The 57,671-nt window shown below is 73.3% G+C and carries 48 protein-coding genes and 1 pseudogene (2 of these 49 only partly in view); 21 read left to right on the top strand and 28 right to left on the bottom strand.

Features of this window, described 5'->3' with window-relative positions; all coding sequences use genetic code 11:
• The 3 genes in view from ACH4T9_RS01925 to ACH4T9_RS01915 are tightly spaced (at most 5 nt apart) and all read right to left on the bottom strand, a layout consistent with a single transcriptional unit that may run on beyond the window.
• Nucleotides 1-236, bottom strand: partial view of a hypothetical protein gene (locus ACH4T9_RS01925; RefSeq protein ID WP_396669322.1) — the 5' end (the start) only. Its footprint begins 541 nt before the window's first position; the window shows 236 of its 777 coding nt (coding positions 1-236); the start codon lies at nucleotides 234-236; its stop codon lies off the left edge, out of view.
• A 5-nt stretch (nucleotides 237-241) separates the two neighbouring features.
• On the bottom strand, nucleotides 242-1,282 hold the full coding sequence (locus ACH4T9_RS01920) for a hypothetical protein (protein ID WP_396669321.1): 1,041 nt from the start codon (nucleotides 1,280-1,282) through the stop codon (nucleotides 242-244).
• Nucleotides 1,283-1,286: 4 nt separating this feature from the next.
• Nucleotides 1,287-1,916: an MBL fold metallo-hydrolase gene (locus ACH4T9_RS01915; protein WP_387020393.1), complete on the bottom strand. Its 630-nt coding sequence runs from the start codon at nucleotides 1,914-1,916 to the stop codon at nucleotides 1,287-1,289.
• 115 nt (nucleotides 1,917-2,031) lie between these two features.
• Here ACH4T9_RS01915 and ACH4T9_RS01910 point away from each other — a divergent pair, with 115 nt between their 5' ends.
• Nucleotides 2,032-2,964 carry a DUF4349 domain-containing protein gene (locus tag ACH4T9_RS01910; protein WP_396669320.1) on the top strand — a complete coding sequence of 311 codons (933 nt, stop codon included), beginning with the start codon at nucleotides 2,032-2,034 and terminating at the stop codon, nucleotides 2,962-2,964.
• Here the strand turns inward: ACH4T9_RS01910 and ACH4T9_RS01905 are convergent.
• Together ACH4T9_RS01905 and ACH4T9_RS01900 are read right to left on the bottom strand one after the other, a co-directional pair.
• Nucleotides 2,921-4,183, bottom strand: a complete 1,263-nt coding sequence (locus tag ACH4T9_RS01905; RefSeq protein ID WP_396669319.1) for an amidohydrolase — start codon at nucleotides 4,181-4,183, stop codon at nucleotides 2,921-2,923. The two genes, ACH4T9_RS01910 and ACH4T9_RS01905, sit on opposite strands and share 44 nt — an antisense overlap.
• A gap of 451 nt (nucleotides 4,184-4,634) precedes the next feature.
• On the bottom strand, nucleotides 4,635-6,218 hold the full coding sequence (locus ACH4T9_RS01900; protein ID WP_396669318.1) for a methylmalonyl-CoA mutase: 1,584 nt from the start codon (nucleotides 6,216-6,218) through the stop codon (nucleotides 4,635-4,637).
• Nucleotides 6,219-6,425: 207 nt separating this feature from the next.
• Here ACH4T9_RS01900 and ACH4T9_RS01895 point away from each other — a divergent pair, with 207 nt between their 5' ends.
• Entirely contained in the window at nucleotides 6,426-8,558 is a 2,133-nt protein-coding gene (locus tag ACH4T9_RS01895) for a serine/threonine-protein kinase (RefSeq protein ID WP_396669317.1), read from the top strand.
• Nucleotides 8,559-8,624: 66 nt separating this feature from the next.
• Complete coding sequence (locus tag ACH4T9_RS01890; RefSeq protein ID WP_396669316.1) at nucleotides 8,625-10,349, top strand: phospho-sugar mutase; 1,725 nt, start codon at nucleotides 8,625-8,627, stop codon at nucleotides 10,347-10,349.
• A 290-nt stretch (nucleotides 10,350-10,639) separates the two neighbouring features.
• Here ACH4T9_RS01890 and ACH4T9_RS01885 read toward each other — a convergent pair whose 3' ends face one another.
• Together ACH4T9_RS01885 and upp are read right to left on the bottom strand one after the other, a co-directional pair.
• Nucleotides 10,640-11,317: a GPP34 family phosphoprotein gene (locus ACH4T9_RS01885; RefSeq protein WP_396669315.1), complete on the bottom strand. Its 678-nt coding sequence runs from the start codon at nucleotides 11,315-11,317 to the stop codon at nucleotides 10,640-10,642.
• A gap of 221 nt (nucleotides 11,318-11,538) precedes the next feature.
• Entirely contained in the window at nucleotides 11,539-12,171 is a 633-nt protein-coding gene (gene upp / locus ACH4T9_RS01880; RefSeq protein ID WP_161686960.1) for a uracil phosphoribosyltransferase, read from the bottom strand.
• 179 nt (nucleotides 12,172-12,350) lie between these two features.
• Here upp and deoC point away from each other — a divergent pair, with 179 nt between their 5' ends.
• From deoC to ACH4T9_RS01830, 10 genes are all read left to right on the top strand, one after another.
• Nucleotides 12,351-13,310 (top strand): deoxyribose-phosphate aldolase, encoded by a 960-nt coding sequence (gene deoC, locus ACH4T9_RS01875; protein WP_396669314.1) that lies wholly within the window; start codon nucleotides 12,351-12,353, stop codon nucleotides 13,308-13,310.
• A gap of 5 nt (nucleotides 13,311-13,315) precedes the next feature.
• On the top strand, nucleotides 13,316-14,740 hold the full coding sequence (locus ACH4T9_RS01870) for an aldehyde dehydrogenase family protein (protein ID WP_396669313.1): 1,425 nt from the start codon (nucleotides 13,316-13,318) through the stop codon (nucleotides 14,738-14,740).
• Complete coding sequence (locus ACH4T9_RS01865) at nucleotides 14,733-15,557, top strand: aldehyde dehydrogenase family protein (RefSeq protein ID WP_396669312.1); 825 nt, start codon at nucleotides 14,733-14,735, stop codon at nucleotides 15,555-15,557. Before ACH4T9_RS01870 ends, ACH4T9_RS01865 begins: the two co-directional genes overlap by 8 nt.
• A 384-nt stretch (nucleotides 15,558-15,941) precedes the next feature.
• Nucleotides 15,942-16,388, top strand: coding sequence for a BlaI/MecI/CopY family transcriptional regulator (locus ACH4T9_RS01860; RefSeq protein WP_396669311.1), 447 nt, complete (start codon nucleotides 15,942-15,944; stop codon nucleotides 16,386-16,388).
• Between the two features lie 9 nt (nucleotides 16,389-16,397).
• On the top strand, nucleotides 16,398-17,303 hold the full coding sequence (locus ACH4T9_RS01855; protein ID WP_396669310.1) for a M56 family metallopeptidase: 906 nt from the start codon (nucleotides 16,398-16,400) through the stop codon (nucleotides 17,301-17,303).
• Nucleotides 17,304-17,416: 113 nt separating this feature from the next.
• Nucleotides 17,417-18,667, top strand: a complete 1,251-nt coding sequence (locus tag ACH4T9_RS01850) for a cytochrome ubiquinol oxidase subunit I (protein WP_396669309.1) — start codon at nucleotides 17,417-17,419, stop codon at nucleotides 18,665-18,667.
• A gap of 10 nt (nucleotides 18,668-18,677) precedes the next feature.
• On the top strand, nucleotides 18,678-19,682 hold the full coding sequence (locus ACH4T9_RS01845; RefSeq protein WP_396669308.1) for a cytochrome d ubiquinol oxidase subunit II: 1,005 nt from the start codon (nucleotides 18,678-18,680) through the stop codon (nucleotides 19,680-19,682).
• Nucleotides 19,679-21,355, top strand: a complete 1,677-nt coding sequence (gene cydD / locus ACH4T9_RS01840; protein WP_396669307.1) for a thiol reductant ABC exporter subunit CydD — start codon at nucleotides 19,679-19,681, stop codon at nucleotides 21,353-21,355. Before ACH4T9_RS01845 ends, cydD begins: the two co-directional genes overlap by 4 nt.
• A gap of 155 nt (nucleotides 21,356-21,510) precedes the next feature.
• On the top strand, nucleotides 21,511-23,295 hold the full coding sequence (cydC, locus tag ACH4T9_RS01835) for a thiol reductant ABC exporter subunit CydC (protein WP_396669876.1): 1,785 nt from the start codon (nucleotides 21,511-21,513) through the stop codon (nucleotides 23,293-23,295).
• Between the two features lie 60 nt (nucleotides 23,296-23,355).
• Complete coding sequence (locus tag ACH4T9_RS01830; protein ID WP_396669306.1) at nucleotides 23,356-24,027, top strand: permease prefix domain 1-containing protein; 672 nt, start codon at nucleotides 23,356-23,358, stop codon at nucleotides 24,025-24,027.
• A gap of 97 nt (nucleotides 24,028-24,124) precedes the next feature.
• On the opposite strand, the gene ACH4T9_RS01825 is transcribed toward ACH4T9_RS01830, so the two are convergent.
• Nucleotides 24,125-24,460 (bottom strand): PadR family transcriptional regulator, encoded by a 336-nt coding sequence (locus ACH4T9_RS01825; protein ID WP_396669305.1) that lies wholly within the window; start codon nucleotides 24,458-24,460, stop codon nucleotides 24,125-24,127.
• Nucleotides 24,461-24,743: 283 nt separating this feature from the next.
• Between ACH4T9_RS01825 and ACH4T9_RS01820 the strand changes: the two are divergent.
• From ACH4T9_RS01820 to ACH4T9_RS01810, 3 genes and pseudogenes are all read left to right on the top strand, one after another.
• A pseudogene (locus ACH4T9_RS01820) lies at nucleotides 24,744-25,589 on the top strand (DNA primase); the annotation flags it as partial.
• Between the two features lie 64 nt (nucleotides 25,590-25,653).
• Complete coding sequence (locus ACH4T9_RS01815; RefSeq protein ID WP_396669304.1) at nucleotides 25,654-28,125, top strand: transposase; 2,472 nt, start codon at nucleotides 25,654-25,656, stop codon at nucleotides 28,123-28,125.
• A gap of 264 nt (nucleotides 28,126-28,389) precedes the next feature.
• Nucleotides 28,390-29,613 (top strand): ABC transporter substrate-binding protein, encoded by a 1,224-nt coding sequence (locus ACH4T9_RS01810; RefSeq protein ID WP_396669303.1) that lies wholly within the window; start codon nucleotides 28,390-28,392, stop codon nucleotides 29,611-29,613.
• A 185-nt stretch (nucleotides 29,614-29,798) separates the two neighbouring features.
• Here the strand turns inward: ACH4T9_RS01810 and ACH4T9_RS01805 are convergent, their stop codons facing one another.
• The 4 genes from ACH4T9_RS01805 to ACH4T9_RS01790 all read right to left on the bottom strand — a co-directional run bounded on the left by ACH4T9_RS01805 (nucleotide 29,799) and on the right by ACH4T9_RS01790 (nucleotide 34,768).
• On the bottom strand, nucleotides 29,799-30,392 hold the full coding sequence (locus ACH4T9_RS01805; RefSeq protein WP_396669302.1) for a GTP-binding protein: 594 nt from the start codon (nucleotides 30,390-30,392) through the stop codon (nucleotides 29,799-29,801).
• A gap of 1 nt (nucleotide 30,393) precedes the next feature.
• Entirely contained in the window at nucleotides 30,394-30,771 is a 378-nt protein-coding gene (locus ACH4T9_RS01800) for a DUF742 domain-containing protein (protein ID WP_387020390.1), read from the bottom strand.
• A 104-nt stretch (nucleotides 30,772-30,875) separates the two neighbouring features.
• Nucleotides 30,876-31,280, bottom strand: coding sequence for a roadblock/LC7 domain-containing protein (locus ACH4T9_RS01795; protein ID WP_117671056.1), 405 nt, complete (start codon nucleotides 31,278-31,280; stop codon nucleotides 30,876-30,878).
• A complete protein-coding gene (locus ACH4T9_RS01790; RefSeq protein WP_396669301.1) occupies nucleotides 31,277-34,768 on the bottom strand; it encodes a nitrate- and nitrite sensing domain-containing protein in 3,492 nt (1,163 codons plus the stop codon). Before ACH4T9_RS01790 ends, ACH4T9_RS01795 begins: the two co-directional genes overlap by 4 nt.
• Nucleotides 34,769-35,228: 460 nt before the next feature.
• Between ACH4T9_RS01790 and ACH4T9_RS01785 the strand changes: the two genes are divergently transcribed.
• Nucleotides 35,229-35,567 (top strand): hypothetical protein, encoded by a 339-nt coding sequence (locus ACH4T9_RS01785; protein ID WP_387019631.1) that lies wholly within the window; start codon nucleotides 35,229-35,231, stop codon nucleotides 35,565-35,567.
• On the opposite strand, the gene ACH4T9_RS01780 is transcribed toward ACH4T9_RS01785, so the two are convergent.
• Nucleotides 35,568-36,647, bottom strand: coding sequence for an adenosine deaminase (locus ACH4T9_RS01780; protein WP_396669300.1), 1,080 nt, complete (start codon nucleotides 36,645-36,647; stop codon nucleotides 35,568-35,570).
• A gap of 208 nt (nucleotides 36,648-36,855) precedes the next feature.
• Nucleotides 36,856-37,269 carry a PPOX class F420-dependent oxidoreductase gene (locus tag ACH4T9_RS01775; RefSeq protein WP_396669299.1) on the bottom strand — a complete coding sequence of 138 codons (414 nt, stop codon included), beginning with the start codon at nucleotides 37,267-37,269 and terminating at the stop codon, nucleotides 36,856-36,858.
• Nucleotides 37,270-37,387: 118 nt separating this feature from the next.
• On the opposite strand from ACH4T9_RS01775, the gene ACH4T9_RS01770 reads away from it, so the two are divergent.
• Together ACH4T9_RS01770 and ACH4T9_RS01765 are read left to right on the top strand one after the other, a co-directional pair.
• Nucleotides 37,388-37,861 (top strand): MarR family winged helix-turn-helix transcriptional regulator, encoded by a 474-nt coding sequence (locus ACH4T9_RS01770; RefSeq protein WP_396669298.1) that lies wholly within the window; start codon nucleotides 37,388-37,390, stop codon nucleotides 37,859-37,861.
• A 5-nt stretch (nucleotides 37,862-37,866) separates the two neighbouring features.
• Complete coding sequence (locus ACH4T9_RS01765; protein ID WP_396669297.1) at nucleotides 37,867-38,730, top strand: putative RNA methyltransferase; 864 nt, start codon at nucleotides 37,867-37,869, stop codon at nucleotides 38,728-38,730.
• Between the two features lie 5 nt (nucleotides 38,731-38,735).
• On the opposite strand, the gene ACH4T9_RS01760 is transcribed toward ACH4T9_RS01765, so the two are convergent.
• The 14 genes from ACH4T9_RS01760 to ACH4T9_RS01695 all read right to left on the bottom strand — a co-directional run bounded on the left by ACH4T9_RS01760 (nucleotide 38,736) and on the right by ACH4T9_RS01695 (nucleotide 55,107).
• Entirely contained in the window at nucleotides 38,736-39,416 is a 681-nt protein-coding gene (locus ACH4T9_RS01760; RefSeq protein WP_396669295.1) for a DUF4272 domain-containing protein, read from the bottom strand.
• A gap of 109 nt (nucleotides 39,417-39,525) precedes the next feature.
• A complete protein-coding gene (locus ACH4T9_RS01755) occupies nucleotides 39,526-40,806 on the bottom strand; it encodes a thymidine phosphorylase (protein WP_396669294.1) in 1,281 nt (426 codons plus the stop codon).
• Between the two features lie 58 nt (nucleotides 40,807-40,864).
• Nucleotides 40,865-41,572 (bottom strand): cytidine deaminase, encoded by a 708-nt coding sequence (locus tag ACH4T9_RS01750; RefSeq protein WP_396669293.1) that lies wholly within the window; start codon nucleotides 41,570-41,572, stop codon nucleotides 40,865-40,867.
• A gap of 63 nt (nucleotides 41,573-41,635) precedes the next feature.
• Entirely contained in the window at nucleotides 41,636-42,544 is a 909-nt protein-coding gene (locus tag ACH4T9_RS01745) for a hypothetical protein (RefSeq protein WP_396669292.1), read from the bottom strand.
• 56 nt (nucleotides 42,545-42,600) lie between these two features.
• Entirely contained in the window at nucleotides 42,601-42,741 is a 141-nt protein-coding gene (locus tag ACH4T9_RS01740) for a hypothetical protein (protein WP_396669291.1), read from the bottom strand.
• A gap of 100 nt (nucleotides 42,742-42,841) precedes the next feature.
• Nucleotides 42,842-44,122: an ABC transporter permease gene (locus ACH4T9_RS01735; protein ID WP_396669290.1), complete on the bottom strand. Its 1,281-nt coding sequence runs from the start codon at nucleotides 44,120-44,122 to the stop codon at nucleotides 42,842-42,844.
• 3 nt (nucleotides 44,123-44,125) lie between these two features.
• On the bottom strand, nucleotides 44,126-45,457 hold the full coding sequence (locus tag ACH4T9_RS01730; RefSeq protein WP_396669289.1) for an ABC transporter permease: 1,332 nt from the start codon (nucleotides 45,455-45,457) through the stop codon (nucleotides 44,126-44,128).
• Nucleotides 45,454-47,001: an ABC transporter ATP-binding protein gene (locus ACH4T9_RS01725; protein ID WP_396669875.1), complete on the bottom strand. Its 1,548-nt coding sequence runs from the start codon at nucleotides 46,999-47,001 to the stop codon at nucleotides 45,454-45,456. Before ACH4T9_RS01725 ends, ACH4T9_RS01730 begins: the two co-directional genes overlap by 4 nt.
• Nucleotides 47,002-47,263: 262 nt before the next feature.
• Nucleotides 47,264-48,334 (bottom strand): BMP family protein, encoded by a 1,071-nt coding sequence (locus ACH4T9_RS01720; protein WP_396669874.1) that lies wholly within the window; start codon nucleotides 48,332-48,334, stop codon nucleotides 47,264-47,266.
• Between the two features lie 273 nt (nucleotides 48,335-48,607).
• Complete coding sequence (locus tag ACH4T9_RS01715) at nucleotides 48,608-48,949, bottom strand: hypothetical protein (protein WP_387019604.1); 342 nt, start codon at nucleotides 48,947-48,949, stop codon at nucleotides 48,608-48,610.
• Nucleotides 48,950-49,246: 297 nt separating this feature from the next.
• On the bottom strand, nucleotides 49,247-51,073 hold the full coding sequence (locus ACH4T9_RS01710) for a glycoside hydrolase family 13 protein (protein WP_396669288.1): 1,827 nt from the start codon (nucleotides 51,071-51,073) through the stop codon (nucleotides 49,247-49,249).
• A gap of 214 nt (nucleotides 51,074-51,287) precedes the next feature.
• The gene (locus tag ACH4T9_RS01705) at nucleotides 51,288-52,097 is read right to left on the bottom strand and encodes a sugar ABC transporter permease (RefSeq protein WP_387020382.1); all 810 of its coding nucleotides are present in this window, start codon (nucleotides 52,095-52,097) and stop codon (nucleotides 51,288-51,290) included.
• Between the two features lie 113 nt (nucleotides 52,098-52,210).
• Nucleotides 52,211-53,851, bottom strand: coding sequence for an ABC transporter permease subunit (locus tag ACH4T9_RS01700; protein WP_396669287.1), 1,641 nt, complete (start codon nucleotides 53,849-53,851; stop codon nucleotides 52,211-52,213).
• Nucleotides 53,851-55,107 (bottom strand): extracellular solute-binding protein, encoded by a 1,257-nt coding sequence (locus ACH4T9_RS01695; protein WP_396669286.1) that lies wholly within the window; start codon nucleotides 55,105-55,107, stop codon nucleotides 53,851-53,853. Before ACH4T9_RS01695 ends, ACH4T9_RS01700 begins: the two co-directional genes overlap by 1 nt.
• 198 nt (nucleotides 55,108-55,305) lie before the next feature.
• Between ACH4T9_RS01695 and ACH4T9_RS01690 the strand changes: the two genes are divergently transcribed.
• Both ACH4T9_RS01690 and ACH4T9_RS01685 read left to right on the top strand, forming a co-directional pair.
• The gene (locus ACH4T9_RS01690) at nucleotides 55,306-56,394 is read left to right on the top strand and encodes a LacI family DNA-binding transcriptional regulator (RefSeq protein ID WP_396669285.1); all 1,089 of its coding nucleotides are present in this window, start codon (nucleotides 55,306-55,308) and stop codon (nucleotides 56,392-56,394) included.
• 318 nt (nucleotides 56,395-56,712) lie between these two features.
• Nucleotides 56,713-57,671 carry the 5' portion of a glycoside hydrolase family 13 protein gene (locus tag ACH4T9_RS01685; RefSeq protein ID WP_396669284.1) on the top strand. The gene runs 679 nt beyond the window's last position, so the window shows 959 of its 1,638 coding nt (coding positions 1-959); the start codon lies at nucleotides 56,713-56,715; its stop codon lies beyond the right edge, outside the window.

The following is a 57,671-nucleotide window of genomic DNA, read 5'->3' as shown; positions in this document are numbered from 1 at the left end:
CGCGCGGCGGCGTCCCAGCCGTCGGCGACGGCGTCCGGGGCGATGAAGCCGAGGGCGGCGGCCACCGTCGGGGCCCGGACGTCACCCAGCGCCCCGGCCCGGCCGGTGATGTAGAAGGCCCAGCCGGAGATGCCCAGCAGGCGGGCCCTGCGCAGCGTGCCGGGGCAGCGGGTGAACGTTTCCCCGAGCTCCAGCACGAACGGTTTGCTCGCGGCGGCGACCTGCTCCGGCGTCATCGCAATCAGTCTGCCCCGCCGCCGCCCCCGGCGTCAGTCCCCTCTTCGGCGTCGATCGCCTCGATCGCCCCCTCGACCTCGCCGGTGCGCCGGCGGGCGGCGGTGACGGCGCGTTCCGCCGCCCGCCGGGCCAGTTTCCGCCGGCTCAGCTCCTGCTCGGCCTCGGCCCGCCGCCGTTCCAGCTCGGCCAGCGAGCGCTCGATGTCGGCCAGTTCCTCGGTGCCGTCGTGCTCGGCGTCCGCCGCGCCGGCCAGCTCCGCCTCGGCCCGGCCCTGGTCGGTACGCGCCTTCGCCAGTTCCCGTGCCAGCGCCCGGCGCTGCCGGACCCGCTCGGCCCGGGCGGCGCGTTCCGCTTCCCGCTCGTCGCGTTCCCGCCGGTCCCGGTCCCGGTCGGCGGCCCGGTCCCGATCGCGGTCGGCGGCCCGGTCCCGATCGCGGTCGGCAGCCCGGTCCCGATCGGCGGCCCGGTCGCGATCGCGGTCCCGATCGCGGTCGGCGGTCCGGTCCGGGGTGGCCGGTGCGGGCTCCGCGTCGTCGGTGACCAGCCGTAGCTGGGGGCGGGGCACCTCGCCGAAGCCGGCGTAGCTGGCGGCCCGCAGCAGCCGGCCGGTACGCACCTGCTCGGCGACCGTGGTGTCGGACAGGGCGGCGTTGAGTGTCGCCTCCACCTCGGCCAGGGGCAGCTTCCCGCCCGGCGGGCCACCCTCGGCGTCGGCCGCCAGCCGGCGCACCTCGGCCACCAGCGCGGCGACCACCGCCCGCCGCTGGGCGGAGAGTTCCCGCAGCCGGGGGCCGCGCAGGTCGCGCTGGGCCGCGCGCAGCGCCTCGGCGAGCTGGCCCAGATCGGCGACGAGTTCGGGGCGCCGGATGGCGAGCAGGTTGACCAGCCAGGCGGCCACGGTCGGGCGGCGCAGCCGGGCGATCTCCCGGGCCGTGGCCGGGTCGCCGGCCCGCCGGGCCTCGGCGACGGCCGCGTCCCGGGTGGCGACGAACCGGTCCGGCGGCTCCTCGTAGAGCCGTCGGACCAGGTCCCGAGGGGGCGGCACCGGGTCAGGCGTCCAGCCGGCTGCCCGGTTCGAGGCGCTGGTAGTCGGTCTTGGACAGCGCCGTGTACTGACGGTTGAGCACCGCGAGGCCGTTGTCGTTGAGCAGCCCGTCGTGGGCGGCGAAGGCGCGGCGCGGGGCGACCGCGCGGATGAAGTCGAGCACCTCGGAGAACTTCGACCAGGGGGCGTGGATCGGCGCGAAGAGGGTGTCCACCTGGACGTCCTCGGGCACCACGAGGGAGTCGCCGGGATGGTAGACCACGTCGTTGAGCAGGTACCCCAGGTTGTCCACCACCGGGATGTCCGGGTGGATGACGGCGTGCCGCCCGCCGTACGCCCGGACCGGCACGCCGGCCGCGGTGAACGACTGCCCGGGGGCGACCGGGTCCAGCGCCTCGGCCGCGTCGCCGAGGAGACCGGCCAGCGAGGCCGGGCCGTAAACGCGGAACGGCCGGCGGTCGAGCTGCCGGGTGACCGCCGCGACGTCGAGGTGGTCGGGGTGCTCGTGGGTGATCAGCACCGCGTCCGCCCCGTCCAGCGCCGCCGGGTCGCTGAACCCGCCCGGGTCGACGACCAGCACCCCGCCGTCGTGCTCGACCCGGAGGCAGGAGTGGGCGTACTTGGTGAGTTGCATCATGACCCCCTGATTACCAAATCGTGACGTCCCACAGCGCAGTCTGCCGGAACCCACGGGTCTTCGCGTCACGTCTGACGTATCGCCCGACGGGCCAGGAACAGGGGGAGCGGGAATGGACGGACGCGCACGAGGTGCACTGCTGACCGCGGTGGGGCTGGCGGCCCTGCTGGCGGTCAGTGGGTGCGGTGGCCTCAGCGGTGGGAAATCATCGGAGGACTCGGCCGCATCGGCGCCGGAGAAGGCGGCGCCGGCCGGTGCAGGCCCGGCCGAGGCGGGAGGGGCGAAGGCCGGCACCGGTGGCGGTGCGCCGGACCTACGGGTCGACCAGCGGTCGATCATCTACACGGGAAACATCCGGGTGCGGGTGGACGATGTGGACGCCGCCGCCCGGTCCGCCGTCACGGCGGCCACCGCGGTCGGCGGTTTCGTCGGCGGCGACGAACGCAGCAGCACGGGCGACAACGCCCGCGCCGAACTGGAGCTGCGGGTGCCGGCGGCGCGGTTCACCGCCGTGGTGGAGGACCTGGCCAAGCTGGGCCGGCAGGAGCGCCGCTCGATCCGTACGGAGGACGTCACCGAGGAGACCGTCGACCTGGACGCCCGGATCATCACGCAGCGGGCCCGGGTGGAGAGCGGCCGCAAGCTGCTGGCCCGGGCCAGCTCGATCGACGACCTGGTGACGCTGGAGGGCGAGGTAGCCCGGCGGGAGGCCGACCTCGCCTCGCTGGAGGCGAAGAAGCGCCGGCTGGCCGACCTGACCGCGCTCTCCACCATCACCCTCACCCTGGTCGGGTCGGACGCCGACACCTCCTCCGACGAGGAGAAGGACGGGACCGGATTCCTGGTGGGGTTGCGCGGCGGCTGGGACGCGTTCGTCGCCTCGCTGGGCGTGCTGCTCACCGTGCTGGGCGCGCTGCTGCCCTTCGCGGTGGCGCTGGGCGTGCCCGTGGCGCTGCTGGTGGCGGTGCTGCGCCGGCGCCGGCGCAGGCCGGCGCCGGCGCTCAGCGAGTCGCCGCCAGTGCCCGCAGCGCGGTCTGCACCATGAGTCGGACGCCGAACGGGATGGCCCGCTCGTCGACGTCGAACGTGGCCCGGTGCAGGTCGACGTTCGGGCCGGCCCGGCCGACGCCGAGGCGTGCCAGCGCGCCGGGGACGTGCTCCAGGTACCAGGAGAAGTCCTCGCCGCCCATGCTCTGCGGGGTCTCCGCCACGCCGTCCGGGCCGAGCGCCGCCACGGTGGCGGCGGTGAGCACCTGGATCGCCCCGGCGTCGTTGCAGACCGGCGGGCGGCCGCGCAGGTACTCCAGGTCGACCGTGGCGCCGGTCGGGGCGATGACGTCCCGGACCACCTGAGCGACGATCTTGGGAGCCTGCGCCCAGGTGTCGCGGTCCATCACCCGCAGGGTGCCGGAGGCGCTCGCCTCGGACGGGATGACGTTGTTCCGGGTGCCGGCCAAGGCCTGGCCGAACACCAGCAGCAACCCGCTGTTGGCCGGCACCCGGCGGGCGACCAGGGCGGGCACCTCGGTGACCAGCCGGCCGAGCGCGTCGACCAGGTCGACGGTCAGGTGCGGGCGGGCGGTGTGCCCGCCCGGTCCGGTGAGCTTGACGGTGACGTTGTCGGCGGCGGCGGTGATCGGGCCGACCCGCAGGCCGATCTTGCCGACCGGCTGGTTGGGGTCGCAGTGCACAGCGAAGATCTGCACCACGTCGTCCAGCCCGCCGGCCTCGATGACCTCCAGCGAGCCGCAGGGCAGGATCTCCTCGGCCGGTTGGAAGATCAGCCGGACCCGGCCGTCCAGTTCACCCAGGTCGGCGAGCTGGGCGAGCAGCATGCCGACGCCGAGCATCACGGTGGTGTGCACGTCGTGCCCGCAGGCGTGGCACACGCCGTCCTTCGTGGACCGGTACGGCACATCCTTGACATCGTTGAGCGGCAGCGCGTCGATGTCGGCGCGGAGCGCGACGACGGGGCCGTCGGGGCGGCCGTTGATGTCGCAGATCACGCCGTTGCCCTTCGGCAGCATGCGCGGGTTCAGCCCGGCGAGGGACAGCTCGCGGGCGATCAGGGCGGCGGTCTCGAACTCCTCGCCGGAGAGCTCCGGATGGGAGTGGATGTGCCGGCGGGTGGCGATGAGCCCGGGCACCCGCAGGGCGAGCAGGTGGTCCAGCTCGGCGGGCAGGGGCTGGGACCCGGACGGCGCCTCCGGCGAGTCCGACAACGCCAGCTTGCTGCCGTTCGGCAGCGTCAACGCACTCGTCACGTCGATATCTCGATCACTAGAAATGGATGGATCATCGGGGATGACAGCAGACAGCCTAGACCTCCGACGGTGACGCTGTGCAACTTCATTCCCGTAGCGATCAGATGGCGCAGCGTCACGAAAGCCCTGGTGGAAGGGCTCGACAATCTGCGGGACAGCAGGTAGATCGCGGTCGAACGTCGTCATCTGCCCCACACCTCCTACAACCCGTAACCGAGTCGGCGTTCCGAAATCACCGTCGATCCGGGGCAGCCGTTTCCCAAATTGTCGCATTAGTCGCTTCGGCTACCCGCCACTCGGACAATTAGCCGACCGCACACGCGGCGGGGCGACTCCCGACGGTGACACGACGGGACGCGGCGCTCGCGCACACGCTGTCCGTCCCGTTCACCCGGACGGGTTACCCATCGCCCCCGGGCCGCACACACGTGCCGGGGCGGCCGGCAGGGGGTCAGAACCGGTCGCTCGGGCGGTACGTCCCCCAGACCTGGCGCAGGATGCCGCAGACCTCGCCCACCGTGGCCCGGGCCCGCAGCGCCTCCTTCATCGGGAAGAGCACGTTCTCCGTGCCCTCGGCAGCGGCGCGCAGCTCGGCGAGGGCCCGCTCGACGGCGTCCCCGTCGCGCTCCGCGCGCAGCGTGGCCAGCCGCTCGGCCTGGGCCGCCTCGATCTCCGGGTCGACCCGCAGCGGCTCGTACGGCTCGTCGGTGTCGATGGTGAACCGGTTGAGCCCGACCACCACCCGCTCACCCGAGTCGATCTCCTGCGCGAACCGGTACGCGGACTGCTCGATCTCCCGCTTCTGGAAGCCCGCCTCGATGGCGTCGACAACCGAGCCGTGATCGGCCACCCGGTCCATCAGCTCGACCACCGCCGCCTCGATCTCGGCGGTCATCGCCTCCACCACGTACGAGCCGGCGAACGGGTCGACGGTGGCGGTCAGGTCCGTCTCGTACGCCAGCACCTGCTGGGTGCGCAGGGCCAGCCGGGCGGCCTTCTCGGTGGGCAGCGCGATGGCCTCGTCGAAGCTGTTGGTGTGCAGCGACTGGGTGCCGCCCAGCACGGCCGCGAGCCCCTGCACCGCCACCCGGACCAGGTTGACCTCGGGCTGCTGGGCGGTGAGCTGCACGCCGGCGGTCTGGGTGTGGAAACGCAGCATCATCGACTTCGGGTTCTTCGCCCCGAAGTCGTCGCGCATCAGCCGGGCCCAGATCCGCCTGGCGGCGCGGAACTTCGCGACCTCCTCAAGCAGGGTCGTCCGGGCCACGAAGAAGAACGACAGCCGGGGCGCGAAGTCGTCCACGGCCAGCCCGGCGGCCAGCGCGGCCCGGACGTACTCGACGCCGTTGGCCAGGGTGAACGCGATCTCCTGCGCGGGCGTCGCGCCGGCCTCGGCCATGTGGTAGCCGGAGATGGAGATGGTGTTCCACCTCGGCACCTCCTTGTGGCAGTAGGCGAACGTGTCGGCGACCAACCGCAGCGAGGGCTTCGGCGGGAAGATGTACGTCCCCCGGGCGATGTACTCCTTGAGGATGTCGTTCTGGATGGTGCCGTTGAGCGCCGAACCCTCGACCCCGGACTCCTCGGCGACGAGCTGGTAGAGCAGCAGCAGCACCGAGCCCGGCGCGTTGATCGTCATCGAGGTGGAGACCTTGTCCAGCGGGATGCCGGCGAAGAGCAGCCGCATGTCCTCGACGGAGTCGATGGCCACCCCGACCTTGCCCACCTCGCCGTGCGCGATCGGGTCGTCGGAGTCGTACCCCATCTGGGTGGGCAGGTCGAAGGCGACGGAGAGACCCATCGTGCCGGCCCGCAGAAGCTGGTGGTAGCGCGCGTTGGACTCCGTGGCGGTGCCGAAGCCGGCGTACTGGCGCATGGTCCACGGGCGCGACGTGTACATGGTGGGATAAACCCCGCGGGCGTACGGGTACTCGCCGGGGGCGCCCAGCCGGGAGTCCAGACCCTCGGGCAGGTCATCCACCGTGTAGAGGCCCTTGATGGGGAAGCCGGACTCGCTTGACCGCCGTTCGCTCATCCCCGGATGGTAGGACGCGCCGGTGCATCGACGGGTGAGGGATTCCGCACAGGGCCCTTGACTTTCGCCGACCTCAGGGTGAGCAATCGGACACGTACCGTGGAGTTCGGTAAACGTCCGTCGCGTCGGGTTTCGCATCGGGCGTCGGAACCAGCAAGATAGGGGAGTTGTGTCCCAGCCCCCTCGATTTCCCCCGGTGGCTTTTCTGTGACTCAGATCCCGACGTGGAGCGGCGGACCAGTCAGTCCACCCCACGGACGCGCGGCGCCCGGCACCACCATCGGTGGTCGCTACTCGCTCCGGTCCGCGGTGGGCAACGGCGGCATGGGCACGGTCTGGCGTGCCACAGACACCCTGTTGCGGCGCGACGTGGCGGTGAAGGAGGTAATTCTTCCGCCGGGCCTGGCCCCCAGCGACCGCGACTCGATGTACGAGCGGACGCTGCGCGAGGCCCGCGCCGCCGCGGCCATCCAGCACCCTGCCGTGGTCCAGGTGTACGACGTGGTCACCGAAGGTGGCCGCCCCTGGATCGTGATGGAACTGCTGGACGCCCGCAGCCTGGCCGACATGGTGATCGAGGACGGGCCGGTCGCGCCCCGCGCGGTCGCCAAGATCGGCATCGCCCTGCTCGGCGCGCTGGAGGTGGCGCACGCGATCGGCGTGCTGCACCGCGACGTGAAGCCGGCCAACGTGCTGATCTGCACCGATGGCCGGTGCGTGCTGACCGACTTCGGGGTGGCCAAGCTCCCCACCGACGTACAGCTCACCACCCCCGGGATGGTGCTCGGCTCGCCGCACTTCATCTCCCCCGAGCGGGCCATGGGCCAGGAGTTCGGCCCGCCCAGCGACCTCTTCTCCCTCGGCGTGACGCTGTACACGGCGGTCGAGGGCCGCCCCCCGTTCGACAAGGGCGACCCGATCGAGACCATGCACGCCGTGGTCGAGGATCCGCCGGCCACCCCGCAGCGCAGCGGTCCGCTGACCCGGGTCCTGATGGGACTGCTGGAGAAGGACCCGTCCCGCCGGCTCGACGTGCACACCTCCCGGGCGATGCTGCGCGAGCTGCTGGCCGGCCCGCTGACCAGCACCGCGACCGCCGTCAACTCGGTCACCGACCCGTACGCGGTGGTGCCGGTGCAGCGGCCGGTGGTCGCCCCGCCACCGCCGCCCGCCCCGGAGCCGAAGCCGAGCGGGCAGATTGGCGGCCGGGCGATGCTCTCCCCCGAGGAGTCGCTGACCGACCGGCTGGCCGCGCTGCGCCGGGGCGAGAAGGCGAAAAAGAAGACCGCCGCCGCCGCGAGCGCCGCCGCGCTGGACGACACCAGCGCCGACGCGCTCGCCGGCCCGCTGCACACCCCCACCGGGGCGATGCCCACGCAGGCGCCGACGTCGCCGGCCGGTCGGATGTACGGCGGGTCTTCGGAGGCCACCCAAAATGTGACGTACGGCACATCGCCCGACGCCACCCAGCAGGTCCCGTTCGGGCCCCGCCCGGACGCCACCCAGCAGGTCCCGTTCGGCGTAGGGGCGAACACCGCCCAGCGGGCCGGCCAGCCCGACGCCACCCAGGCGGTGCCCGGCTTCGGCGGCCCGCCCGGGGTGACCCAGCGGATGGGCGGGACGTACGGCGGCGGCCAGTGGTCGGTGCCCGGCACCGGCCAGCCGTGGGCCGCCCCGGCCGCCGCGCCCGCCCCGGCCGGCGGCGCCCCCGGCGGGGTCGGCGGCCTCGTCGCCACCGTCAAGGGTTGGCCGCGCAAGGTGCAGCTCGCAGCGGCCGGCGGCCTCGTCGTGCTGCTGCTGGTCGGCGCGGTCGTCCTGTTCGGCGGCGGCGACGACCCGGACCGGCCGACCACCCCCTCGGCGCAGCCCACCGCCGCCGCCGCGCCGGTGGAGATGCAGGAGCAGTCGGCCCGGGGCGTCACGGTGCAGGTGCCCAAGGGCTGGCAGCGCAACAGCGCCGAAGGCGGCGTGTGGGTCGACTTCGTCGACCCGGAGGACAGCGGCCGTAAGGTGCGCATCCTCTCCGAGGAGTGGGGCGGCACGTCGTCGAAGCGCTGGGCCGAGGTCGCCGAGAAGGGCCTGCGGACCAAGTCGACCTCCTGCCCGAAGCCGTACAACCAGGTGTCGATGACCGAGCAGAAGCTGGACGGTCAGGCGGCGGCCGAGTTCGAGTACACCTGCGGCGAGGGCGACGGCATGCGGCACGGCGTGTGGCGCGGGGTGGTACACGAGGGGAAGGTCTACTCGTTCTACCTCTCCTCCACCGACGCCCGGTTCGCGGAGAGCAAGCCGATCTTCGACCGGATGGTGGAGTCGTTCAAGCTCGGCGGGGCGAACTGAGCCCCACCGGGCCGACCGGAGCGAGGCCGACGGGACGTGGTGATCCGCCGCCTGCTATCAAGAGGCATGGCGGCGGAACCCATTGACCTTGACGACATTCGCGACCAGGCCCGGCGGTGGCTCGACGACGACCCCGACCCGGCCACCCGCGAGGAGCTGCAAGCCGTGCTCGACCGGCTGCCGGCGAGCGCGCCCGAGCTGGCCGACCGGTTCGCCGGGCCGCTGACCTTCGGCACCGCCGGGCTACGCGGCCCGCTGCGGGCCGGCCCGAACGGGATGAACCTCGCCGTGGTCAGTCAGGCCGCCGCCGGGCTGGTCGGCTGGCTCGCCGCCCAGGGCGCGACCGGCCCGCTGGTGATCGGGTACGACGCCCGGCACGGTTCCCGGGAGTTCGCCGAGCGCACCGCCCAGGTCGCCACCGGCGCGGGCCGTCCGGCGCTGCTGCTGCCCCGCCCGCTGCCCACCCCCGTGCTGGCGTACGCGGTGCGGCAGCTCGACGGGGCGGCCGGCGTGATGGTCACGGCCAGCCACAACCCCCCACAGGACAACGGCTACAAGGTGTACCTGGGTGCCCGGCTCGGCGGCGAACTGGGCGCGGGTGCGCAGATCGTGCCGCCCGCCGACGCCGGGATCGAGGCGGCCATCCGGGCGGTCGGCCCGCTCGCCCAGGTGCCGCTCGGCCCGGCCGGCCAGGTGCTCGGCGACGACCTGGTCGCCTCGTACGTGGACCGGGCCGCCGCCGTGATCGACCCGGCCGGCCCCCGGGACCTGAAGGTGGCCTACACCCCGCTGCACGGGGTGGGCGCGGCGGTGCTGACCGCCGCCTTCGCCCACGCCGGGTTCGGCATCCCCGGCGTGGTGCCCGAGCAGGCGGAGCCCGACCCGGACTTCCCGACCGTGAGCTTCCCCAACCCGGAGGAGCCGGGGGCGGTGGACCGCCTCGTCACGCTCGCCGAGCGGACCGGCGCGGACCTGGCGATCGCCAACGACCCGGACGCGGACCGCTGCGCGGTGGCCGTCCGCGACGGCGGGCCGGCGAGCGCGAGGAGTGCGCCTGCGGGGCCTCCGGTCACGGCCGAGGAGCAGCCCGGCGGCTGGCGGATGCTGCGCGGCGACGAGGTGGGCGCCCTGCTCGCCGACCACCTGATGCGCCGGGGCGTACAGGGCCTGTACGCCACCACGATCGTGTCGTCGTCCCTGCTGCGGGCCATGTGCGCCGCCCGGGGCCTGCCGTACGACGAGACGCTGACCGGGTTCAAGTGGATCGTCCGGGCCGGCGGCGGGTCCGCGCCGCTGGTGTTCGGCTACGAGGAGGCGCTGGGCTACTGCGTCGCCCCGGAACACGTACGCGACAAGGACGGCATCACCGCCGCGCTGACCGTCGCCGAGCTGGCCGCCGGCCTCAAGGCGGAGGGGCGCACGCTGACCGACCGGCTGGACGAGCTGGCCGCCGAGTTCGGCGTGCACCACACCGACCAGCTCTCCGTCCGGGTGGACGACCTGCGGGTGATCGCCGACGCGATGGCCCGGGTCCGGGCGGCCACCCCGACCACGCTGCTCGGGCACCCGGTCACCGAGGCTCGGGACCTGCTCCCCGAGGCGGACGTGGTGATCCTGCGCACCGACACGGCCCGGGTGGTGATCCGCCCGTCGGGCACCGAGCCGAAGCTCAAGGCGTACCTGGAGGTCGTGGAGCCGGTCACGGACGGCGACGTGCCGGCGGCCCGCACCCGCGCGGCCACGGCCACGGCTGCCCTCCGCACCGAGATCGCCACCACCCTGAACCTCTGACCCGCCATCCCCACCCCCGCAAAGTTGATCAAGAAGTTTGCGTCGCCGATGACGCGCTCGCTGACGCAAACTTCTTGATCAACGCGGGATAGGCGGGGGGGTGGGTGGGCCGGACCGAGTTTGTCGCACAAACACGGAAAGAGTGGCCTCGAACTGCTGCGAGGCCACTCTTTCCGTGTTTGTGCGCGATCATGCACGGCGGGTGGTGGGTGGTGGCGGCGGGCGGGCGGGATCGGAGCGGTCCGATGGGCGGGACAGGCCGCCCGCGTCGTCCGTCCCAGCCGGAGGGGTCAGGCGCGCTTGCCGAGGGCGGCGTCGACGGCGGCGCCCAGGGCGGTGACGACCAGCGCCACCGACGGGCGGACCACCGAGGCGTCCAGGCCGACCGTGCCGGAGAAGCCGGCCCCGCCGGCGATCTCCTCCAGCCGTACCCGGGCGTCCCGGGCAGCGTCGCCGGTCAGGCCGAGCGCCGGCTCCATCCGGAGCACCGCGACCAGGGTGGCCAGCGCGGCGGTCCGCTCGTCGGGGAGCTGCCCGTCGGCCAGCGCCTCGGCGAGCCGGCGGCGGCTGTCCGCCTCCACCGAGGGGTCCGCCGCCGGGTAGCGGTGCACGTTGATGAAGCCCAACTCGGTCTCCTCGACGTCGCGCACCGAGCCCCGGGCGACCAGGTCGCCGAGGATCCGGTCGCGCAGGCCGTGGCGCAGCCGCTGCACCCAGGAGGAGGGGGTGTTCGGGGTGTCGGCGGCCATCCGGGCCAGCACCTCGTCGAGGGTCGGCTCGCCCGTTCCGGTGGGGTCGGCGACCACCAGGTTCCCGTCGGCGTACGCGATCCGGCCGGCCAGGGCCAGCTCGATCAGCACCGCGGCGGCCATCCCGAGGTCGAGGCTGATCCGCGGCATGGTCGCCTTGCCGGATTCGTCGTCGTAGGCGAGGAGCAGCAGCTCTTCGGCAAGCGCAACACCAGTCATGGCCGGAGACGGTAGCGCCTGCGCGCCCCCGGCGGGCCCCCAACCCGCCCGACGTGGCGGGAAGGCCCCCGGTCGATGCCTGAGGGGCGGGAAGGTTGCCCCTCCCGCCCCCACCGAGCGGCACGGCCGGGCCCCACCGAGCGGCACGGCCGGGCCCCACCGAGCGGCACGGCCGGGCCCCACCGAGCGGCACCCGAACGGCGCCGGCGGCCGGGCCGCCGTCAGAAGCGGGGCATGCCGCCGAACTGTCGGTCGCCTGCGTCGCCGAGGCCCGGGACGATGAACATCTTGTCGTTGAGGCCCTCGTCGATCGAGGCGGTGACCAGCCGCAGCGGCAGGCCGGACTGCTCCAGCCGCTGGATGCCGACCGGCGCGGCCAGCACGCAGAGCACGGTGATGTCGGTGCAGCCCCGGTCGGCCAGCAGCCGGCAGCAGTGCTCCAGGGAGCCGCCGGTGGCCACCATCGGGTCCAGGACCAGCACCGGCAGGCCGGCCAGGTCGCGGGGCAGCGACTCCATGTACGCCCGCGGCTCGTACGTCTCCTCGTCCCGGGCCAGGCCGACGAAGCCCATCGACGACTCGGGCAGCAGGCCGAGCGCCGCGTCGGCCATGCCGAGGCCGGCCCGCAGCACCGGCACCAGCAGCGGCGGGTTGGCCAGCCGGGTGCCCTCGGCACCGGTCACCGGGGTCTGCACCGGGTACTTCTCGACGGGGAAGGAGCGTGCGGCCTCGTACACGAGCATGGTGGTGAGCTCGTGCAGCGCGGCCCGGAACGAAGAGGAGTCGGTGCGGGCGTCCCGCATGGCGGTCAGCCGCGACTGGGCGAGCGGGTGGTCAATGACGTGTACGTCCACGATCGCTCAACCTACCGAACGGTCGGGTCCCGCAGTGCGGGAGCGGGCGCGGCAGCGACCCGGCTCACCCCGGCGACGCCTCGACGGCAGCCGGACGACGCTGCGGCGGGGCGGCGACGCCCGCGACGGCCGCACCGTGACCGGTTTCACAACACCCATGGATGCGTAGACTTCCCGGCATGACGGCGACAGCGACGTCGGCCCGGTCGGATCTCTCCGGGCTGGGACGATCCGAGACCGCTCTGCGGACCTTCCTGCACGGCCTGCCCGGCGTGGACCAGGTGGGCGCGGAGCAGCGGGCGGCGCAGCTCGGCACCCGCTCCATCAAGACCACGGCCAAGGCACAGGCGATCGACCTGGCCATCCGGATGGTCGACCTGACCACCCTGGAGGGGGCGGACACCCCCGGCAAGGTACGGGCGCTCGCGGCCAAGGCGCTGCGCCCCGACCCGGCCGACCCGTCCTGCCCGCACGTCGGCGCGGTCTGCGTCTACCCGGCGATGGTCCCGCACGTGGCCGAGGTGCTGGCCGGCAGCGGCGTGCACCTGGCCAGCGTGGCGACCGCGTTCCCCTCCGGGCAGGCGCCGCTGGAGGTCAAGCTCGCCGACACCCGGGCCGCCGTGGCGGCCGGCGCCGACGAGATCGACATGGTGATCAACCGGGGCGCCTTCCTGGCCGGACGCTTCAAGGAGGTCTACGACGAGATCGTGGCCACCAAGGAAGCCTGCGGGGACGCCCACCTCAAGGTGATCCTGGAGACCGGCGAGCTGGCCACGTACGACAACGTGCGGCGGGCCTCCTGGCTGGCCATGCTGGCCGGCGGCGACTTCATCAAGACCTCCACCGGCAAGGTCCCGGTCGCCGCCACCCTGCCGGTGACCCTGGTGATGCTGGAGGCGGTCCGCGACTTCCGCGACGCCACCGGGCGGCAGGTCGGTGTGAAGCCGGCCGGCGGGATCAAGAACACCAAGGACGCGATCAAGTACCTGGTCATGGTCAACGAGACCGTCGGCGCGGACTGGCTCGACCCGGACTGGTTCCGGTTCGGCGCGTCCAGCCTGCTCAACGACCTGCTCATGCAGCGCACCAAGCTGACGACCGGCGTCTACTCCGGTCCCGACTACTTCACCCTGGACTGAGAGTGATGTTCGAATACGCCCCTGCGCCCGAGTCGCGCGCGATCGTCGACATCAGATCCTCCTACGGTCTGTTCATCGACGGGGAGTTCGTCGACGGCGAGCATCTCAACAAGTCGGTCAACCCGGCCACCGAGGAGGTGCTCGCCGAGGTCACCTGGGCCGGGAGCGAGGACGTGGACCGCGCGGTCCGCGCCGCCCGCAAGGCGTACGAGAAGGTGTGGGGCCCGATGCCCGGCCGGGACCGGGCCAAGTACCTGTTCCGGATCGCCCGGATCATTCAGGAGCGTTCCCGCGAGCTGGCCGTGCTGGAGTCGCTGGACAACGGCAAGCCGATCAGGGAGTCCCGGGACGTCGACCTGCCGCTGGTCGCCGCGCACTTCTTCTACTACGCCGGCTGGGCCGACAAGCTGCCGCACGCCGGCTTCGGCGCGGACCCGCAGCCGCTCGGCGTGGCCGCCCAGGTCATCCCGTGGAACTTCCCGCTGCTCATGCTGGCGTGGAAGATCGCCCCGGCGCTGGCGGCCGGAAACACGGTGGTGCTCAAGCCCGCCGAGACCACCCCGCTGACCGCGTTGCTGTTCGCCGAGATCTGCCAGCAGGCCGACCTGCCGGCCGGCGTGGTCAACATCGTCACCGGCGCGGGCGACACCGGCCGGGCCCTGGTCGAGCACCCGGGCGTGGACAAGGTCGCCTTCACCGGCTCCACCGAGGTCGGCCGGGCCATCGCCCGGTCGATCGCCGGCACCCGCAAGAAGCTCACCCTGGAGCTGGGCGGCAAGGCCGCGAACATCGTCTTCGACGACGCCCCGATCGACCAGGCGGTCGAGGGGATCGTCAACGGCATCTTCTTCAACCAGGGGCACGTCTGCTGCGCCGGCTCCCGGCTGCTGGTGCAGGAGTCCGTCGCCGAGCAGGTGCTGGAGTCGCTGAAGCGGCGGATGGCCCGGCTGCGGGTCGGCGACCCGCTGGACAAGAACACCGACATCGGGGCGATCAACTCGGCCGACCAGCTCGCCCGCATCCGCGAGCTGTCCGACGCCGGCTCCGCCGAGGGGGCCGAACGCTGGTCGCCGCCGTGCGAGCTGCCCGAGCGCGGCTTCTGGTTCGCACCGACGATCTTCACCGGGGTCACCCAGGCACACCGGGTAGCCCGGGAGGAGATCTTCGGCCCGGTGCTGTCCGTGCTGACCTTCCGCACCCCGGCCGAGGCCGTCGAGAAGGCCAACAACACGCCGTACGGGCTGTCGGCCGGAATCTGGACCGACAAGGGCTCCCGGATCCTGTGGATGGCCGACCGGCTGCGCGCCGGGGTGGTCTGGGCCAACACGTTCAACAAGTTCGACCCCACCTCGCCGTTCGGCGGGTACAAGGAGTCGGGCTACGGTCGCGAGGGCGGCCGGCACGGGCTGGAGGGCTACCTCAATGTCTGAGCGGGTCGCGGTACGCAAGACGTACAAGCTCTTCATCGGCGGGAAGTTCCCGCGCAGCGAGTCGGGACGGTCGTATCTCGTGCAATCCGCGAACGTGTCCCTTGCTTCTCGCAAGGACGCCCGGGACGCCGTCGTCGCCGCCCGCGCGGCCGTGAAGGGCTGGGCCGGGGCGACCGCGTACAACCGGGGGCAGATCCTCTACCGGGTCGCCGAGATGCTGGAGGGCCGCCGCGAGCAGTTCGTCGGGCTCGGTGTGCCGGGCGACGAGGTCGACGCGGCGATCGACCGCTGGGTCTGGTACGCCGGTTGGTCCGACAAGCTCCCCCAGGTGTACGGCGGCGCGAACCCCGTCGCCGGCCCGTACTTCAACCTGTCGGCGCCCGAGCCCACCGGCGTGGTGGCGGTGGTGGCCCCCGAGCAGCCGGCGCTGCTCGGCCTGGTCAGCGTGATCGCCCCGGCGATCGTCACCGGCAACACGGTGGTGGTGGCCGCCTCCCCGGCGCAGCCGCTGGCGGCGGTGACCCTGGCCGAGGTGCTGGCCACCTCCGACCTGCCCGGCGGGGTGGTCAACATCCTCACCGGGAAGATCACCGAGACCGCGCCGGCGCTCGCCGGCCACATGGACGTCAACGCGATCGACCTGACCGGGGTGACCGACCCCTCGCTCGCCACCGAGCTGGAGGTGAAGGCGGCGGAGAACCTCAAGCGGGTGCTCCGGCCGGCCCCGGCCGACCACGACTGGTCCGCCGACCCCGGCATCACCCGGATGACCGCTCTGCTGGAGACGAAGACGGTCTGGCACCCCAAGGGCGTCTGACCCCCACCCACCCACCCCGCTGGCCGGCGCCCCCTCCCAAGGGGACGCCGGCCAGCGCCACTTCACCACTTCACCACCCACCACCCCACCCACGAGCCCGCGAGCCCACGAGCCCGCGAGCCCGCGAGCCCACGACACTTTCTGGGAATGAGTGGCTTTGCCGCGCCCGAAGGCCACTCATTCTCAGAAACTGTCGCGATCTTGCGTGGCGTGGCGTGGCGCGCGGGTGGGGGCGTGGGGTGAGGGCGTGGCGTGGCGCGCGGGTGGGGGCGTGGGGTGAGGGCGTGGCGTGGCGCGCGGGTGGGGGCGTGGGGTGGGGGCGTGGGGTGGGGCAGCAGAGGGCGGCGGGCGATGGGGGTCTACTACGGGGGGTAGGATTGATCGGTGACGCGGCTTGGGGATCTTGAACGTGCGGTGATGGATGTGCTGTGGGACACCGTCCCGGGCACGTCGGACGGGGTGACCGTGCGTGAGGTTGCCGACGCGCTCGACGGGCGCGAGTTGGCGTACACGACGGTGATGACCGTGCTGGACCGGCTCGCGGGCAAAGGCATGGTGCGGCGCCAGCGGGAGGGACGGGCCTGGCGGTACCGGACCGCGGCCAGCCGCGAGGCGTACATCGCCCAGCTCATGCTCGACGCGCTGGACCTCGGTGGCAGCCGGGACGCCGCGCTGGTGCGCTTCGCCCGCTCGGTCACCGGGACCGAGGCCGACGTGCTGCGGGCCGCCCTGGGCGCCGAGGCCGCCGGGTCGCTGACCGATCGGGTCGAGGATCCGCGTACGGACCGGACCGGGCAGCCCGCCCTGGCCGACGAGGCCACGGACCGGTAGGGCGCCGTCATGGCGTACGCCGCGCACTTCGCCGCGACGGTCCTGGCCTGTTACCTGACCGCACAGGTCCTCGCGGCCTCCACCTGGACGTGGCGCAGCCCCCGGGTGGCGATCGTCTGCTGGCAGGCGGTCGGGCTCGCACTCGGCCTCTCCGCGATGGGCCTGCCCATGGCGCTCGGGCTGACCGCGTACGACCGGCCGACGGGCGGCGCGCTGCTCGCCCTCGGCTCCGACCTGACCCACGGCACCCTCCCCGCCGGGGTGGGCGCAATCCACCTCGGGCTGGTCGGCGTCGGCTTCGGCATCGGGGCGGTGCTGCTCGGCACGACGGTACGCAGCCTGCACGCGGCCGTCCGCGCCCAGCGCCGGCACCGGGACCTGTTGACCCTGGTCGCCCGCCGGGACCCCGAGGTGCCGGGGGCGCTGGTGCTGGACCATCCGGGCGCGGCGGCGTACTGCCTGCCGGGGGTGCGGCCCCGGGTGGTGGTCAGCGTCGGAACGCTCAGCATGCTCGACCGGGCCGAGCTGGAGGCGGTGCTCACCCACGAGCGGGCGCACGCGCAGGAGCGGCACGACCTCGTGTTGCTGCCGTTCACGGCGCTGTGTCGGGCGCTGCCCTGGTTCCGCTGGGTGCGTGACGCTCACGAGCGGGTCGCGCTGCTGGTCGAGATGCGCGCCGACGACAAGGCCCGGGAGCTGCACGCCGAGGCGCCTCTCGCGGGCGCGCTGCGGCGGTTCGCCGAGGCCGGCCACCGGGTCACCCCGGCCGGCGCGCTCGGGATGGGCGAGGGGGACCTGGACGTCCGGGTCCAGCGGCTGCTGATCGTCGACCGGCCGCCCCGGCTGATCGGGGCCACCGCGCTGGCGGTGGCGGCCACCCTGGTCACGCTGCCGATCTCCCTCTTCCTGAGCTGACGGCCCACCGGACTGACGCCGGTTGATCCGGCCGCCGCCGCACACCCCTTAATAGGTAGACGGTCTATGTGTAGGCTCCCTACTAAAAGCGAGCCTACCCCCGGAGAGCGGCCATGGACTCCCTGCTCCTCGCCCGTCTGCAGTTCGCCACGACCACCTCGCTGCACTTCCTCTTCGTCGCCGTCACGCTGGGGCTGGTCACCCTGCTCGTCGGGCTTCAGACCGCCTGGGTGCTCACCGGCAACCCGGCGTACGAACGGCTGACCCGGTTCTGGGGCCAGCTCTACGTGATCAACTATGTGCTCGGCATCGCCACCGGGATCGTGATGGAGTTCCAGTTCGGGCTGAACTGGAGCGGCCTGTCGCGCTACGTCGGCAACGTGTTCGGTGCGCCACTGGCGATCGAGACCCTGGTGGCGTTCTTCCTGGAGTCCACGTTCCTCGGCATGTGGATCTTCGGGTGGCACCGGCTGCGCCGGGGCGTCCACCTCGCACTGCTGTGGGGCGTGGCGCTGACCGCGTACGCCTCGGCGTTCTGGGTCATGGTGGCGAACTCCTGGCTCCAGCACCCCGTCGGTTACGAGCTGCGCGACGGGGTGGCCCACCTGACCGACTTCGGCGCCCTGCTCACCAACCCCACCCTCGGAATGGCGTTCGGACACGTGGTCGCCGCCGCCCTGCTCACCGGCGGGATGCTGATGGCCGCGGTGAGCGCCTGGCACCTGCTCCGGCGTACCCCCGACTTCGCGCTGTTCCGCACCTCGCTGCGGATCGGGCTGGTCACCGCGGCGCTCGCGGTCAGCCTGGTGCTGGGCTTCGGATTCGCCCAGTTCGGGCCGGTCGGGCAGGCGCAGCCGACCAAGTTCGGCGGCGGCGCGGGCCGGGACGCCCTGGTCGCCGAGTGGACGGCCAGGTTCGGGCCCGGCGACTACGCCCCGCCCGTGCTGGCCGACGTCGGGCTCGGTTTCATGATCATGATCGGCATGCTGCTCTGCTGCGTCTGGCTGCTGCTCCCACTGCTCTGGCGGGACTGGATCATCCGGCTCCGCGTCCCGCTCTGGATCACCCTGGTGGCACTGCCGCTGCCCTTCGCGGCGGTGCTGCTCGGCTGGATCGCCCGCGAGGTGGGCCGCCAGCCCTGGGTCGCGTACGGCCTGCTGCCCACCGGGCGGGCGGTCTCCCCCGTCGGGCCGGGCGTGATGCTCGCCTCGCTGATCGGCTTCACCCTGCTGCTCGGCGCGCTCGCCGTCGCCAACGGGGTGCTGTTCGCCCGGCACGCCGCCAGGGGCGCCGCCGACCCGCCACTCGGCCGCCCGCCCGCCCCGGCCCCCGAGCCGGTCCGCCCCGTGTCCGTCCTCGCCTGAGGGAGCCGCCGTGGAACTCGCCTGGTACGCCCTGCTCGGCCTCTTCTTCGCTGCCTACCTGGTGCTCGGCGGCTACGACTACGGTGTCGGGCTGCTGCTCGCCCGAGGCGGCGGCCCGGACCATCGGGCGGCGCTCACCGCCGTCGGCCCGTTCTTCCTCGGCAACGAGGTCTGGCTGGTGGCCGCGGCCGGCATCCTGTTCGGCGCGTTCCCCACCCTGGAGGGAGAACTGCTCTCCGGGTTCTACCCGGTCGTCGCCGCCGCGCTGGCCGGGGTGGTCACGGTGACCGTCGGCGTGCAGTTGCGCAGCCGCCCGACCGACGGCCGGGCGCGGGCCGCCTGGGACCGGGTGGTGGTCGCCGGCAGCCTGCTCGCCGCGCTCGGCTGGGGCGGGCTGCTCGCCGGTCTGCTCCAGGGCGTGCCGCTGACCGCCGCCGGGCACGTGGCGGGGCTCGGGCACGTGGCCACCCCGTTCGTGGCCGCCGCCGGGGTCGCGATGGTGGCCCTGGTGGCCGTGCACGGTGCGACCTTCCTCACCCTCCGGCTTCCGGCCGCCGACGCCGCGCCGCTGGCACGTACCGCCCGCAGGCTGGTCGCGGTGGCGCTCGCCGCGGTCGCGCTGGCCACCGTCGCGGGCGGCCTCTCCGATCGGGTACGCGCCGCGACGCAGCGCCCGCTTTTCGCCGTACTGCTGCCGTTCGTGCTGGTCACGGCGCTGCTGGTGGCGCGGGCGGCGCTCGCGCGGCGGCGGCCCGGGGTGGCCTTCGCCGCCACCTCGGCGGCGCTGGCGCTGCCGGTGGCGCTGGTCGGGGCGGCGCTCTGGCCCTACGCGCTGGTTTCCACCACCGATCCGGCGGCATCACTGACGGTGACCGGCGGGGCGGCCAGTGGGCCGACCCTGGCGCTGCTGGGCTGGCTGACGGTGCCGCTCCTGCCGGCCCTACTAGGCTTTCAGGCAATGTGCTGGTGGGTGTTCCGGGGACGGACCGACGGCAGGGCACCGGTGTACTGGTGAACCGCCGTCCCTTCGACCCGCGTCTGCTGCGCCGGGTCCCCGCGGCCCGGCGCGACCTCGCCGTGCTCGCGCTGCTCGGCGGGGCGACGGCGCTGCTGGTCGTGGGGCAGGCGACCGCGCTGGCCATGGTGCTGGCCACCGCGATCGACGGACGGCTGGACCGGCCGGCGCTGGCCGGTCTCCTCGCAGCGGTGGCCGGGCGGGCGCTGGTCACCTGGGCGCAGGGCACGGTGGCGGCGCGGGCCGCCGCGACGGTCAAGGCCACACTCCGGGAGGATTTGCTCGCGGCCGTCGGCCGGCACGGCCCCGGCTGGGTCGCCGGTCAGCGGGCCGGCCAGCTCGCCACCCTGGCCGGGCGCGGGCTCGACGCGTTGGACGCGTACTTCACCGGGTACCTTCCGCAGCTCGTGCTCAGCGTCACCGTGCCGGTGGCCGTGCTGGCCCGGATCGTCTTCGCCGACTGGGGCTCGGCGGTGATCATCGCGTTGACGTTGCCGCTGATCCCGGTCTTCGGCGCGCTGCTCGGCTGGCAGGCACAGGCCGCCACGGACCGCCAGTGGCGACGGCTGTCGCTGCTCGGCGGGCACTTCCTCGACATGGTCGCCGGGCTGCCCACCCTGCGCGCGTTCGGCCGGGTACGGGGGCAGGTCGAGGTGGTGCGCCGGATCGCCGACGGACACCGCGCCGCCACCATGAAGACGCTGCGGATCGCGTTCCTCTCCGCGCTGGTGCTGGAGCTGGTCGCCACGCTGTCGGTGGCGCTGGTCGCGGTGCCGGTGGGCATCCGGCTGCTCGGCGGCGGGCTGGCCCTCTCCACCGCGCTGCTGGTGCTGCTGCTCACCCCGGAGGCGTACCTGCCGCTGCGGGCGGCGGGCAGCCGGTTCCACGCCAGCATGGAGGGGCTGACCGCGCTGGACGAGGCGCTCACCCTCTCCGCGGTCGAGCCGGCCGCCGACCGGGCGGAGCCGTCGCCGGCCCCCGACGGGCGGGGCGAGATCCGGTTCGAGGGCGTCACCGTCGAGTACGAGCGGACGGTCGCGCTGCGGGACGTCACGCTGACCATCCGGCCGGGCGAGCGGATCGCCGTCGTCGGGCCCAGCGGCGCGGGCAAGAGCACCCTGCTCAACCTGCTGCTCGGCTTCGTCGCCCCGACCCGGGGCCGGATCACCGTGGGCGGGGTCGACCTGGCCGGCGTCGACCCGGACGGCTGGCGCAGCCGGCTCGCCTGGGTGCCGCAGCGCGCCCACCTGTTCGCCGCGACGCTGGCCGACAACATCCGGCTCGGCGCGCCCGACACCGGCAACGACGCGCTCGCCGCGGCGGTCACCGCCGCCGCGCTGGACGAGGTGGTCGCCGCCCTGCCCGACGGGCTCGACACGATGCTCGGCGAGCGCGGCCACGGGCTGTCCAGCGGCCAGCGGCAGCGGGTGGCGCTGGCCCGGGCGTTCCTCCGGCACGCCCCGGTGGTGCTCCTCGACGAGCCCACCGCGCGGCTCGACACCGCCAGCGAGGCCGTGGTGCTGGCCGCCACCCGTCGGCTCGTCGCCGGGCGGACCGCCCTGCTGGTGGCCCACCGGCCGGCGCTGCTCGAGGACGCCGACCGGATCCTGCGGGTCGAGGACGGCCGGGTCACCGAGCTGACCCGGGCGACGGTCGCGGAGGTGGCCCGGTGAGCACCGGTCCCGCCGACGGCGCGTCCATTACACCGCCGAACCCGGGCGCGGACGCCGCTGCGGCCCCGCCGCCCGACACGCCGCCGAACCCGGGCGCGGACGCCGCTGCGGCCCCACCGCCTGACGGCCGGAGCGTCCGGGCCGCCGAGCGGACCGTGCTCCGGCTGGCCCGGCCGTACCTGGGGCGGCTGGTCGGGGCGGGGCTGCTCGCCGCCGCCACCGAGTTCGCCGGGCTGGCCCTGATGGCCACCGCCACCTGGTTGCTGATGAGCGCCGCCGGCCGGCCGCCGCTGGACCGGCTCACCGTGGCGATCGTCGCGGTCCGGGCGCTGGCGATCAGTCGGGGCGTGTTCCGCTACACCGAGCGGCTGGCCGGCCACGACGCCGTGCTGCGCATGATCACCGACGTGCGGGCCCGGGTGTTCGCCACGCTGGCGGCCCGGGGCGACGCCGCCCGGGGACGCACCGGGGACGCGCTGAGCCGGCTGGTCTCCGACGTGGAGGCCGTGCAGGACCTGCTGCTGCGGGTGCTCGTGCCCGGGTCGGCCGCCGCCGGAGTCAGCGTGCTGGCCGTGGCCGGGGCCGGTCTCGTCTCGCTGCCGGCGGCCGGGGTGCTGGCGCTGGGCCTGCTCACCGCCGGGGTCGCGCTGCCGCTGGCGGCCACGGCGCTGACCCGCCGGGCCGCCGACGAGGTCGCCCCGCTGCGCGGCGCGCTCGCCACGGACGCGGTCGACCTGACCCACGGCGCGGCCGACCTGGCCGCGTTCGGCGCCACCCGGCAGGCGCTGGCCGCCGCCGGGGGGCGGGCCCGGCGGCTGGCCCGGCTGGAACGACGGCTCGCCGCGACCGGCTTCGCCGTGGACGCGGCCGGGGTGCTGGTCGCCGGGGCGACCGCCGCCGGGGTGGTGGTCGCCGCGCTGCGCGCCGGGGTCGGCGGGGTTCTGGTCGGGGTGCTGGCGGTCGGCTCCCTGGCCGCCGTCGAGGTGGCGCTCGCCCTGGTCGGTGCCGCCCGGCAGCGCACCCAGCTCCGGGCCGGCCTGGTCCGGGTCGCCGCCCTGCTGGCCGCCCCCGAGGCCGGCGCCGCCCCGACCGCCCCCGAGGCCGGTCCCACCCCGGCCACCGCCGACGAAGCCCGCACCGACGAGGCCCCCGTCACGGTGACCGCCGCCGCCCCGCACCACGTGCGCCTGGACGAGGTGACCGTGCGGTACCGGGCGGGCGCGGCACCGGCGCTGGACCGGGTCACCCTGGACCTGCCGGCCGGCCGGCGGGTCGCCGTGGTCGGCCCGAGCGGCGCCGGCAAGAGCACGCTCGCGGCCGTCCTCACCGACACGGTGCGCCCCGAGGGCGGCCGGGCCACCCTGGACGGGGTGGACCTGTCGGCGTACCCGGCGCAGGAACTGCCCCGGGCGGTCGGCGGGCTGCTCGCCGAGGCGTACGTCTTCCACACCACGGTGCGGGAGAACCTGCTGCTCGGCCGGCCCGCCGCCGACACCGACGCGCTGACCGCCGCGACCCGGGCCGCCGGCCTGCTCGACTGGGTACGCGCCCAGCCCGCCGGCTGGGACACCGTGGTCGGCGAGGAGGGCGGGCAGCTCTCCGGTGGCCAGCGGCAACGCCTCGCGCTGGCCCGGGCGCTGCTCGCCGCGCCCGGGGTGCTGGTGCTCGACGAGCCGACCGAGGGCCTCGACCCGGCCGCGGCCGACGCGGTGCTCGCCTCGGCGCTGGCCGCCACCCCGGCCGGGCACTCGGTGCTGCTGATCAGCCACCGGCTCAGCGGGCTGGCCGGCCTCGACGAGATCGTGGTGCTCGACGCCGGCCGGGTGGTGCAGCGCGGCCGGCACGCCGAGCTGATCGCCGCGCCGGGCTGGTACCGGGACCAGTGGCTGCTCCAGGAGGCGGCGGAACGCGGCTACCTGGCCCTGACCCCCCGCCCCTGAGCGCCGACTCCGGGAATCTCCCCGACGCGGACGGGGCACCGCCGTGGCAGGCTCGGTCCCATGTCCCGGTGCGACGTCGTACGCGTGGAGGACCGGCTGCGCGAGCTGGACGACCGGCTGCACGGTCCGCCACGGCTCAAGGCCGACCTGCTGACCGAGGCGCGGCACGCGTTGCAGGACGCCGTCGAGGCGTACCAAAACGGGGGGCTGCCGGCGGCGGAGGCCGAGCGGCGGGCGGTGGCCGAGTTCGGCGACGCCTCCCGGCTCGTCCCGACCTACCAGGCGGAGCTGGCGGCCGGCTCGCTGCGCGGCCTGGCCCTGCGGGTGCTCGCGGTGGCCGGGGTTCTGGTCGTGGCGGGCGACCTGACCTGGAAGGGGTCGAGCTGGAGTGGCGGGTCCGTCCCGCCGGCCGGCTACCGCCTCCTGTCCGCCTCACTGAACGGCCTGTGGATCGCCACCGCGCTGCTGGCGGTAGCCGGGCTGCTGCTGGTGGCCGCCGCGGCCCGATCGGCCCACCCGGCCCTGCCCCGACTCGCCCGGCTGACCGGCTTCGGGCTCACCACCGCGCTCAGCTTCGGCGTGCTGAGCGGCGGGGCCCTGTACGGCTGGTCGATCGGGCTGTGGGAGGCGGCCCTCACCTGGCCCCCAATGATCGTGGGCGGGTCGGTGACCGGTGCCGGCTTCCTCTGGATCGGCCGGGCGGCCCGGTCCTGGCTGCTCGCGGCTCGCTGACGAGGGGCACGGCGACCGGTCACCCGGGGCGACCCGCGACGCGGCCGAGCGGCCGGCAGGCCGAGCGGGGGCGGCCAGCGGCGCGGTCGCGCGGCGGTCAGGCCGGGGCGGCGGGGGTGTCGTCGAGGAACCGGCCCACGGTGACGCTGAACTCCCGCCAGCCGGCCCGCTCGCCGGCCAGCGCCCGACGCCCGGAGTCGGTGAGCTCGTAGGTGCGGCGCTCCCGGCCGTTGACGGTGCTCCAGGCGCTGGCCACGTGCCCGGCCCGCTCCAACCGGCGCAGCGCGGGATAGATCGTGCCGGTCGGCAGGTCGAGACTGCCGTCGCTGCGCGCCCGGAGCGCCTCGATGATCGCGTAGCCGTGCAGCGAGCCCCGCTCCAGCACCGCGAGCAGCAGCGCGTCGAGGTGTCCGTGCAGCGCCTGGGCCTTCATAGGTAGCAACGCTACTTGTCCGCCCGCCCGACCGCCACCGGGGTGCGGGCACCGGCCCCCGTGAGCCGCCCACTAGGGTATGTGCCCAGAGTCACTCGGCGGCCGGAGACGCCGCCGGGTGGGCAACCCGAAGCACACGGAGGTCAGCGTGGCCCGCCAGTCGCCCCAACGGCCCGACGCCGACGAGCCCGAGCTCGACGAAACCGACGGCACCCTCGAAGAGGACGGCACCGTCGATGACGTCGAGGAGGAGGTCGAGCGCCCGTCGGCGCGGGACGTCGACCGCTCGCTCTGGGACGAGGTGCGCATCGACCCGGTGGAGATCGCACTGCCCTCCGGCACCGGCTACACGCTGCGGGCGTACCGGCCGGCGCGGGAGCTGACCCCCACCGACGTCGCCGACCGCGACGCCGACGACCCGTTCCTGGCCCGCCGTCAGGCGATCGAGGTCGACGAGGACGACGACGAGGTCGTGATCCTCGACGAGGAGGTGGCCGCCGAGTTCGCCGAGGCCGAAGAGGAGGAGGAGAACGGCGGGAAGTCCCGACGCCGGGACGCCGACGACTCCTCGACCAAGGCCGACGGGGACGAGGACGCCGAGACCGACGAGGACGACGAGGCCGAGGCCGACGAGGAGGGCGACGAGGAGATTCCGGTCTTCCTCAGCCACCGGGGCAAGCTGCTGCTGTTCAAGACGCCGGAGTCGCTGGTCAGCTTCGTCCGGTCCGGCGCGCCCACCGACATGTCCCAGCTGGACAGCTGGAATGAACTGTCCGATCGGCTGACCCCGGCCGACATCGCGCCCCTCGACGAGGACACCTACGAGCTCGACCTGGTCGTGGAGAACCTGCGCGGCGGACACGACACCTGGGACGCTCCCCTGCTCATCGAGGCCGGTGAGGCGGCCCGGGACGTCGCGTACGCGCTGCGACTGCCCGCTGTGCTGGACATGCTCTCCGCCGGCTCCAGCCTGGACAATCTGGACGAAGCGCTGCGGTCCACGGTCAACGGCGGGATCGGCGGCTTCCTCGGCCGGCGGCGGCTGAAGAAGATCGGGGCGCAGACGGCGAGCCTCGGTTGGCGCACCATTGTCGGCAAGATCTCTGCAGTCGTGGACTGGCGCGACTGACGCGTTCCAGGGAGCATCAGTCACTGGCAGAGAAAGACCTCAGTCCCGGGAGGAGGACGACGCCGTGGCGCTCGTGCGCGTGTACTGCGGTCTGGCCTCAGCGGATCCAGCCGGCCGACCGGCTTCGGCCGGTTCGACGCTGACGTCTGCTGTCGTCGACGACGCAGGCCGGCTGCTCCATGTCTGCGAGATCGGCGACGACCCGGCCGGATACGCCCAGCTGGTCGCCCTGCTCGTGGAGCGGTCGGGCGGGCCGAGCGGTGCCGCGATCGCGGCCGACAGCGATGACCACACGGTCACCGCGCTGCTCAGCGCCGCCGGGCGGCCATTGGCCATCGCCGACGACGACTCGGTGGACGACTTCGCCGAACGGTTCGCCGACGACGACTCGTTGGAGGAGATGCAGTCCCCGCCGGCCGAGCGGCAGGCGGTCGGGCTGGCCCGGGCACTCCAGGCCGGGGCGCTCTCCGCGGTCACCCTGCCGGCACCCCGGGATCTCACCGGCTACAAGCAGGTCCTCGCTGCCCACGCCGCGCTCGCCAGCGGCCGGCACTCCGCAGCCGTGGCGCTGCGTGAGGTGCTACGGGAGCTCTACCCGGCCGCGCTGCGGGCGTACCCGGATCCGGCCGAGCCGGTCGCGCTGGCCGTGCTCGACGCCCTGCCCGAGCCCGGCATGCTGGGCGGCACGATCGCCCGGGGCCGGGAGGTGTCGGTGGCGGCGGACGCCATCGCCGCCCACCTCGCGGCCGACGGGGTGGCCGACGCCGACGAGATCAACGACGCGGTGACCGCCCTACAGGTCGCCATCTCCGAGACCCCACGCCGCGCGGCGGTCAGCCGGGCGCTCACCTCGGCCGTGGCGGAGACGGTCCGCCAGGCGGTCGCCTCGGTGCGGGCCTGCGACGCGGGCTGTGAGGCGCTGGTCAGCGCGCTCGGCGCCCGGGTCACCAACCCGGCCCAGGCACCCGGCCGGCGGGCCGCCGCTCGCCGGGGCGAGCCGGTCGCCGAACTGACCGGCCTCGGCGGCACCGGCACCGGGCTGCGCGCGCTGCGGCCCACCGAACCCGAGCCCGTCGGCCGCCGCAGCCGCCCCGAGCCGATCCCCGGCAGCGGAATGCCGCCCTCGCCCCGGCCCCTCGGCCCGCCGCCGATCGCACCGGAGCCGATCGCCCCGCCGCCGATCGCCCCGCGCCCGATGGCCCCGGCCGCCACCGCCACCCCGCCCGTCTCCGCACCGCCTTCGGCCGGTGAGCCGCGCCGGGTGGTGGACGGCCCGACCAACCGGCCGGTGTCCGCGCCACCGCCACCGCCGCCGGGGATGACCCCGTTCGCGCCGGCCCAGCGCGATCGCGGCTCGGTGCCGCCGGCCGAGGCCGGCGAGCCGTTCCGGCCCACGCTGACGACCGCCGCGATCCAGCACGCCCGGGCGGAGCGGCAACGCACCGTCATCCCGCCCCGGCCGAAGACCACTGGCGAGGGCGCCCGACCCGCCGGCGGGTTCAGCGCCACGGACCTGAGCGTGCCGGTCCCGACCCCGCGGCCCGGCCAGGAGGCCGCTCCCCCGGGCTCGCGGGCGAACTGGCCGCTGGTCAACAACCCCGAGGACCCGTCCGACAGCGCCGCCGACAATCCGGTCGTGCGGTCCTTCGAGGACCGAGGGCCGCGACAGATCGACGGGCCGACGGAACTGGTGCCGACCGACGGTCGGGTCACCCCGCCCTGGCTCGCCGACGACCTGCCTCAGGAGCCGCCGATGCTGCGGCTGGTCGAGCCGCAGCCGCTGGCGGACCGGGCGCTGCGCGAGGGGTCGGCCCCGTCCGGCGACCCACAGTTGGAGACGCCGCCGCTGCGGCTCGTCGATCGCGGGGAGTCCATCCGCGCCGACCGGCCCGCCACGCAGCCCCTCCCGAACCGGCCCGCCACGCAGCCCCTCCCGAACCGGCCCGTGATGGAGCACCGTCCCGACCGACCGGCCATGGAGCACCGGCCCGAGCGGCCCGCCATGGAACACCGCCTCGACCGACCGGCCATGGAGCACCGGCCGGCCCCGGTCCAGCCGCCACGTGCCGCGCCGGTGGAGCGGCGGACTCCGCCGATCTCCGACGAGGGCGACGGCGACCTGCTGATCTTCGCCGCCGCCAAGTCGGCCTGGTTCGTGGGCCAGGACGAAGAGGCCGAGGTCGACTGGTCGAGCACCGCGGACACCGGGTGGCAGGCCGCCGAGCAGGCCGCCCGCCCGGCCGTGGGCGTCGAGACGAAGGCCGGGCTGCCGAAGCGGGTGCCGCAGGCCAACCTGGTCCCCGGCTCACCGCTGCGCGAGGAGCGTCCGCTACGGATCGTCCGCGATGCGGCCAGCCTGGCCGAGAACACCACCGGCTACTTCCGGGGCTGGCGTCGCGGGCAGGAGATCGGCGGCTTCGCGGTCGGCGGGCGTCCGGGACGGGAAGCGGCCGGCGGCTGGGACTTCACCCGGGACACCGGGGACCGCGACGACGACCGGGAGTACGAGTACCGGTCCGCCGGATACCGGTCCTGAGACCCGCACGCCCAATCCGGGCCGCCCGACGCGCCGGTGCGACGTCGGCCCCCTGACCCGCCACGCCCCGTGGCGGGTCAGTCGGCACGCCGGACGGCAGCGGCCCGGGAAGGACCCCGCCACCGCCGCCGTCGGCCCCCGAAAACCGCCTCCGACCTGCGTGTTCATGCCCACAGAAGTTGACGCCGGGTCGCGGCGGCCGGGAACATACCGGACGGTAACGGCCGGCGGCAGGTATCGCCGGGTGGGGAAGGCGACTGGAACATGGCGGCACCGGCGATCGACCCGGGCACACCCAACCGGCGGGGGGTGCTCGCGGCTGCGGCGGGCGTCCTGCTGCTGACCGCCTGCGGGCGGACCGGGGCGCAGGACGGTTCCACCAGTGGCGCCGACCGGACCGACGGTAAGGAACTCGTGCTCGGCGTCAGCCTGGAGCTGACCGGTGCCGGCGCGGCGCTCGGGGTGCCTCAGGAGCGGGCCCTACGGATCAGTCTGGAGTCGCTCAACGCCGACGGTGTGCCCGTCGGCAACCTGCGCCGGACCGTCCGGCTGGAGGTACGTGACAACGCCAGCGACCCGGACCTGGCCGCCCGGCACGCCACCGAGCTGATCCAGCGGGACGGGGCGCACGCCCTGCTCGGCGGGACCGTCACCGAGACCTCCGCCGCCATCGTCGGCGTCGCCCAGCGACTCCGGACCCCGTACGTCTCGCTGGCGTACGGGGACGGGATCGTGCTGCCGCTGGCCCAGCGGACGTACGTCTACAAGCTGACCCCGGACGCCTCCGACGTTGCCCGCCGGCTGGCCCGCCTCATCGCCTCGCAGGGGCGGAAACGGGTTGTGGTGCTGGCGGCGGACGGGCTGCACGGCAACTCGGGCGTACGGGCGATGTCAGCGGCCCTGCGGGCCGTCGAGCTGCGGCCCGTCGAGGTCGTCCGGCTGCCCCGGACCGGCGAGAGCTTCCTGCGGGCCGCGCAACGGGTGGTGGCGGCGGAGCCGGACGCCGTGGTGGTCTGGGGCACCGCCCCCGACACGGGCGGGGCGATCCTGGCGCTGCGCCGGGCCGGCCACCGTGGACCGTTCTACCTGGACGCGGGCGGCGTCGCCGAGGACACCCTGGCCGACGGCAACTCGGCCGCCCTGGAGGGCGCTTACGCGGTGCACCCGATCTGCCTGGGCGGGTCCACCCTCACCAACACCACCACGGCGGCGCTGGCCCGGCGGGACTTCGTGTACCGCTACATCCAGCGACACGGCGGGTTCAGCGGCTTCGCCCCGTACGCCTCGGACGCGCTGCAACTGATCGCCAACGCGTCCCGGTCGGCGGCCAGCGTGGACCGGGGGCGGCTGCGGGCGTACCTGCAGAACCAGGTCACCGAGGGCATCGCCGGGGCGTACGCGTTCGCGCCGATCCGGCACGGCGGCATGGACCGCAACTCCCTCGGCATCTACCGGGTCGACCACGGCGGCTGGGTCCGGGTGTCCTGACCCGATCCGCAAGTCGCCCGAGCGGCCGGCCCCAACCCGCCGGCCCGCCGGGAGGCGGTGCGGATCGGACGGCGAGGCGGGCGGGCGCTCTCGGACAGCCTGCGGGCCGGCGGGCGCTCTCGGACAGCAGGTAGCGCCCGGTGGCCCGGCGGCGTGCCGGTCACCGGGCGCTGCCCGGGCGGATCTCAGGCCGGCGTGACGGCGCGCGAGCGGCGCATCGTCAACACGTACTCGACCAGCGAGATCAGCACGTGCTTCGTCGACTCCCGGTTCCGGGCGTCGCAGGCCACCACCGGCACGTCGTGCGAGATCGCCAGCGCGTCCCGGACGTCCTGCGGGTTGTGGTACTGCATCCCGTCGAAGCAGTTGATGGCCACCAGGTACGGCAGCCGCCGGTGCTCGAAGAAGTCGATGGCCGCGAAGCAGTCGGCCAGTCGTCGGGTGTCGACCAGCACCACCGCGCCGATGGCGCCCCGGACCAGTTCGTCCCACATGAACCAGAACCGGGTCTGGCCGGGTGTGCCGAACAGGTACAGGATCAGGTCCCGGTCGATCGAGATACGACCGAAGTCCATCGCCACCGTGGTCGTCGTCTTGCCCGGCACCTGCCGGGTGTCGTCGACGCCCACGCCGGCCGAGGTCATGATGGCCTCGGTGGTCAACGGAGTGATCTCCGAGACCGAGCCGACCAGCGTCGTCTTGCCGACGCCGAACCCACCGGCGATAACGATCTTCGCCGACGTCACCCGGCCGCTCGGCGCGGGCGGGCGGTGCGACATGTCAGAGCCTGCGAAGTCCACTCAGCACCCTCTCCAGCAGTTCAGTGCCCACCGAGTCGTCGGAGTCGCCCAAAATGGTCGGCTCGTGGACCGCGACCAGGCCGTCCGTCGCCATGTCGGCGATGAGCACCCTAGCCACGCCGAGCGGAAGCTGCAGCCGCGCCGCGATCTCGGCGAGCGACTGTACACGTCCGTCACACAGCGCGGCGATGTACTGGTGTTCACGACCCTGGCTGCCATTGCTGCTGGCAGCGGTACGGCCGCGCACCGTCGTCTCGACGAGCGCTTCCAGGGCGATGTCCAGCCGGGGGCGGGTACGACCGCGGGTCACGGCGTACGGACGGACCAACGCTCCGGTCGGCTCGTCACGATCGACCATCTCGCCGCTCACCTCCCTTCGTCCCTGACACCGGCTGGTCCCTGGAACGGAACCCCTCGTCGTTGTCCTTGCCGCCCCGCCTGACCAACCGGTCAGCGCGTAGGTCAGCCCATCATCCCCACAGCCGCACGCGGCTGCGGGGTCAACGCGTCGCCCACCCGGTCGACCAGGAGGGCCATCTCGTAGCCGACCTGCCCGACGTCGCAGCTGCGAGCTGCGAGCACGGCGAAGGACGAACCGTCCGAGATGGACATCAGGAACAGGAAGCCGTTGTCCATCTCGACCACTGTCTGCAACACCGCGCCGCCCTCGAAGCAACGGGCCGCTCCCTGGGTCAGACTGACCAGACCGGACGCGATCGCGGCCAACTGGTCGGCCCGGTCACGCGGAAGGTCTCGTGACGACGCGAGGAGCAGGCCGTCCGCGGAGACGGCGACCGCATGCGCGACACCGGGCACCCGGTCGGCGAAGTTGGCCAGCAGCCAACCGAGATCCTGCGTAGTTGTCATCGTTGTTGCTCCTTCTGCCCGCTCCCGGCCACCGGACCTGAGCCAGACTGCGAGGATTGTTGCCCTCCCGGAGTCACGTCCGGGCTGGTCGAGTTACCGTCGGGCTCGGTACGCCCGCGCTGCACGCCTCGATGGTAGGCGGAGAGTAGGCCGCGGACCCCCTCCGGCGTACGGCGCTGGGCGGAGACGGCTGGCTTCTCCACCGCGCCCGGCACCAACTGGGCCATCGGCACCCGCTTGGGTAGGCCCTGGCGGGTGGTCTCCGCGACCGGAACCTCGGTCGCCGCCGAGGCGGCCCGCCAGCCGTCGTCGGCCGAGGTCTGCCAGGCGCTGCCTGGCCGGCGGCCCGTCAACGGCCCGTCAACGGGACCGCGTTGGGCGCCACCGCTGGTTGTCAGCCCGTTGTCGCGGGACACTCCTGCGGCCATCGGGATGTCTGCCATCGGTGCGTTACCTGTCGTCCGGGGTCCTGATGTCTGAACGGCCCGGTCGGCGACGTCGACCGCGGAGAACTGCTGGGTCACGGCGCTGTTGGCCCGGTCCGTGGCTCCGTTGGCCTGCGCCGGCTGGGCGCCCTCCTCTGAGCCCGCCCGGCGGGTGCGGAACCACGCCGACTCGAGCTCCCGGAAGATCGGCAGCTCCATCGTCTCGTCGGCGTACCGCTGCTGGTTCTGGGCCTGCGGGGGCCCCGGCTGGCCCGGGGCCGGCTGGGCGACCGGGGCGTACGGCCCTGGCGGCACGTCGGTGCGCGGCACCCGTGGCAGTTCCGTGGTCATGTCCAGGGCGGCGGCGAGGCGCTCGGGCACCGGCGGGGTGGCCGGCTCCCGCGCCGGCTGGGCCACCGGCGGCCAGGCCGGCGGAGCGGTCGGCCCCGGGGCCGACGGCGTCGGCCGGCTCGGCAGCGGCGGCGGCGCGGAGAACGGTTGACCGGAGACGGGCGCTGCGGAGTACGGCTGGCCGGAGACCGGCTGGCCTGGGAACGGGGCGGCCGAGACCGGCTGGCCGGAGACCGGCGCGCCCGAGACCGGAGGGGCGGAGACCGGCGGCGGGGTCCAGCCCCGGGCCTCCGGGCTGCTCGGCAGCTGCCGAGGTATCACCGGCTGCTGACCCGTGCTGTCCGGGTCGGCGTCGCCGGGGGCACGCCGTTGCGGCAACGGGTCGATCGGCTGCCCGTTCGAGGTGCGCGGGCCGCGGGTGTCACCGCCGCTGACCCCGCTGGCCCCCGTCAGGTCGGACCAGGCCGGCATCGACCGGACGGAACCGCCGGCCGGGGCGGGCGTGCCCTGTCCGTTGCGCGAGGCCGGGTCGAACGTCCGGCCGCCCAGGGTGACCTGGTTGCCGGAGTGCCCCGGCCGCTGCGTGGGCGCGGAAGCCGACGGGCCGCCGCCGAAGGCGGCGAAGGCACCCAGGGTCGGGGGTGCCCCGGCCGGCTGCGGGCCGGGGGGCAACGCGGACGGCTGCGGGCCGGGGGGCAACGCAGACGGCTGCTGGACCCGGCCGGAGAGCGCGCGGGGCACCAGGACCGAGGTGGGCAGGGTGACGTCGGCGACGGTGCCTCGGTCGGCTCCGGGCCGCAACTCGACCCTGACCCCGTGTCGGGACGCCAGTCGGGCGACCACCACCAGACCCATCATCCGGGAGACGGCCACGTCCACCTGCGGCGGCGTGGCCAGCCGATCGTTCAGCTCGTTGAGCTGGTCGCCGCTGATGCCGATGCCCCGGTCCTCGACGTAGAGGGAGGCGCGGTCGCCTACGCGGCGGGCCTCCACCATCACCTGCGAGTCCGGCGGGGAGAAGGCGGTCGCATTGTCGAACAGCTCGGCGACCAGGTGGACCAGGTCGTTGACGGCGTGCGCGGCGACCTCGATGTCCCGGTCGATCACCCCGAACTCGATCCGGGTGTAGTGCTCGACCTCGGACTGGGCGGCCCGGAGCACGTCGATCAGCGCCGCGGGCTCGCGCTGCACGCGGGTGGAGTCGGCACCGGCGAGCACCAGTAGGTTCTCGTCGTTACGGCGCATCCGGGTGGCCAGGTGGTCGAGCTGGAACAGCTCGGCCAGCCGGTCCGGGTCCTCCTCGCCGCGCTCCAGCCGGTCGAGGTGGCCGATCAGCCGGTCGACCAGGATCTGCGAGCGGCGGGCCAGGTTGACGAACATGGTCGCGACGGACGCGCGCAGCGCGGCCTGCTCGGCCGCGGTCCGGACGGCTTCCAGGTGGACCGCGTTGAACGCCTCGGTCACCTGACCGAACTCGTCCTTGCTGCGGACCGGCAGCGGCTCGGCGATCTGGTTGGCCAGCTGGACCGGGGAGAGCTGGTTGGAGAGCTTCGGGTCGCGCAGGCGGGCGACCGCCTGGGGCAGCCCGTGCCGGGCGATCTTGTGTGCGCCCTCCCGCAGGTCGCGCAGTGAGCGGGCCATCGACCGGGCGACGAGGTAGGCGAAGAGGATGGCCAGCAGCAGCATGCTGAGCAGCAGTCCGGTCTGGACGAACACCGTGCGCTGCACGTCCGAGCGCAACCCGTCGGCCTGCCGGACCACGTCGCCGTCCAGCTTCGCCTCGACGGTGCGGATCAGCTTGGCGTTGGCCACCATGGCCGCGTCCCACTGGTCCGCCGCGAACGGCGCCTCGGTCATGCTGCCGTTGATGTTGCCGTCGATCCAGCCCGTGTAGTTCTGCGCCTCGCGCCGGTCACCGCCGGATACGGTCTGGTCGTGCAGGTCCGCCTCGGCGGAGTTGGCGACCGCCTTGAAGCTCTGCAGCGCCTGCTGCTGGCCCGTGCCGCTGGCGATGTAGTCGGTGCGCAGCACCGGGGTCAGCTCGCGCTGGATCAGCGCGCGGTGCACCACGACCCGGCGGACCGAGAGGTATTCCTTCTCGCGGGCGACGGCGGCCGAGGCCCGCATCCGGTCGCTCAGGTCGTTGTCGCCGGCGAGCTGGGTGGCGGAGTCGCGGACGGCGAGCAGGTCGTTGATCAGACCCTCGTACGCCTGCATCGCGTCGATGATCTTCAGCTTGCCGTTGAACACCTGGCTGCGGGTGCCGGGCAGGTCCTTCAGGTTCTGGTCGATCCCGTCGAGGAGGCCGTCCAGGCTGGCCGGCAGGTCCTCGATCTTGTCCCGCTGTTGCAGGTAGGGCCTCGTGTCCTGGTCCACCTGGCCGTTGACCCGGTTGTACGACTCCTGGTACCGGGCCCTGGACTGCTCGCCGTCGGCCCCGAGCAGCAGCACCGCCGAGGTGCGCTCGTCCTGGAGGCTGTTGACCAGCTTGCCGGAGTGGCCGACGAGGTTGGCCAGGTCGCCGGAGCGGTTGGCGTTGCCGAGGGTGTCCAGGTTGTCGACGAGGCCGCTGGTACCGACGACCACCGTCGCGATGGTCGGCACGATCATGATGAGACCGAGCTTTGACCAGATCGGCATGTCGCGGAGTCGGCCGGCCGGCCGACGCAGTCGCGACAGGAAGGAGCCCGCCGTCTTCGGCCGTTTGCTCACGTCACCGCCCTCGCGATCACAGCGTCCGCGCGTTGCCCCGGGCAACGCCCAGCGACCGACCCGGTGGGTCGGACCTCCGAGATTCCATCACGCCGTGTTCCAAAGAGAAAGCCCAGGTTGGCGGTTGCCGGGGGTGTGATGAGATGTTGATGCAATTTGCTCGCAATCCGTCTGGCCGGAGTCACACAAAGTAATGGATCATCCGCACCGCGTCGTCCTGCTCGCCGGCCCATCCGGCTCCGGAAAGTCGTACATCGCGCAACGAACCGGGCTCCCGGTTCTATGCCTCGACGACTTCTACAAGGACGGCGATGACCCTACGTTGCCGCGTCAGAACAACCTCGTGGACTGGGATTCACCGCGGTCGTGGGACGCCGAGGCGGCCGTGGAGACCATTGCCAGACTGTCCCGGCACGGAAAGGCCGAAGTGCCGGTTTATGCGATCGGTGCGGACCGCCGGGTGGCCACCCGGCCATTCGAGGTCGCCGGGTCGCCATTCTTCATCGCCGAAGGAATCTTCGCCGCCGAGATCGTCGAGGAATGTCGACGCCGAGGGCTGCTCGCCGGGGCGTACGCGCTGCGCCGCCCGCGGGGGACCACCTTTCTCCGTCGACTCACCCGTGACCTCGCCGAACAGCGCAAGGCCCCCGGCGTACTGCTGCGCCGAGGGCTGGCCCTGCTGCGCGCCGAGCCTGCGGTGCTGCGCCGGCAGGCGGGGCTCGGCGCGCACCCGGCCCCGGCCGGCGAGGTGCTGCGCCGGGTGGCCGACCTGCTCGCCGGCCACCCGCACCACCACTGATCAGCCCAGCAGCTTCGCGTACGCGGGCTTGATCACCTCGTCGATGATCGCCAGCCGCTCGTCGAACGGGATGAAGGCGCTCTTCATCGCGTTGATGGTGAACCACTGGAGTTCCTTCCAGCCGTAGCCGAAGGCGTCCACCAGCAGCGCCATCTCCCGGGACATCGAGGTGCCGCTCATCAGCCGGTTGTCGGTGTTCACCGTCGCCCTGAAGCGCAGGTCGCGCAGGAGCCCGATCGGGTGCTCGGCGATGGACGCCGCCGCCCCGGTCTGCACGTTCGACGACGGGCACAGCTCCAGCGGGATCCGCTTGTCCCGCACGTACGCGGCCAGCCGGCCGAGCATCGGCGGTTCGCCGGGGGTGATGTCGTCGACGATGCGCACCCCGTGGCCGAGCCGGTCCGCGCCGCACCATTGGATGGCCTGCCAGATCGACGGCAGACCGAAGGCCTCGCCGGCGTGGATGGTGAAGTGGAAGTTCTCCCGCTGGAGGTACTCGAAGGCGTCCAGGTGCCGGGTGGGCGGGAAGCCCGCCTCCGCGCCGGCGATGTCGAAGCCGACCACCCCGGCGTCCCGGTGCCGGACGGCCAGCTCGGCGATCTCCTGCGACCGGGCGGCGTGCCGCATCGCGGTGAGCAGTGTGCCGACCCGGATCGGGGTGCCGGCCTCCGCGGCCAGTGTCGCGCCCTCGGTGAACCCGGCCACGACGGCCTCCACCACCTCGTCCAGGGTCAGGTCCCGCTCCAGGTGCTGCTCGGGGGCGAACCGCACCTCGGCGTAGACCACCCCGTCGGCGGCCAGGTCCTGGGCACACTCCCTGGCCACCCGCCGCAGTGACGACGGGGTCTGCATGACGGCGACGGTGTGCGCGAACGTCTCCAGATAGCGCTCCAGGGAGCCGGAGTTGGCCGCCTCGACGAACCACCGGCCCAGCGACTCGGGGTCGGTGGTGGGCAGCTCGTGACCCACCTCGGCGGCCAGCTCGACGATTGTCGCCGGCCGCAGGCCGCCGTCGAGGTGATCGTGCAGCAGCGCCTTCGGGACCTTGACGATGTCCTCGTAACGAATTGTCGCGACCATGCTGAGACCCTAGTCGGCCCCGCCGGGCCCGCCTATGGACCGGCGGCGATCGGCGGTCGGCGTGCCGCCGGTCCGGGCCGGGCCGGCCCCGTGGTCTGGCCCGGCCGGGCATCCGGGCCGCCCGACCGGACCGGCCCGCCCGGCCGGACCGAAAGGCCGGCCGGGACCGAGAGGCCGGCCGGGACCGAGAGGCCGGCCCCACGCCCGGTCAGGGACGCCAGCCGTACACCCGCTCGACGGCGAGCCGGAGCACCAGCCGACCGTCGGCGACCATCACCGCCCGGTATTCGGCCCAGTCGGGGTGCTCGCCGCGGATCCGCCGGTAGACCTCGACCAGCTCCTCGACGGTGGCGTCGTCGGGCGCCACGGCCGGCGGGGTCGCCGTGACCACGCCCTCCGCGACCGCGTACGCCCCGCCGTCGGCGGTGGCGACGTGCAGGCTGGCCCGGGGGTCACGGCGCAGGTTGCGCACCTTGGCCCGGTCGGCGGTGGTGGAGCAGCGGATCAGGCCGGGCTCGGCGAGGAAGTCGAGGTTGGACAGCTGGGGCCGCCCGTCGCGCCGCAGGGTGACCAGCACGCCCCGGCCGCGCTCCCCGAACAGCTCCCACAGCCGGGCGTTCACGCCGGCACCCGCGGCGGGGTGCGGGCGGCGGCCAGCCGGCTCGGCAATCTGGTTGACATGTCACCTACATTAGGAGGCGGATCGATGACATGTCAACCAGATGGCTAGGATGGCCGGCATGGAACGACCACGCTGGCTCGACGAGCGGGAGCAGAGCGCCTGGCGCGGATACCGGCGGATGCGCCGCCTGCTCGACCTGGAGCTGGCCCGCGAGCTGATGCGGGACGCGGGGCTCTCCGAGCCCGACTACGACGTCCTCTCCGACCTGGCGGAGACGCCCGACCAGCGGCTGCGGCTCAGCGAGCTGGCCGACCGGATGCTCTGGTCGCGCAGCCGGCTCTCCCACCACCTGACCCGCATGCAGCAGCGTGGCCTGGTCACCCGCGAGGAGTGCGCGGCCGACGGGCGGGGCGCGGTCGTCGCGCTCACCGCCGAGGGCCGACGCGCCGTCGAGGCGGCGGCCCCCGGGCACGTGGCGGCGGTCCGCCGGCACCTCATCGACCTGCTGACCCCCGACGAGATCGCCGCGCTGGACGCGCTCACGCACCGGGTGGTCGACCACCTGACCGACGAGGGCCGGTCGGTACGGTGACCCCGGTGACCGATCCCCGCATCGTCGACCGGCTGCGCTGCCCGGTCTGCGCGGAGCCACTCGCGGAGGCCGTCGCCGGGACCGGCCGGGCGTTGCGCTGCCCGCGCCGGCACAGCTTCGACGTGGCCCGCCAGGGGTACGTCAACCTGCTCGCCGGCCGCGCCCCGCACGTCGGGGACACCGCCGAGATGGTGGCGGCCCGCGCCGACTTCCTGGCCGCCGGCCACTACGACCCGGTCTCCGCCGCGCTCGCCGAGGCGGCCCGCGACGTGCCGACGGGGGCGGCGGACGGGGCGTACCCGCTGGTGGTGGACGCCGGCGCCGGGACCGGCCGGCACCTCGCGGCGGTGCTGGCGGCGCTGCCCGACGCCGTGGGTCTCGCCCTCGACGTGTCCAAGCCGGCGCTGCGCCGGGCGGCGCGGGCCCATCCGCGCGCGGCGGCGGCCCTCGCCGACACCTGGCAGCGGCTACCGCTGGCCGACGGCAGCGTCGCCGTGCTGCTCGACGTCTTCGCCCCGCGCAACGGGGCCGAGTTCCGCCGGGTGCTGCACCCGGCCGGCGCGCTGCTGGTGGTCACCCCGGCCGAGGACCACCTCGCCGAGCTGGTCGACGCGCTCGGCCTGCTGAGGGTCGACCCGGCCAAGGCCGACCGGGTCGCCGGGAGCCTGGCCGGCCAGTTCGACGAGGTCGCCACGACGGTGCTGCGGTCCCGGCTGGAGCTGACCCACCCGGAGGTGGCCACCCTGGTCGGGATGGGGCCCAGCGCCTGGCACGCCGACCCGGCCACCCGCGCCGCGCGGACCGCCGTGCTGCCCGAGCCGGTCGGGGTGACCCTCGCGGTCCGGCTGAGCGTGCACCGTCCCCGCTGAGCGGCTCAGGTCGACAGGTCGACCTCTTCCCAGCCCGGCGGCTCGTCGTGGTACTGCCCCCGCAGGACCACGGCCCACTCCAGCGCCCACCGGCGCTGCCCGATGGCGTTCGCGTCGACCAGCCCCGGCAGCGACCGGCCGGACCGCTCCAGCTCCAGGTACGCCCAGTCGAGGCAGTAGTGCAGGTCGAGCAGGGCCGCCGCGTCGGCCGGGTGCTGGGGCGCGGCGAGGATGCGGGAACGCCACTCGGTGAACGTCTCCCCCGCGGCGATCTGCGGCAGCCGCTCCACCAGCCGGTCGTCCACCGGCATGGTCGGGTCGAGCTGCTTGGTCAGGCCGAGCACCCAGGACAGGGAGAAGAGCGCGTCGTGGTGCAGCACGAACGACCGGTGGTCGCCCCGGCCGCCCATCACGAACTGCCCCTCCGGCGGGGTGACCATGTCGACCAGGTGCGAGGCGAGCAGCCAGCTCATCGCGGCCTGCGGCGGCATGCCGAAGCACCGGGCCAGGATCAGGTGCAGCACCGCGATCCTGGCCTCGATCTCCACGGTCGGCCGCAGCTCGATCTCGTCGCCCGGCTCCCACACCAGGGGGAACTGGCTCGGGGGCAGGGGCAGCCCCAACCGGGACAGCTCGTCCAGGCTGGCCTCTCGGACCTCTCGCGGGTCGGGGGCGGGTATGCGCACGGCTCAGATCCCTGTCAGTCGCATCGGCTCAGCGCTGGTCGTCCCCCGTGGCCTGGGAGAATAGCCGGTCCCGATGGGCTTCACCACGGCCCCCCGTCGCTCGGCCGGCTCAGCCGATCCGCTCGATGACCAGCGGCTTCGTGGCCGGGGCGGTGGCCGAGATCCGTACCGCGCGGGCCGCCTCGGCCAGCGCCGCCGGGATCCGGGCGGCGTGCTCGGCGCGCAGCTCGTACAGCGGCTCGCCGGCCCGCACCGGGTCGCCGGGTCGCTTGTGCAGCACCACCCCGGACGGCACGCTGATCGGGTCCTCCTTGCGGGCCCGGCCCGCGCCGAGCCGCCAGGCGGCCACCCCGATCGCGTACGCGTCGACCGAGGAGACGAAGCCGTCCGCGTCGGCGGTGACCACCTCGATCTCGTTCGCCGTGGGCATGGGCGCGTCCGGGTCGCCACCCTGGGCGCGGATCATCGTCCGCCAGGAGTCCATCGCCCGGCCGTCGCGCAGTGCCGCCGCCGGGTCGGCGTCGGGCAGCCCGGCCGCGTCGAGCATCTCCCGGGCCAGGGCCAGGGTCAGTTCCACCACGTCGGCGGGGCCGCCCCCGGCCAGCACCTCGACCGACTCGGTCACCTCGACCGCGTTGCCGACGGTCAGCCCGAGCGGGGTGGACATGTCGGTGAGCAGGGCGACGGTCCGCACCCCGTGCGCGCCGCCCAGCTCGACCATGGTGCGGGCCAGCTCCCGGGCGTCGTCGACGGACTTCATGAACGCACCGGAGCCGACCTTCACGTCCAGCACCAGCGCGCCGGTCCCCTCGGCGATCTTCTTGCTCATGATCGAGCTGGCGATCAGCGGGATCGCCTCCACGGTGCCGGTGACGTCGCGCAGCGCGTACAGCTTGCGGTCGGCCGGGGCCAGGCTGTCGCCGGCCGCGCAGATCACCGCGCCCACCTCGCGGAGCTGCCGGATGAACTCGTCGTTGGTCAGCGCGGCCCGCCAGCCGGGAATCGACTCCAGCTTGTCCAGCGTGCCGCCGGTGTGCCCGAGCCCCCGCCCGGAGAGCTGCGGCACCGCGCCGCCGCACGCCGCGACCAGCGGGGTGAGCGGGAGGGTGATCTTGTCACCGACGCCGCCGGTGGAGTGCTTGTCGACGGTCGGCCGGTCGACGGCGGACAGGTCCAGCCGCTGCCCGCTGGCAATCATCGCGGCGGTCCACCGGGCGATCTCCGGCGCGCTCATCCCGCGCAGCAGGATCGCCATGGCCAGCGCCGACATCTGCTCGTCGGCCACCAGACCCGTCGTGTACGCGTCGACCACCCAGTCGATCTGGGCGTCGCTCAGCACGCCGCCGTCCCGCTTGGCCCGGATGACGTCGACCGCCGTGAAAGCACTCACCGTTGAGTTCCTCTTCTCGTCCTCGCAGCTTCCGGGCCGCGGCCCGCCACCACCCGGCTCAGCCCGCCCAGCGGACCGGCACCTCCATCGGCGGCTCGCCCTCGCCGGCCCAGAAGATGGTGCCGGTCGCGTCGACCACCACCACGCGCGGGGTGCGGGCGTGACCCCAGGCGATCGCCTCGGCCGAGTCGCCCCAGCTGGGGCCCTCCTCCAGCACGCCGGTCTCGGCGCCCTCCGTGTCCCCGGCCGACCGCTCCCAGTACGCCGTCCACACCTGCTGCCCGGCGGACAGGTCCGGGTGCACGAAGACGCTGCCCCGCCCCCGCCAGGCGGCCAGCCGGTCCGGCACCACCGGCACCGGCCGCTCGCCGGTCACCGCCTCGATGTCGGCCACGTCGAAGGCGTGCGGCAGCAGCTCGGCCATGCTCAGCGGGCCGTCCTTGGCCTCGACCAGGCACTGCGGACCGCCCTGCTCCCAGAGCAGCTGCCGACACCGGCCGCACGGCATCAGCGGCTCGCCGGTGGCATCGACGCAGGAGAGCGCGACGATCCGGCCCCCGCCGGTCGCGTGCAGCGAGGAGACCACCCCGCACTCGGCGCAGAGCACCACGCCGTACGCGGCGTTCTCGACGTTGCAGCCGACCACGATCCGGCCGTCGTCGACCAGGGCGGCGGCCCCGACCGGAAACTTCGAGTAGGGCACGTACGCGTGGCGCATCACCTCGGTGGCGGCGGCCCGCAGCCGCTCCCAGTCGATGTCGGTCATCCCGCCATTCTGCCCAATTGGCGCCGGTCAGGCACGGGCAGGGCACGCGGACGGCGGCCCGACTCAGCCGACGGCCAGATCCGCCAGCCGCCCGGGGGTCACCTCGGTCAGGTTCGCCGCAGCTGCGCCGAGGTCGGCGGCGGGCACGTCGATGCCGGGGTCGACGTACACCAGCACCTCGTTCCTACGGACGAGATGGACCGGGTCGTCCCGCTCGACGCGTACCCAGTGATCCGGTCCGACAGGTCGGCACGGCGGCGCGCTCGCCGGGTCGGCGGTGGGCTGGTAGCGGTCGAGTTCGTCGGTGGTGGGCCCGCAGTGCGTGGGCGGCGCGAAGCCCGTCGGCACGGGTACCACGACGATCGTGAACCAGAGCTCGCCCCTGTGCATCGACACCGAGAGCCTTCGGTCGCCACGGTTGGCGTGAGCGGCGACGACCTGGTAGCCGTCCACCCGCGTCACCAACAGAGGCAGCCCGAGCTGGGAAAACTCCTCCTCCAGGTTGGCCCGCCGCGCCGTACCGTGAAGGACGGGGAAGAACCCGTACGGCGCCAGCAGCAGCGCCACCGCCGCGACGACCTGGACGGCCACCGGCAGCCGACGGATTCCCAACAAAACGCCCCCAGCGAAGCCGACCGCGCCGAACACCGCGGCCAGCCCGGCGGACGGCGGCGTCCAGCGCGGCTGGAACGCCTCGTAGAGCAGGAGTGCGTCGGCTGTGACGATGGCCCCGAAGAGGGCCGACGGCACCGCCCGGTCGGCACCGGACACCCACAGCGCCAGCCAGACCAGGGCGGTCACGACCAGCGGCCCGACGAGGAGCATGGGCTGTCGCCAGGTCAGGCAGTCGCCGATGGTCTCTGGCTCGCAACTCGCGAAGAGCAGGGCCTCGGTACGCCACAGGGACGCGAGCACAGCCGCCCCGAGCGCCCCCAGTGCCCCAGCGAGCGAGGCCGCTCGGATCATGCGCATCTCTTCCCCTTCGAGCCGTGGAGCCCGGCTGAAGGACAGCCGGGCTCCACGTGACGTCACCAGCGGCAGCCATACATATCCATGTACCCGTTGAGGGTACGGGCGTAGGCGAAGTTGCCGTCCTGGTTGGGGTGCAGCGTCTCCATGCTCGCAGGCTGTACCGGGTCGCCGTCGTCGTCCGTCAGCAGATCAGGCACCACGAACCCGTTCAGGTACGGCGGGATCGTCGATGCGCCACGGCCCCGGAACCGGCCGTGCCCGGCGGGAATTCCCGCCGGGCACGGATCCGAAACGAGTTCAGCCCTTGATGTACGGCTTGCCGTCGGCGGCCGGCGCGCGGACCTTGCCGACCAGTCCGGCCACGGCCAGCATGGTCGCCAGGTACGGCAGCATGGCCAGGAACTGGCTGGGGATGCTGCTGCCGATCGCCCCGAGGTACGTCCCGAGTTGGTCGGCGAAGCCGAAGAACAGCGCCGCGAGCAGCGCCCCCGTCGGGCTCCACCGGCCGAAGATCAGCGCGGCCAGGGCGATGAAGCCCTTGCCGCCGATCATGTTCTTGGTGAACGAGTAGAGCGCCAGCGTGTACGACGCGCCGCCGATTCCGGCCACCACCCCGGCCAGCAGGACGTTGCGGTAGCGCAGCCCCAGCACCTTCACGCCGAGGGTGTCGGCGGCGGTGGGATGCTCGCCGACCGCCCGGGTGCGCAGGCCCCAGCGGGTGCGGAACAGCGCAATGTGGATAACCAGCACCAGCAACAGGCCGAGGTAGAGGAAGATGTTGCTGCGGAACAGCGCCGGCCCCAGCACCGGGATGTCCCTGAGCAGTGGGATCTCCCAGTTGCTGAACCGGGGCGCGGAGTTGTACTTCTCCGCGTTGGTCTGCATCAGCCGCTCGTAGAGGAAGCCGGTGATGCCGACCGCCAGCAGGTTCAGCACGATGCCCATGACCACCTGGTCCACCAGGTAGCGGATGGCGAACACGGCCAGCAGCAGCGAGATGAACGCGCCGCCGATCGCGGCGGCGACCAGGCCCACCCAGACGCTGCCGGAGAGGCTGCCGAACAGTGCGCCGCTGAACGCGCCCATCAGCAGCTGTCCCTCGATGGCCACGTTGACCACGCCGGAACGCTCGCAGAGCACCCCGGCCAGCGCGCCGAAGATCAGCGGCAGGGCCAGGATGAAGGTGCCGCGCACCATGTTGACCAGGGGCATGAAGTTCCGCCCCTCCGGGGCGGCGGAGACCTGCCAGCACAGGAACGACAGCACGAAGGCGGCCAGCCCGACGCCGAGCAGCACGGTGAACCAGCGCTTCGGCACCCCGGCCATCAGGGCTGCGCCGGCCGCCGCGGCGATGATGCCGAACAGGATCGCGCCGACGGTGCCGTGGATCTCCAGCGCCGCGCCGCCCTCGGTCTCGCTGAGGGTGAAGCGGGCCTGCCGGTCGGTGGCGAGCGCTCCGAAGAGCACCATCGCGAGCACGCCGAGCGCCAGCAGCACCGCGCCGATCTTGCGGGTGCGGGTCCAGAAGCCCTCGTCGACCTGGGCCACGGCGACGTCCGGAACAGCCATGGTTGACATGCGTTACCAGCCCTTCGCCAGGCTCGTCTGCAACCGGGCGGCGCGGGCGGCCCGGAGCTGGAAGATCGCCTTCACCAGGGCCGGCGCGGCGATGAAGATGACGATCAGCGCCTGGAGCACGGTGACCAGCTCCAGCGAGATCCCCGAGTACGACTGCATCCGGTTGCCGCCGGCCTGGAGCGCGCCGAACAGCAGCGCGGCCAGCAGCACGCCCCACGGCTTGACCCGGCCCAGCAGGGCCACCAGGATGCCGTCGAACCCGATCTGCGCGACCACCAGCGGGGTAAGCGCGTTCGCCGTCGAGCCGAGCACCATCTGGCTACCGCCGAGCCCGGCGAGCAGGCCGGCGATCGCCATCATCAGCACGTACGTCTTGGCGACGCTGATGCCGGCGGTGCGGGCGGCGTCCGGGTTCGCGCCGACCGCGCGCAGCTCGAAGCCGAAGGTGGAGCGGTTGAGCAGCCAGGCGACGAACCAGGTGGCCAGCACGGCCAGCAGGATGCCGGCGTGCACCCGCAGGTCGCCGCCGAGCAGCCGGGGGAGCTGGGCGGAGGAGTCGACGGGCCTGCTGATCGCGTCGGCCCGGTCGGGGTTCTGCACGCCGCTCTGAATGATGATCCAGGACAGGAAGTACACCGCGACGTAGTTGAGCATGATCGTGTTGATCACCTCATGAGCGCCGGTGCGCGCCTTCAGGATGCCGGGGATGAAGCCCCAGAGCGCGCCGCCGACCGCGCCGGCGAGCAGCGCGACGATCAGGTGCAGCACCGGGGGCAGCGGCAGCAGGAAGCCGGCCAGCGCGGCGAGGATGACGCCGATGGTGGCCTGGCCCTGCGCGCCGATGTTGAACAGGCCGCCCCGGAAGGCGAGCGCCACCGACAGGCCGGTGAAGACCAGCGGCGCGGTGTAGGTGAGCGTCTCGGAGATCGGGCTGAGCGACGCGGTGAACCCGGACGCCTCCGGGTCGAAGATCGCACCCTTGAACAGGTTCGCGTACGCCTCGCTGACCACCGTCCAGCTCGCGTTCAGCGCGTCGACCGGGCGGGCGGTGATGTAGGCGTAGGTGGCCAGCACCTCCGGGTCCGACACGATGATCAGCACGGCGCCGACGAGCATCGCCAGCAGCACCGCGAGCACCGTGACGGTGACCGTGTTGGCCGCCCACAGGTTGTCCAGGAACAGCCGGCCCAGGGCGGGTCGGTCCGGTTCCGGCTCCCGCTTCGGCGTGGTCGCCGTCGCGGCGCGGTCGACGCCCTCGGCCGCCACCTGCGCGGCCTGCGCCTCGGTCGCCGGCTCCTTGTCGGGCGAGCCCGACGCCGGGTTGGGGTTGGTCATGCCTCGTCCTCGTTACGGGGGCCCTCGGGGGCCGGGGTCGCCGCGCCGTCGGCCGGGGCGGTGCCGCCGGGGGCCGCGCCGTCGGCTTCGGTGGCCGCGTCGGGGGTGATGCCGGCCATCAGCAGGCCGATCTCCTCGCGCGGGGTGTTCGGGCCGACGATGCCGATGATCCGGCCCCGGTACATCACCGCGATCCGGTCGGCCAGGCCGATCACCTCGTCCAGCTCGCTGGAGACGACCATGACGGCGGTGCCCACGTCCCGCTCCCGGATCACCCGGGAGTGGATGAACTCGATGGAGCCGACGTCGACGCCACGGGTCGGCTGGGCGGCGATGAAGAGCTTCAGCGGCCGGGACAGCTCCCGGGCCACGATCACCTTCTGCTGGTTGCCGCCGGAGAGGGTGCCGACGGCCGCGTCGGCCGACGGGGTACGGACGTCGAACTGCTCGATCCGCTCCTGCGCCGACTTCGCGATGGCGTCCGGCTTCAGGGACAGCCCCTTGCCGAACGGCGGGCGGTCGTAGATGTCCAGCACCAGGTTCTCGGCGACGGAGAACTCCTTCACCAGGCCGTCGACGCTGCGGTCCTCGGGGACGTAGCCGACCCCGGCGCGCAGCACCTTCTTGGTCGACCAGCCGTGCACCGGCTGGCCGTCCAGGGTGACCGTGCCGGCGAGGACCGGACGCAGGCCCATGATGGCCTCGATCAGCTCGGTCTGGCCGTTGCCCTGCACGCCCGCCACGCCGAGCACCTCGCCCGCGCGCACGGTCAGGTCGATTCCGTCGACGGCGCGGATCTGCCGGTCGTCGTCGACGACCAGGCCGGCGACCTCCAGGATCGGCCGGCCCGGGGTGGCCGGCGGCTTCTCCACGGTCAGCCGGACGCTGCGGCCCACCATCTTGGCGGCCAACTCGTCCCGGCTCGCGGTCGGCGAGGCGGTGCCCACGGTCTTCCCGCGCCGGATCACCGTGATCCGGTCGGCGATGGCCTTGACCTCGCCGAGCTTGTGGGTGATGAAGACGATCGACTTGCCGGCGGCCTTGAGCGACCGCATGACCGTGAGCAGTTCCTCGGTCTCCTGCGGGGTGAGCACGGCGGTCGGCTCGTCGAGGATCAGCAGGTCGACGTCGCGGGTGAGGGCCTTGACGATCTCCACCCGCTGCTGGATACCGACCGGCAGGTCCTCGATCACCGCGTCCGGGTCGACGCGCAGGTTGTACCGCTCGGAGACCTCGGCGACCTCGCGCCGGGCCCGCCGCCGGTCCAGGAAACCGGCGATGCCGCCCTTGACCTGCTCGGCGCCGAGCATGACGTTCTCGGCGACGGTGAAGACCGGCACCAGCATGAAGTGCTGGTGCACCATGCCGATCCCGGCCGCGATCGCGTCCGAGGGGCCCTTCAGCTTCAGCGGTTTCCCGTCGACCAGGATCTCGCCCTCGTCGGGCTGGTAGAGCCCGTAGAGCACGTTCATCAGGGTCGACTTGCCGGCGCCGTTCTCGCCGAGCAGGGCGTGGATCTCTCCAGGCTCCACCGTCAGGTCGATGTGGTCGTTGGCGACCAGATCACCGAACCGCTTGGTGATGCCGCGCAGTTCGAGTTTCAGCGCAACCTCCTGGAGTGCGAGCGATGGTGCGGCGGTGCCGCCGCGGGGCCGGTCGCCGGCCGGGCCGGGCGTCGGGTGGCGCGGACCGGCCGCCCCGGCTCCGCAGGAGTGCTCCCCGCGTACGTCGAGGCGGCCGGTCGTCAGGCGTGGGGCCCGCCGGCCCCCGCGGTCGATGATCGCACCGCGGTGGCCGACGGAGCGGTCACTTGGTCGGCTGGGCCTTCGAGGTGACCGTGATGGTGCCGGCGGCGATGTCCGCCTTGAGCTTCTCGACCTCGGCCTTGAGGTCCGCCGGGACCTTGCTCTCGAAGTCGTGGTACGGGGCGATGGAGACGCCGTTGTTGGCCAGGTTGCCCACGAAGCCCGGGGTGGCCTGGAGCTTCTCGCCACCGGCGGCCTTGACCACGGCCTCCTTGACGGAGTCGGCGATGTTCTTGACCACGGTGGTCAGCAGCACCGAGCAGCTCGGGGTGCTCTCGCAGCCGTCGGCGTCGACCCAGATGACCGAGTACTTGCCGCCGGAGGCCTGAGCCGCCGAGGTGGTGCCGAGGCCCGCGCCGCCGGCGACCGGCATGATGATGTCCGCGCCCTGGGCGACCAGCGTGTCGGAGACCTTCTTGCCCTCGTCCTGCTTGCCGAAGTCGTTGGTGAAGGAACCCTTCTGGGTCGCCTTGTCCCAGCCCAGCACCTGGACGTTCTTGCTCTTGGCCTTGTTGTAGTGCGCCACGCCGTCGGCGAAGCCATCCATGAAGATGGTCACCGGCGGGATCGGCAGGCCGCCGTAGGTGCCGACCTTGCCGGTCTTGCTCATCCCGGCGGCGAGGTAACCGGCCTGGAACGCGGCCTGCGCGGTGTCGAACTGCATCGGGTAGACGTTGGCCACACCCGGGTTCGAGTCGACGATGCCGAACTGCTGGTTCGGGTTCGCCTGGGCGATCTTCTTGGTGGCGTCGGTCATGAGACCGCCGACGGCCAGGACGAAGTCGCACTTCTGGTTGACGTACCCGGTCAGGTTGACCTCGTAGTCCGCCTCGGCCTTCGACGCGACGTACTTGATGTCGATGTTGTCGTTGGCCTTCTTGGCCTCCTGCAGGCCCTTCCAGGCCGAGGTGTTGAACGACTTGTCGTCGATGCCGCCGACGTCGGTCACCATGCAGGCGCTGTATTTCTTGGCGCCGGTGCTCCCGGCGTCCTTGTCGTCCTCGGGGGCCTCACCACACGCGGCGGCGCCCAGCACGAGCCCACCCGCCACGAAGGCGGAGGCGATCCGCATCCCACGCACAGAGCGCAAGACGTCTCCTTCCCATTGCACACCGCTCTGCGCGGTGGCAGCCCTTGAGCCGGCCTGCGCTGCGCCGCCGGCGTCCCACGTTACGGACGGGAGCGTACGCCCGCGTCCACCCACCGACGACAATCGTGCACGACTGTTGAACGCCTGTTACCCCTACGTGATCCGTTGGGTGCGGCAGATCACTTGTCGCCCTGGCAGTGGCCGGTTCGGTGTCGCGAACGTCCGTTTCCCGCGGCCTGTCCCCTGGTCAGGACGCTACCGCCAGAAAACTGCCACCGCCGCGTTGACCAGGGTCAAACCCGCGATGGCGAGGAAGTGGCCACGGTTGACCGATTCCCGCTTACGGGAGAAGAAGACCATGACAAAGATCAGCAGCGCGAGCACCAACTTGGTAACAAGTTTCGCGGGGGCCGGTTCGTCGCCGTCACGCAACGGGGCGGACAGCCCGATTCCGGTCAGTAGGCCGATGACCGACCCCCAGAGCATGGCCGCGTTGATCCGCAGCCGGCCGCTGACGTATTGGGCGATCGTGCCGCCTAGCAGCAGGGCGAACCCGATCAGATGGGCGTAGCGAAGGATCAGTCTCAGAGTTTCCACCCGACCATCCTCCCCCATCAACGACAGATCGTAGTAGTGGGCGAATCAGCACGTTTCGGTGACCGGCCCCGCCACGCCACCTACCCGCCCCCACCCACCCCGCCGACCCCACCCCTACCAAACCGACCACCGCTACGCCCCCACCCCACCCCCACACCCCGCCCTCACCGCCCCCCGCTCCGCGATCTTGCACTTTGGGCCCTCGATTTGGGTCAGATGCCCCTCTTGTCCGGGCCGCAAGTGCAAGATCGGCCGAAGGGGGTGGGGTGGGGGCAGGGTAGGGGTGGTGGGGGTGGGTCAGGGTAGGCGCCAGGTCTGGAAGGTGGGGCCGTCGGCCGGGAGGGTGATCGTGCCGTCCGCGTCGGGGTGCAGGGCGGGGGCGCCGCCGTGGATGTTCTCCGCCGGTCCCAGGCCGGTCAGGCGGACCGGATCACCGGCGGCGCGGCGGGCCAGGACCAGCACCGCGCCGGTCGGGGCCTCGCGCAGGAAGACCAGCGTGTCCGCGTCGGCGTGCAGCCAGCGCAGGCCACCGTGGCGCAGCGCGGGCTCCGAGCGGCGCAGCGCGATCAGGGCGCGGTACGAGGCGAACGTCGAGGCGTCCCAACTCTCCGGCCGGTGCCACGGCATCGGGGTCCGCGAGCCCTCGCCGTTGGCGCCGGTCAGCCCCAACTCGTCCCCGGCGAAGATCACCGGGGTGCCGGGCATGGTGGCGAGCAGGCCGGCGGCCACCTCCTGCCGGGCCGCGTCCCCGACGACGGTGCGGATCCGGGCCGAGTCGTGCGAGCCGAGCAACTGCCACGAGTGGGTGTACGACCGCCACGAGATCAGCGACCGGTAGGTGTCCATCGTCGCGAGCACCGCGTCCGCGTCCCGCCGCCGCACCCCGCCCGGGGTGCCGAGGAAGTTCGGCACCGGTTCGTCGCCGTGCCGCAGCCAGGACCAGACCGGGTCGGTGAAGCCGACGTAGTTCATCGTGCCGTGCCAGCCGCCGCGGTCCAGGTCGCCGGTGTGGTCGTGGCCGTGCTCGGCCATCAGCAGCCCGTCGGCCCGGCTGTCGGCCACCACCTCGCGCAGCAGCGCCGCCACCTCGTGGGTGTACGCGTCGGCCCCCCGCCGGCCGGTCATGTTCGCCACGTCCACCCGCCAGCCGTCCAGCCCGTACGGGGGCCGCAGCCAGCGGCGCAGCAGCGAGTCGTCGGCGGTGGCGAAGCGGCGACGCAGCTCGGCGCTGCCCCAGTTCAGCTTCGGCAGCGACCTGACCCCGTTCCAGGACTCGTACGACGGCTCCCGGTCGCAGCCGGTCACCTCGTCGAAGTAGTACATCTCCCGCTCGGGCGCGGACACGTCGGAGGCGGCCCGGGTGAACCACTCGTGCGCGTCGCCGGTGTGGTTGCTGGTGATGTCGCCGAGCAGCCGCCAGCCCCGGGCGCGTACGGCCTCGGCGAGGCGGGCCAGTGCGGCGTCGCCGCCGAGCAGCGGGTCGACGGTGTCGAAGCTGGCCGCGTCGTAGCGGTGGTTGGAGCGGGCCGGAAAGACAGGGGTCAGGTAGACGGTGTTCACGCCGAGGCGGTCCAGGTGGTTCAGCCGTTCGGTGACGCCGTCCAGGTCACCGCCGTAGAACTGACGGGGGGTCTCCGGGCCCCGGCCGATCACCGGGGTGTCCCAGTCGCACGGGATGGCCCAGTCCGGCAGGTCCCGGCCGTCTGCGGCGGCGGAGCGGGCGAACCGGTCCGGGAAGATCTGGTAGATCACCGCGTCCCGGGCCCAGGCCGGGGGCGGGGCGTGGGTGACCAGCTTGAAGTCGCCGTTGTCGGGCACGTCGTGGGGCATCACGCCGGCGGCGTTCAGCCAGCGGTAGCCGCGGTTGCCGGTGAGCATGAACCGGTAGTTGCTGACCGGGTTGCGGGCCTCGACGGGAACCCGCCACCAGACGTCGCCGCCGTCGGTGCGGTCGACGACCGCCTCGGTGAACCGGGGTTCGCCGTCGCCGGTGGTGCGCACGTGCACCTGCCGGACGTCGGTGCCGGCCGGCACCCGGACGAAGACGTCGACGGTGTCGCCGAGCGCGGGTTCCTGCTCGGGGACGTACAGGGCGGACCCGTCGTGGTGCGGCAACAGGGACATGGCGGTGCCTTTCGCGTCGGTCGGACGGGGAGAGGAATGGGTCTCCCGCCGCGGCCGGTTCCCCGACCGCGGCGGTCGATCCGTGACTGCTCCGGTGTACGTCGGACGCCGACGCCCTTGCCGCAGCGAGCGGGAGATGGGGGTGGGGATCAGGTGGCCGACGGAGCCGGCACGCTGGCCCTGCCCTCCGCGAGAGGACGGCCACCCATCCGATTCATCCCTTGACGGCTCCGGCGGTGAGGCCGGAGACGATGTAACGCTGGACCATCTGGAAGACCAGCACCGTGGGGATCGCGGTGAGCAGGGTGCCCGCCGCGAAGATCCCGAAGTTGTTGTTGCGTTCGCCGGCCACCAGGCCGAACATCCCGACCGCGAGGGTCTTCGACTCGCTGTTGGTCAGGAAGACGTTCGCCATCAGGAACTCGTTGATGGTGCCGATGAAGGCGAGCAGGCCGGTCACCGCCAGGATCGGCGCCACCAGCGGCAGCATGATCCGGAAGAAGACCTGGGCGTGCGTGGCGCCGTCCATCGTGGCCGACTCGTCCAGCTCCCGGGGGAGCGTGTCGAAGAAGCCCTTCATCAGCCAGGTGTTCACCCCCAGCGCGCCGCCCAGGTAGAGCAGCAGCAGGCCCCACGGGGTGTTGAAGCCGATCGCCGGCCACAGGTCGGTGATCGTCGTGAAGAGCAGGAAGATCGCCACGATCGCCAGGAACTGCGGGAACATCTGGATCAGCAGGAGCGACAACAGCCCGACCCGCCGACCGGAGAACCGCATCCGGGAGAAGGCGTACGCCGCCAGCGCCGACAGGACGACCGACACGAACGAGGCCACCCCGGCGATGAGCAGCGAGTTGAGGAACCACCACCCGAACGCCGTACGGTCGAACAGGTTGGTGAAGTTCTCCAGGGACGCCCCGGTCGGCAGCAGCTCCGTCGAGGAGAGCGTGCCGAGCGGGTTGAGCGCGGCCGACAGCACGAACAGGATCGGGAAGAGGCTGAACGCGACCGCCAGCACGGCGACCAGGTGGCGCCAGCCGACCTGGGCGAACCACCGGTTGCTACGCCGGCCCGCGTTGCGGTTGACGGCCGGGGCGGTGCCGGTCGCGCCGCCCGCGACCGGAGTGCCGCGAAGCGAGGTCACGAGTACACCTCCTCCTGCTTACGGGTGCGCCGGAAGCTCACCGCCGACACCACCGCGACGATGGTGAAGATGAAGATCGACACTGCGGCCGCCAGGCCGAACTGGGCACCCTGCGCGCCGAAGGCCAGCCGGTACGTGTACGTGATCAGCAGGTCCGTCGCTCCCGCCGTCGGGTTGTCCGCCGGGAACGGGCCGCCCTCGGTGGTCAGGTAGATCGCGTTGAAGTTGTTGAAGTTGTACGCGAACGACGCGATCAGCAGCGGGGAGAGCGCGACCAGCAGCAGCGGCAGGGTGACCGCCCGGAACGACTGCCAGGGCGACGCGCCGTCGACCGAGGTCGCCTCGGTCAGCTCCTTCGGGATGGCCTGGAGCGCGCCCGTGGCGACCAGGAACATGTACGGGTAGCCGAGCCAGAGTTGCACCAGGATCACCGCGATCCGGGCCGACCACTCCTGGCCGAACCAGTCCACCCCGAGCCCGAACAGGTTGTTGATCAGCCCGAAGTCGGTGTTGAACATGTCCCGCCAGACCAGCAGCATCGCGAAGGACGGCATGGCGTACGGCAGGATCAGCAGGACCCGGTAGATGTTGGTGCCCCGCATCCGGGGCGAGTGCAGCGCCAGGGCGATGAACATGCCCAGGATGAACGTGCCGCCGGTGGAGCCGACGGCGAAGGCGAAGTTCCACAGCAGCGTGCCGAAGAACGGCCCGGAGATGGCCGGGTCGGTGAGCACCCGGGAGAAGTTCTTCAGCCCGACGGTGACCTTCCAGCCCTGGGCCAGCCGCTCACCGTCGGAGGCGACGAAGGCGCCGGACTCCTCGTCCGCCGTCCAGGTCTTGCCGGTCTCGATGTCCTTGACGCAGTCGCAGCCGGCGTCGTACGCCCGGATCGCCTTGCCCTCGTAGGCGCGGGACAGGCCGGCGGAACGCAGCGCGCCGCCGGAGGTCGGCACGACCAGGTCGGTGATCTCCTGGCTGCGGGCGCTGGCCTGGCCGAAGTTGAGCACGGTGTAGCCGTCGGCGGCGGTGACCTTGCCGCCGGGGGCCACGGTGACGTCGGCCGGGTCGAGTTGGCGCAGCCCGCCGGCGTCGCCGGCCGAAACGGCGCGGGTGCCCGGGTCGCTGACCAGGAAGACGAGTGGGCCGGTCGCCGGGTCGCCCTGGGTGGCCACGGAGAGGGCGTACTCGGCGGAGCCGGGCACCTGCTTGACCGAGGCGGTCTGGATGGCGACGACGGCGTCTTCCTTGGTGCCGCGGTGGCCGTCGCCGAAGTTCGTGAAGGCGGTGCTCGCCGTGTAGAGCACCGGGACCACCTGGAACGCGATGAGGAACAGCGTGCCGGGGACCAGGTACTTCGCCGGGATGTGCCGGCGGGTCAGGTAGAGGTAGAAGAGTCCGGCGGTGGTGGCGGCCAGCAGGGCCAGCCCGACCCACTTCTCCGCCTCGATGAGCGGGAAGGCCGCCCAGACCGCGATCCCGGCGGTCAGGCCGAGCAGGACCACCTTGACGAGCAGACCGGTCGTGGTGATCGGCGCGTGGTGCCGCGCGGTGCGGGACCTGTCCGGGAGCCCGGGGCCGACGGGCTCCCGGCCCGGGGGCTGCGTGGCAGCCCCCGGGCCGGACAGCGACGTGCTCATTACTTGATCTGGCCGGAGATGGTCCTGCCGGCCGCGGTGATCGTCTTGGTCGGGTCCGCGCCGCCGATGATGGCGGCCTCGGCCTTGCCGAACGGGTCCCAGATGGTGGCCATGGCCGGGATCGCCGGGAGCACCTGGCCGTTCTTGCCGGCCTCCTGGAACTTGGCCAGGTCCGGGTCGGCGCCCTTGGCCTGGTCGAGGGCGGCGGTCAGCGCCGGCGGGCGGGGCTCGGCGTTGTAGAGCGCCATGGCCAGCTCGGGGGTGGTGACGTGGTTGGCCACGAACTCCTGGGCGAGGGCCTTGTTCTTGCCCTTGGCGGCCACGTAGAACGCCTGGACGCCCACGAACGGCTGGGCCTCCTTGCCGCCGGCGAAGCCGGGGACCGGGGAGATGTCGTAGGCGATGTTGGCCTTCTTGGCGTCCGCGACGGCCCACGGGCCGGAGACCAGGAAGGCGCACTTCTTGCCGGTGAACGTGGCGATCGAGTTCTCGCCGGTGATCGAGCGCTTCAGCGCGCCGTCGCCCTTCTCACCGAGCTTGGCGATCTTCTTGAACGCCTCGATCGACTCCGGCTTGCCCACGCCCAGGTCCTTCGGGTCGTAGTCGCCGTTGGCGGTCGTGCCGAAGAGGTACCCGCCACCGGAGGTGTAGAACGGGTAGATGTGGTACGCGTCGCCGTTCTGGCCGGACTGGAGGCAGAGGATCTCGCTGGCCTTCTTCTCGGCCTTGAGCTTCTTGCCGGCGGCGACCAGGTCCTCGACGGTCTTGGGCGCCTCGGGGGCCAGCTCGGTGTTGCGGATCAGCGCCAGGTTCTCCATGGCGTAGGGCACGCCGTAGAGCTGGCCGTTGAACGTGACGGCCTTGACGGCGGTCTCGTTGAATCCGCTCTTCTGCTCGGCAGCGAGCTGCACGGGGTCGATGGCGCCGTTCTGGACGAGGTTGCCGATCCAGTCGTGCGCGCCGACCACGACGTCCGGGCCGCTGCCCTGCTGCGAGGCGGTCACGAAGTTGGTCTGCAGGTCCTTGGAGACGGCCTGGACCTCGACCGTGACGCCGTTCTCCTTGCCGAACTTCTCGGCGAACGGCTTGAGGGCGGCGGTGCGCTTGTCGTCGGCCCAGATCACCAGCTTGCCGCCGGCTGCCTTGGCGGACTCCTTCGCGGCCGGCGCGTTGCTGTCGTCGTCGCCACCGCCGCAGCCGGTGGCGGCCAGCGCCAGGCCGAGGACGGCGACCACACCCGCGGTACGGATGCGCATCGGTACTCCTGTCGTCATGGCGGATGTGCCGGGGAAGGGCTGCCCGCCAGTGGGAACCTTTGTAAGTTCTTGCTGCCCGGCGCCCGGTTGCTGCGCCGCTACTCCCGCATGTTGCGGGCACGTTAGCAAGAGGTTGCAGACAATGGAAGAGCTTGCAGTCGCGTACGCAAGAACTTGCCCGTGGGCTAAAGTTCGGCCATGCGTGCTCGACTGTCCGACATCGCCCAGCAGGCCGAAGTCAGCGAGGCCACGGTGTCGCGGGTGCTCAACGACCGCCCCGGCGTGGCCCCCGAGACCCGGCAGGCCGTCCTCACCGCCCTCGACGTCCTCGGCTACGAGCGCCCGGCCCGGCTGCGCAAGCGCAGCGCCGGCCTGGTCGGCCTGGTCGTGCCGGAGCTGGAAAACCCGATCTTCCCCGCCTTCGCCCAGGTGATCGAGTCGACCCTGGCGCAGAGCGGGTTCACCCCGGTGCTGTGCACCCAGACCCCGGGCGGGGTCACCGAGGACGAGTACGTCGAGATGCTGCTCGACCGCCAGGTGTCCGGCATCGTCTTCGTCTCCGGGCTGCACGCCGACACCGCGGCCAACCACGACCGGTACCGGGCGTTGATCGCCCGGCCGCTGCCGGTCGTCATGATCAACGGGTACGTGCCGGGCATCGCCGCCCCCTTCGTCTCCTGCGACGACCGGGAGGCCACCGAGCTGGCCGTGGCCCACCTGGTCGCACTCGGGCACCGCCGGATCGGCCTGATCACCGGCCCGGACCGGTTCGTCCCGGTACAGCGCCGGGTGGCCGGCTGGCGGGCCGCCATGGAGCGCCTGGCGGGCCTGCCCGACGCCGAGCTGGACGGGCTGGCCGAGCTGACCCTCTTCGGGGTGGAGGGCGGCGAGGCGGCGGCCGGGCGGCTGCTTGAGCGCGGGGTGACCGGCCTGGTCTGCGGCTCCGACCTGATGGCGCTCGGCGCGGTCCGGGCGGCCCGGCAGCGCGGCCTGCCCGTGCCGGGCGGCCTGTCGGTGGTCGGGTACGACGACTCGCCCCTGATGGCCTTCACCGACCCGCCGCTGACCACGATGCGGCAGCCGGTGGCCGCGATGGCCGTGGCCGCCGTCCGGGCCCTGGTCGACGAGATCAACGGGCACGCCGCACCGCACTCGGAGTACCTGTTCCGGCCCGAGCTGGTGGTACGCGGCTCCACCGCCGTCGTCCGCCAGGACGCCACCGGCCCGGCGACGGGCGGCCCGGCCCGGCAGCGCCCGACGCCCCCGGCCCTCCCCGTCCCCGCCTGAGCCGCCCCCGACCCGCCCCCGCGCCCGCCTGAGCCGGCCCCGACCCTCCCTCGCGCCCGCCCGGCCCCTCCCCGGCGCCCGCCCGAACCGGCCCCGGGCTCGCGCCGGTCGCCGTCCCGCACCGTGAATCACCCGGCGGGTCCCACCACCGGGCCGGCGTCGACACCGCACCCCCGCCGCCAAGGGCGTCATTTCTTGCGCAATTCCTGCTTGACTCTTGCAGCAGCCGGGCGGCATCCTGCTCTGACACCCGGGTGACACACCGCCGTGCCACGCCACACCACGCCGTTTCGCGCCACAGAACGGGGATCGCCACCGATGACCGCCAGCAACCCGACGCCACTGACCTCCGACGACGACTGGTGGCGCTCCGCGGTCGTCTACCAGGTCTACGTCCGCAGCTTCGCCGACTCCAACGGCGACGGGGTCGGCGACCTGCCGGGTATCCGCGAGCGCCTGCCGTACCTGCGTGACCTCGGGGTCGACGCGCTCTGGCTCACCCCCTTCTACACCTCGCCGATGGTCGACGGCGGCTACGACGTGGCCGACTACCGCGACGTCGACCCGTTGTTCGGCACCCTCGCCGACTTCGACGCGATGATCACCGACGCGCACGCCCTGGGCCTGCGGATCATCGTCGATCTGGTGCCCAACCACACCTCCAGCGCGCACCCGTGGTTCACCGCCGCGCTCGCCGCCGCCCCCGGCTCCCCCGAGCGGGCCCGCTACCTCTTCGCCGAGGGCAGGGGCGCCGACGGCGAGCTGCCGCCGAACGACTGGGAGAGCATCTTCGGCGGCCCGGCCTGGACCCGGGTGCCCGACGGCCAGTGGTACCTGCACCTGTTCGACCCGGCCCAGCCGGACCTCGACTGGCGCCACCCCGAGGTCCGCGCCGAGTTCGAGGACGTCCTGCGGTTCTGGCTCGACCGGGGCGTGGACGGGTTCCGCATCGACGTGGCCCACGGCATGATCAAGGCCGAGGGGCTGCCGGACGTCGGCTTCAGCAGCATGACCACCGGCCGGCGTCAGTCGGAGTTGCTCGGCAAGGGCCGGCTGCCCTACTTCGACCAGGACGAGGTGCACGAGATCTACCGGGCCTGGCGGCCGATCCTGGACAGCTACCCCGGCGGCCGGATGGCGGTCGCCGAGGCCTGGGCCGAGACGCCCCAGCGGCTGGCCCGCTACATCGGCCCGGACGAGCTGCACCAGGCCTTCAGCTTCGACTTCCTCGACGCCACCTGGTCGGCCGACTCGTTCCGCAAGGTGATCGACACCGC

The organism is Micromonospora sp. NPDC020750 (assembly GCF_044334565.1).
GTDB lineage: Bacteria > Actinomycetota > Actinomycetes > Mycobacteriales > Micromonosporaceae > Micromonospora.
The sequence above is the reverse complement of the archived record's forward strand: the minus strand, read 5'-3'. Positions and strand labels throughout refer to the sequence as shown.

Coding starts and splice junctions, on each gene's coding strand:
- ACH4T9_RS01915 (WP_387020393.1), bottom strand. CDS start 1,916: ATGCAACTCACCAAGTACGCCCACTCCTGCCTCCGGGTCGAGCACGAC.
- ACH4T9_RS01910 (WP_396669320.1), top strand. CDS start 2,032: ATGGACGGACGCGCACGAGGTGCACTGCTGACCGCGGTGGGGCTGGCG.
- ACH4T9_RS01900 (WP_396669318.1), bottom strand. CDS start 6,218: ATGAGCGAACGGCGGTCAAGCGAGTCCGGCTTCCCCATCAAGGGCCTC.
- ACH4T9_RS01890 (WP_396669316.1), top strand. CDS start 8,625: ATGGCGGCGGAACCCATTGACCTTGACGACATTCGCGACCAGGCCCGG.
- ACH4T9_RS01885 (WP_396669315.1), bottom strand. CDS start 11,317: ATGACTGGTGTTGCGCTTGCCGAAGAGCTGCTGCTCCTCGCCTACGAC.
- deoC (WP_396669314.1), top strand. CDS start 12,351: ATGACGGCGACAGCGACGTCGGCCCGGTCGGATCTCTCCGGGCTGGGA.
- ACH4T9_RS01870 (WP_396669313.1), top strand. CDS start 13,316: ATGTTCGAATACGCCCCTGCGCCCGAGTCGCGCGCGATCGTCGACATC.
- ACH4T9_RS01865 (WP_396669312.1), top strand. CDS start 14,733: ATGTCTGAGCGGGTCGCGGTACGCAAGACGTACAAGCTCTTCATCGGC.
- ACH4T9_RS01855 (WP_396669310.1), top strand. CDS start 16,398: ATGGCGTACGCCGCGCACTTCGCCGCGACGGTCCTGGCCTGTTACCTG.
- ACH4T9_RS01850 (WP_396669309.1), top strand. CDS start 17,417: ATGGACTCCCTGCTCCTCGCCCGTCTGCAGTTCGCCACGACCACCTCG.
- ACH4T9_RS01830 (WP_396669306.1), top strand. CDS start 23,356: ATGTCCCGGTGCGACGTCGTACGCGTGGAGGACCGGCTGCGCGAGCTG.
- ACH4T9_RS01825 (WP_396669305.1), bottom strand. CDS start 24,460: ATGAAGGCCCAGGCGCTGCACGGACACCTCGACGCGCTGCTGCTCGCG.
- ACH4T9_RS01810 (WP_396669303.1), top strand. CDS start 28,390: ATGGCGGCACCGGCGATCGACCCGGGCACACCCAACCGGCGGGGGGTG.
- ACH4T9_RS01805 (WP_396669302.1), bottom strand. CDS start 30,392: ATGTCGCACCGCCCGCCCGCGCCGAGCGGCCGGGTGACGTCGGCGAAG.
- ACH4T9_RS01800 (WP_387020390.1), bottom strand. CDS start 30,771: ATGGTCGATCGTGACGAGCCGACCGGAGCGTTGGTCCGTCCGTACGCC.
- ACH4T9_RS01795 (WP_117671056.1), bottom strand. CDS start 31,280: ATGACAACTACGCAGGATCTCGGTTGGCTGCTGGCCAACTTCGCCGAC.
- ACH4T9_RS01780 (WP_396669300.1), bottom strand. CDS start 36,647: ATGGTCGCGACAATTCGTTACGAGGACATCGTCAAGGTCCCGAAGGCG.
- ACH4T9_RS01770 (WP_396669298.1), top strand. CDS start 37,388: ATGGAACGACCACGCTGGCTCGACGAGCGGGAGCAGAGCGCCTGGCGC.
- ACH4T9_RS01750 (WP_396669293.1), bottom strand. CDS start 41,572: ATGACCGACATCGACTGGGAGCGGCTGCGGGCCGCCGCCACCGAGGTG.
- ACH4T9_RS01745 (WP_396669292.1), bottom strand. CDS start 42,544: ATGCGCATGATCCGAGCGGCCTCGCTCGCTGGGGCACTGGGGGCGCTC.
- ACH4T9_RS01735 (WP_396669290.1), bottom strand. CDS start 44,122: ATGTCAACCATGGCTGTTCCGGACGTCGCCGTGGCCCAGGTCGACGAG.
- ACH4T9_RS01730 (WP_396669289.1), bottom strand. CDS start 45,457: ATGACCAACCCCAACCCGGCGTCGGGCTCGCCCGACAAGGAGCCGGCG.
- ACH4T9_RS01720 (WP_396669874.1), bottom strand. CDS start 48,334: ATGCGGATCGCCTCCGCCTTCGTGGCGGGTGGGCTCGTGCTGGGCGCC.
- ACH4T9_RS01710 (WP_396669288.1), bottom strand. CDS start 51,073: ATGTCCCTGTTGCCGCACCACGACGGGTCCGCCCTGTACGTCCCCGAG.
- ACH4T9_RS01700 (WP_396669287.1), bottom strand. CDS start 53,851: ATGAGCACGTCGCTGTCCGGCCCGGGGGCTGCCACGCAGCCCCCGGGC.
- ACH4T9_RS01695 (WP_396669286.1), bottom strand. CDS start 55,107: ATGCGCATCCGTACCGCGGGTGTGGTCGCCGTCCTCGGCCTGGCGCTG.
- ACH4T9_RS01690 (WP_396669285.1), top strand. CDS start 55,306: ATGCGTGCTCGACTGTCCGACATCGCCCAGCAGGCCGAAGTCAGCGAG.